The organism is Aeromonas sp. QDB63 (assembly GCF_027707425.1).
Classification (GTDB): Bacteria; Pseudomonadota; Gammaproteobacteria; order Enterobacterales; family Aeromonadaceae; genus Aeromonas; species Aeromonas caviae.
Map to the genome: position 1 here is coordinate 1 of NZ_JAPCIS010000030.1, position 55871 is coordinate 55871.

Below are 55871 nucleotides of genomic sequence, written 5' to 3' on the forward strand. Positions count from 1 at the left end.
AATGGTAACCCATTGATATTAAATGACTAAAATTTTCATTTTTTGTTCGTGGGATACTTGTTCGCACTTTCCCAAGCACTCTGCCACTATCAACGAGGGGCGAGGGATTTGTGACAATGCAAAAGCAGCGGCGAAACTTTATGAGTTCTATGCAAACTTGCTGGAAGCCAGTTGCCCCAAAAAAACAGCCGAGGTGGTACAGGCGCGTGAAGCGGTTGAGTCTGCCAAAGAAACGATCCGTGGCAGTTGCGCTGATTTCAACTATTAATTAAAAAAGACGTTCTCGAAGAAATAAAAACCCGTCCCCGTTGCTTGGGTGTCGGGTTTTTATATTTATTGCTCAGGCTCTTGCCCCCCCTTCACGCCAGCCATGCCGTTCAGCTTGGTTCACTCTCTGGCCTCACTCCTCCCGAGCAGATGCTCTTCCTGCTCCACAAAACAGGGGTTGTCACCCTGTATTGCCACTTCATGCCCATGGAGTGAACAAGGGGAGGGTGCAACCTATTTAGCACCTGTGCCACGTGAGTCCCCTTGATTGACCAGCTTAGGCCCCAGTGGCCGGTCTTTTCATAGGGCGAGTGAGGCGTTCTGAGGCGTTCTTCAATCCTGTGAGTCGATGGCCGGTTGCAGATACGCAGCGGTTAGAGCAGCGTAGAGAGGGGAGGGGGTTGGTATCCTGAACCGGAATGCCACAAGGAGCGGCACCCCGGGAGATAAAAAAACCGGCCTCAGGGGCCGGTTTTGTTGTGTGCCAGGGGCTTAACGCAGCACCACGTGCTGGAAGCCCTGCACCAGGCTGATGACAGGCTGGGGGTAGATGCCGAGCAATACCACCAGGATGGCGGAGAGCAGCACCACCAGGCCCCCGGAGGAGAAGGCCCAGTCGGCCCTGGCATCGCGCAGCTGCATGCCGGGCTCGCGCAGGTAGAGGGTGACCATGACGCGCAGGTAGTAGTAGAGACCCAGGGCGCTGCCGAGCACGATGGCGCCACTGAGCCACCACAGCTTGGCATCCACGGTGACGCCGATGAGATAGAACTTGCCGATGAAGCCGAGCGTCATGGGGATGCCCGCCAGGGAGAGCATCATCACCGTCATCACGGCCGTCAGATAGGGGCGCTTCCAGAACAGGCCGCGATAGCTGTGCAGGGAGTCCGCATCCTTGCCACGGTAGGGGCTGGACATCATGCTGATGACGCCGAAGGCCCCCAGGCTGGTGAACAGGTACATCAGCAGGTAGACACCCGCCGCTTCCACCGGCATCTCGCCGAGGCGGCTTGCCACCACCACCGCCAGCAGATAGCCGAAGTGGGAGATGGAGGAGTAACCCATCATCCGCTTGATGTTGGTCTGGATCAGCGCCAGGAGGTTGCCGACCACGATGGAGACGACCGCCATGGCCGCCAGCAGCCAGTGGATCATGGGATCCGAGGTGGCGGGTACTGCCAGGTAGAAGCGCAGCAGCACGCAGAACACCGCTATCTTGCTCACGGTGGCGAGGAAGGTGGCCACCGGTGCCGGCGCCCCTTCATAGACGTCCGGGGTCCAGAGGTGGAAGGGGGCGAGGGACAACTTGAACGCAAAGCCGACCAGCATCAGGCCAAAGCCCCCCATCAGCAGCGGATGGTGAGCCGGGCTCTGGGCCAGGGTCACACCGAGATCGCTGAAGCTCAGGCTTCCGGCCTGGGCGTAGAGCAGTGCCATGCCGAACAGCAGGAAGGCGGTGGCACTGGCGGAGAGCAACATGTACTTGATGCTGGCTTCCAGCGAGCGCCGCTCGCGATAGGCATACCCCACCAGACCGAACATGGGCAGGGTCAGCATCTCTATCCCGATGAAGAGCGAGGCGAGGTGACGGGAGGCTGCCAGCACCAGACCACCGGCGGTGGCGATGAGCAGCAGCAGGTAGAACTCTTCCCGGTTGTCCGGATAGCCCTTGAGCCAGGTGCGACCGAAGGTGCAGGTGGCCAGGGCCCCGATGAGCACCAGCCCCATGTAGAAGACCGCGTAAGCGTCCACTTGCAGCAGGGGAGTGACCCCCTGATCCCCCTGGGCCATCACGATGGGCAGAGAGAAGAGCGCGAGGTTGAGGCCGATGATGGTGACCACGAAGGCGGTGTCGTCACAGCGCTTCCAGGCGATGGCCAGCATCAGGGCCACCATGGCCCCCGTGGTCAGCAACAGGGGCAGCAGGGCCAGCAGTTGAGAAACAGTAAACGTCATGACAGTGCTCCCGACATGGACAAGGAAGGCGAAAGAGAAAGCATCATTGCAGCGCCCCCGTGCCCGGCAGCGCGTACCAGTGCAGCACGCTCAGGAGGCTGCTGCTGGCGGTGTCGAGCACCGGCTGGGGATAGAGACCGAGCAGCACCAAGAGGCCGGCGATGGTCAGCATCATGGTCAGTTCCCGGGTATCCAGCCCCTTGAGCATGCTCTCCTCCCGGGGCGTCCCGAAGCAGGCCCGTTGCAGCATGATGAGGGAGTAGACCGAGGCCAGCACCAGCCCGAAGGTGGCGATGACGGTGATGACGGGGGCCACCTGGAAGCTGCCGATGAGGATCAGGAACTCGCCGACGAAGTTGCCGGTCCCCGGCATCCCAAGGGAGGCAACGGAGAAGAACAGCATCACGCCGGGCAGGTAGCGCAGCCGTCCCCAGAGACCGCCCATCTGGCGCAGATCCCGGGTGTGCAGGCGCTCGTAGAGCTGGCCGCACAGGATGAAGAGGCCGGCGGCCGAGAGCCCGTGGGCAATCATCTGTACCACTGCCCCTTGCAGGGCGAGCTCGCTGCCGGAGTAAATGGCGATCATCACGAAGCCCATGTGGGAGATGCTGGTGTAGGCAACCAGCCGCTTGATGTCGGTCTGGGCAAAGGCCAGCAGGGCGCCATAGACGATGCCGATGAGGCCGAGCACCATGGCGTAGGGGGCAAACTCGGCGGACGCCTCGGGGAAAAGCGGCAGAGTGAAGCGCAGCAGGCCGTAGGCCGCGGTTTTCAGCAAGATGCCCGCCAAGTCCACGGAGCCTGCGGTGGGCGCCTGGCTGTGGGCATCAGGGAGCCAGCCATGGAGCGGCACCAGGGGCATCTTGACCGCGAAGGCGATGAAGAAGCCCAGCATCAGCAGCCACTGTACCGTGCTGCTCATGGGGGTGTTGAGCAGTTCCTGATAGTTGAAGGTGAAGACACCGGTGGCGGCGTGGTGGGTCAGTACCAGGCCCAGGATGGCCACCAGCATAATGAGGCCACTCGCCTGGGTGTAGATGAAGAACTTGGTGGCGGCGTTGATGCGCGACTTGCCATCGGTGACCGAGTGGCCCCAGAGCGCGATCAGGAAGTACATCGGCACCAGCATCATCTCCCAGAAGAAGAAGAAGAGGAACAGATCCACCGCCATGAAGACGCCGAGCACGCCCCCCAGGATCCACAGCAGGTTGAGGTGGAAGAAGCCGATGCGCTGGACGATCTCCTTCCAGGAACAGAGGATGGCCAGCACGCCGATGAAGCTGGTGAGGATCACCATCAGGAGCGACAGCCCGTCCACGGCGAGGTGCAGGGAGATGCCGAAGCGGGGGATCCAGGGTTGTTGCCACTCGGCTGCCCAGACGGGGAGGCCGGGGCTGGCGAGGGGGAAGTCACCACCGAGCCAGATGGCGCTGGAGAGCACCAGACAGGCGCTCATGGAGGCGAGGGCCACCCAGCGGACAAACTGTCCGCCGAGCCGCTCCATCTGCCAGCAGAGCAAGCCGCCGATGAAGGGAATTAGCAAGATCCAGAGTAAGGTCACGATATCAGCTCTCATCTAGGTTCTAGTCGGGCAGGCGCTGAGCCTGCCACACAATATTGGGCTCATGGATCAGCCGAGCAGCAGCAGGGCCAGGATCAGGGCGGCGCCCATCCCCATGGAGGCTGCGTACCAGCGCAACTTGCCGGAGACGGTCCAGGCCAGCAGCTGATGCCCCCCCTGGGCCAGCACGGCGGGCAGGTTCATCATCCTGTCCAGCGGATCCTTGCCGAGCAGGCGAGTCGCCAGCAGGTAGGGCTTGACCCAAATCAGGTCATAAAGCCAGTCAAAGCCCCAGGCATTGAACCAGAGGGTGGACAGAGCCCGCCCCGGTGCACTCTGTGCGATCCCCTTCGTCAGGCGACGTTCGCCGAGGAAGAGGAAGGCGGCCAGCGCAATGCCTGCCACGGCGATGACGCCGGAGAGGATCTCGAGGCCATGGCGTCCCTCTTCGATGTGATCCCCGGGGCCTGCCGGCAGTACTCCGGCGAGCGGTGGCACGATGAGGGCGCCGACTCCGGTGGAGAGCACCAGCAGCACCAGCAGTGGCAAATGGTGGGCAAGGCCCTGTCCGGCGTGAGCCTGGGTCTGCTCCTTGCCGTGGAAGGCGATGAAGATGAGGCGGAAGGTGTAGAGGGAGGTGAGGAAGGCACCACCCAGACCGGCCCACAGCAGGGCGCTCTGGCCGCTGGCCTGCACCTGCCAGAGGATGGCGTCCTTACTGTAGAAACCGGCGGTCACCAGTGGCAGCGCGGCCAGGGCCGAGCCCCCCACCAGGAAGCAGGCATAGACCAGTGGCAGCGATTTGCGCAGCCCCCCCATCTTGAAGATGTTCTGTTCGTGGTGGGTCGCATTGATCACGGCCCCGGCAGAGAGGAACAAGAGCGCCTTGAAGAAGGCGTGGGTCATCAGGTGGAAGATGGCCCCTTCCCAGGCACCGACCCCCAGGGCCAGGAACATGTAGCCTATCTGGCTCATGGTGGAGTAAGCCAGGATCCGCTTGATGTCGGTCTGCACCAGGGCCGCAAAGCCCGCCAGCACCAGGGTGATGGCACCGACCAGCGCCACCAGATGGAGGATCTCGGGGGCCAGCAGGAACAGGCCGTGGGTGCGGGCTATCAGGTAGACGCCGGCAGTCACCATGGTGGCCGCGTGGATCAGCGCCGAGACCGGGGTGGGACCCGCCATGGCGTCCGCCAGCCAGGTCTGCAGCGGTAGCTGAGCTGACTTGCCGACCGCGCCGCCGAGCAGCATCAGGCAGGCGAACGACAGGGCAGGGGAGCCGTCGGCAAACATCGCAGGGGCTCGCACCAGCAGCTCGTGAATGTTGAGGGTGCCGAGCTCGCGATAGAGCACGAAGAGCCCGATGGCGAGGAAGACGTCGCCGACCCGGGTCACCACGAACGCCTTGAGGGCGGCGGCGCCGTTGTTGCGATCCTTGTAGTAGAAGCCGATCAGCAGGTAGCTGCACAGCCCCACTCCTTCCCAGCCCAGATAGACGAACAGCAGGTCATCGGCCAGCACCAGGAACAGCATGCTGGCGATGAAGAGGTTGGTGTAGGTGAAGAAGCGTGAATACCCCTCTTCCCCGCGCATGTACCAGGAGGCGAACAGGTGGATGAAGAAGCCCACTCCGGTCACGACCCCCAGCATGGTCAGTGACAGCCCGTCCAGGGAGAGACGGAAGGCGGGCTGGAACTCGCCCACCGTCATCCACTGCCACAGGGTCTGGGTATAGACGCCGCCTTCCGGCATGGTATTGAGGAAATCGATGCCGACCCACAGGGTAGTGAGGGCCGAGAGACCGATGCTGCCGACACCGATGAGCGCCGAGGTGCGCTCGCCGAGGCGGCCGAGGGAGAAGGCCAGCAGCAGCCATCCCAGCAGCGGGAACAGGAAAGTCAGATATAGGAGGCTCATCCGCGCATCTCGCTCACAGTGTCCACGTTCAGGGTGTGGTAACGACGATAGAGCAGCAGTAACAGGGCGAGGCCGATACTGGCCTCCGCTGCCGCCAGAGAAATCACCAGTATGTACATGATCTGGCCGTCGGCCTGGGCCCAGCGGCTACCCGCCACCACGAATGCCAGGGCGGACGCGTTCATCATGATTTCGATACTCATGAGGATAAACAACAGGTTGCGGCGTATCAGCAGGCCGCACAGGCCGATGGCAAACAAAATGGCCGCCAGCAGGAGGCCGTGCTCCATGGGAATTCCACTCATCGCCATGCTCCTTGTGCTTGCTGGATGGAAAGGGGGCGGGCTGCCGGCAGCGAGCCATGCATCACCACGGGGATGTCGCTCATTGCTGACCTCCTTCCTGTGTGGTGCGAGGTACGGAGAGCACTTCCCCGCTCTTGTCCTCGCGGCCCAGGTGATAGGCGGTGACCAGACCCGCCAGCAGCAGGATGGAGGCGAGCTCCACCGCCAGCACATAGGGGCCGAACAGGGCGATACCGACTTCCTTGGCGCTGACCTCGGTCAGACCCAGTTCACCGCCGGTCACGCCGAGAATGCCGTGGGCCAGAAAGCCCAGCAAAATGAGGGAGAGCAGGGCCGGGCCACCCCAGGTCATGGGGGTGAGCCACTTCTTCTCCTGATCCTGGGCGCTCCCCAGGTTCAGCATCATCACCACGAACACGAACAGCACCATGATGGCGCCGGCGTAGACGATCACCTGCAGGGCCCCCGCAAAGGCGGCGCCCAGGCAGAAGAAGATCATGGCCACGGCGATGAGGGAGATGATGAGATTGAGCAGCGCATGCATGGGGTTGCTGGTGCTGATCACCCGCAGCGTGCTGTAAACGGCGACCAGGGCCGCGGCATAGAATGCCAGTTCCATGATTGACTCCTAGGGCAGCAGGCTCTTGACATCGATGGGCTTGGCTTCGTTCTCGGCATCCCCTTTGGGTTTGCCGTCGATGGCCATCCCGCTCATGCGGTAGAAGTTGTAGTCCGGATATTTGCCGGGGCCGCTTATCAGCAGATCTTCCTTCTCGTACACCAGATCCTGGCGACGATACTCCCCCATCTCGAAATCCGGCGTCAGCTGGATGGCGGTGGTGGGGCAGGCCTCCTCGCACAGGCCGCAGAAGATGCAACGGGAGAAGTTGATGCGAAAGAACTCCGGGTACCAGCGGCCATCTTCCCGCTCCGACTTCTGCAAAGAGATGCAACCGACCGGGCAGGCAACAGCACACAGGTTGCACGCCACGCAGCGTTCGTCGCCATCGGGATCCCGGGTCAGTACGATGCGACCGCGAAAGCGGGGGGCGGCGTAGACCGGCTGCTCCGGGTAGCTCAGGGTTTCACGGGGGCGCCAGGCATGGGAGAAGACCATCCCAAGACTGCGCAACTGGGTGCCAACACCCTTGATAATGCTCGTAATTTTCATAGGTGCCTCACTGCACATTTATCAGCACTGGCGTCTGGGCGTTTCCTTGCCGCAGACGGCCGAATCATCGTCATGTCCATCTCGTTTTGCTCACGCATTCATCAGCACCACGGCAGCGGTGACCAGCATGTTGAGCAGGGTCAGGGGCAGGCACACTTTCCAGCCAAAGGACATCACCTGGTCGAAGCGCGGGCGGGGCAGGGAGGCCCGCAGCAGGATGAAGAACACCATGAAACAGGCGGTCTTCAGGGCGAACCAGATGAAGGGCGGCAGCCAGGGGCCGTGCCAGCCACCGAAGAAGAGGGTCACGATGAGCGAAGAGATCAGCACGATGCCGATGTACTCCCCCACGAAGAAGAGACCCCACTTCATGCCCGCGTACTCGATGTGATAGCCGTCGGCGAGCTCCTGCTCGGCCTCCGGCTGGTCAAACGGGTGGCGGTGGGTGACGGCGACCCCGGCAAACAGGAAGGTGACGAAGCCCAGGATCTGGGGGATCACGTTCCACATGCCGGCCTGGGCCTCGACGATGTCACGCAGGTTGAAGCTGCCGGTCTGGATGACGATGCCCATGAGCGAGAGGCCAAGGAACACCTCGTAGGAGAGGGTCTGGGCCGAGGCGCGCAGGCTGCCGAGCAGGGAGTATTTGTTGTTGCTCGACCAGCCGGCGAACAGCACGGCATAGACCGCCAGCCCGGCGATCGCCAGGATATAGAGCAGCCCCACGTTGAGATCCGCCACGCCCCAGGTGGGGGTGATGGGCACCACCGCAAACGCCAGGATGAAGGCGGTGAAGGCGATGATGGGGGCCAGCACGAAGATCCGGCGATCCGCAAAGGGCGGGATCCAGTCCTCCTTGAAGAACATCTTGACCATGTCGGCCGCCAGTTGCAGCAGGCCGAAGGGGCCAACCCGGTTGGGGCCGTAACGGTCCTGCCACAGTGCCAGCAGGCGGCGCTCGATGAAGCTCATGAAGGCGCCAGCCCCCACGATCCCCACGAGTACGACCAGGGCCTTGCCGACCTCGATCAGCAGATCCATCAGAGAGTCGCTCATGCGATGACCTCCTGCAGGTTATCGATCAGGGCATGGTGCAGGGCGGTCGGCAGGCCGTTCACCCCGAGTGGCAACCCTGCCAGGCCCGGAGCCAGCGCATCGCTCAGGCGAAGACGCAGGCGCCAGTGGTTGCCACCCCAGGAGAAGGCCACCAGTGCGTCAGGGGATAGTGCCAGGCGCGCGGCATCCGCCGGGTTCAGTACCAGGGGGGGTTCCCCCATGCGAGCCTGGATGACCGGGCTTCTGGCGGAGAGCTCCTCGCCACCGAACAGCTGGTCATAGCTCACCACCTGCAGGGATGCGGCGGGCTGGAAGGGGGCCGGGATGGTGCCAAACCACCCCAGGTTGCCTTCGCCCGGCTCCAGCAGGCGGCGACCGGGATCCCCGGCACGCAGGTTGCCGCCCACCTCGTCCTGGAACTTGTTCCAGGCGGAGGGGGAGTTCCAGCCCGGCGCCCAGGCAAACGGTACCTGGGAGAGGGGCTGGCGGGAACCAGCGTAGCCTTCCATGGAGAAGGCGAACGGCGAATCGGGATCCTGGGCGACTCTGGGCTCGCTCACGTTCTGGTTTGCCAGCATGGAGGTGCGACCACTGTAGCGGTGCGGCTCCCGGGCGAGCTTCATGCCGCGAATGCGCAGGCCGGCGTTGGGTGCAGCTTCACCCATGGTGGTGAGCAGCGGGGCGCTGGCGGCGCAATCGCGACTCACATCGTCGAAGGTGTTCCAGCGAACCGAACGCGGTTGCTGGCTCCCTTGCAAGGCATCCAGCCAGCGCCAGCTCTCGCGCACCTGGATATCGGCGTTGTAGAAGGCGGGAGCATAGACCTGGAAGAAGCGCTGGGCACGGCCTTCCATGTTGACCAGGGTGCCATCGCCTTCGGCAAAACTGGCGGCAGGCAGCACCAGATCCGCCTTCTTCGCGGTGGCCGTCTCCTGATGGTCGATGACCAGCAGGTGTTGCAGGCGATCCAGGGCGGCGTCCACCCGGCTGCGGGGGGCTCGGCGGTAGAGGTCGTTCTCAAGAACGACCAGGGCAAGTCTCTCTTCCCCTTCCATGCGCTCGAGGGCTGCCTCCAGCGGGGCGGCATGCCGGGCCAGCATGGCCAGCCCCAGGCTGTTGGCTTCCTGAGCCACCAGGGCAAGCTCCGCGGCCTGGCCACGGCCCTTGAGGGCGCGGGCGATGTTGCTGGCCGCATCGATCAGCGCCTCGTTGCGGGCACCATTGCCTGCGATGATGAGGGGCTTTTTGGCGTTGCCAAGCAGGTCGGCCCATTGGGCGGCGAGGGCCCGCTGTTCGGGGGAGAGATCCGTTGGCGCCGGTGCACTGGCGTCCAGCAGGTGGGCGATGGCAAACCCGAGGCGCGCCTGATCCGCGTGGGGGGCGTGCAGGGTGCTGCTCGCCACGTCATCCAGGCGGGTGGCATCCAGACTGGTGATGAGCAAGGGGTAGCGCTGGTTCTGGGCCAGGGTCTGCACGGCAGCGACCTGCCAGAGATCCACCTTCAGCTTGCGAGCAATTTCGCGCCCCTTGCCTTTCACTGCCTGGCGCAGGGCCAGGGCGATGCGGGCGGCGGTCTGGGTGACATCTTCCCCGAGCACCAGCACGGCGTCGGCTTCTTCCATGTCGCGCAGGCTGGGAGTGCGCACGCCGCCGTGCTCCAGAATGTCCAGCATCTTCTGCAGGCATTTCCATTCGCTCTGCTCGACCCCGGAGTAGAAGTTGGCGGCCCCCACCAGTTCGCGCAGGGCGAAGTTGCTCTCCAAGGAGGCGCGGGGTGAGCCGATGCCGATGACGCCGCTGGCGGTGCGCAGCGCATCCGCGGCCCGGTTCAGGGCACCATCCACCGTGATGGCCAGCTTGTCACTGCCATCCTGCAGCAGGGGCTGGCGCGGGCGGTCGGTCAGATTGACGTGACCGTAGCCAAAGCGGCCGCGATCGCAGAGGAAATAGTGGTTCAGGGCACCGTGGAAACGGTTCTCGATGCGGCGCAGCTCGCCGTAGCGCTCACCCGGGCTGATGTTGCAGCCGACCGAGCACCCCTGGCAGATGCTGGGGGCGAACTGCATGTCCCACTTGCGGTTGTAACGCTCGGAGTGGGTCTTGTCGGTGAAGACGCCGGTGGGACAGACCTCCACCAGGTTGCCGGAGAATTCGCTCTCCAGAGTGCCATCCTCGACCCGGCCGAAGTAGACGTTGTCATGGGCGCCATAGACCCCGAGATCCTCGCCACCGGCGTAATCCTTGTAATAGCGCACGCAGCGGTAGCAGGCGATGCAGCGGTTCATCTCGTGGTTGATGAAGGGGCCCAGATCCTGATTCTGGTGGGTGCGCTTGGTGAAACGGTAGCGGCGGCTGTTGTGGCCCGTCATCACCGTCATGTCCTGCAGGTGGCAGGCGCCACCCTCTTCACACACCGGGCAGTCGTGGGGATGGTTGGTCATCTGCCACTCCACCACCGTCTTGCGAAACTCCTTCGCCTCTTCATCCTCGATGGAGATATAGGTGCCATCGGTGGAAGGGGTCATGCAGGACATGACCAGGCGGCCGCGCTTGTCGTCGGCATTCTGATACTGTTTGACCGCGCACTGGCGGCAGGCACCGACGCTACCGAGCGCCGGGTGCCAGCAAAAATAGGGGATGTCCAGACCCAGCGACAGACAGGCTTGCAGCAGGTTGTCTGCCCCGTCTACCTCGTACTCTTTACCGTCTACATGAATGGTTGCCATACAACTTCCCTGAAACCTGTTTTATGAAATCGGCTATTGCCCGATGCGTCCTGGCGCTTACCAGCGCTCGCCCAGCAGGTTGGGCTGGATACCCTTGAACAGCTTGTGATTGTCATGGGGGGCCTTGACCCCGGCCTCGAACTCGGACCGGAAATACTTCATCGCACTGCCAAGGGGCTCGACGGCGCCGGGGGCATGGGCACAGAAGGTCTTGCCCGGGCCCAGGAAACTGACGAGCTGTTCCAGGGTCGCGAGATCCTCGGGTTGGCCCTCGCCCCGCTCCAGCGCCCGCAGGATCTTGACGCTCCAGGGCAGGCCGTCGCGGCAGGGGGTGCACCAGCCGCAGGATTCGCGGGCAAAGAACTCCTCCATGTTGCGCAGCAGGGAGACCATGTTGATGCTGTCATCCACCGCCATGGCAAGGCCCGTACCCATGCGGGTGCCCACCTTGCCGATGCCGCCAGCGTACATCTGGGCATCCAGGTGCTCGGGCAGCAGGAAGCCGGTGCCGGCGCCGCCCGGCTGCCAGGTTTTCAGGCGATAGCCGGGCTTCATGCCGCCGGCGTAGTTTTCGAACAGCTCGCGGGCGGTGATGCCAAAGGGCAGCTCCCACAGGCCGGGATTGTTGACCTTGCCGGAAAAGCCCATCAGCTTGGTGCCGTGATCTTCCGAACCCGGCAGTGCCAACCCCTGATACCAGGCCACACCGTTGCCGATGATGGCGGGCACGTTGCACAGGGTTTCGACGTTGTTGACGCAGGTCGGCTTGCCCCAGACGCCGGAGACGGCGGGGAAGGGGGGTTTGGCCCGCGGGTTGGCGCGCCGTCCTTCCAGGGAGTTGATGAGGGCCGTCTCTTCGCCGCAGATGTAGCGACCTGCGCCGGTGTGGACGAACAGCTCGAAGTCAAAGCCCGAGCCCAGGATGTTCTTGCCAAGGAGCCCCGCGGCCTTGGCCTCTTCCACGGCGCGGCGCAGGTGGATGGCGGCATCCACGTACTCGCCGCGCAGGAAGATGTAGCCGCGATAGGCTTTGAGAGCCCGGGCACTGATGATCATCCCCTCGATCAGCAGGTGGGGCAGCTGCTCCATCAGCATGCGGTCTTTGTAGGTATTGGGTTCCATCTCGTCGGCGTTGCAGAGCAGGTAACGGATGTTCATGCTCTCGTCTTTGGGCATCAGGCCCCACTTCACGCCGGTGGAGAAACCGGCGCCGCCGCGTCCCTTGAGGCCGGCATCCTTGACGGTGCTGACGATGTCATCCGGGCTCATCTGGCCAAGGGCCTTGCGGGCGGCCTCATAGCCCTGTTTTGCCTGATACTCCTCGAGCCAGACCGGCTGGCCGTCGTCCCGCAGGCGCCAGGTGAGAGGGTGGGTCTCGGCGGTGCGGGGGATGCGGTTGGCGGTGCCGAGGGAGGCAAGCGTCTTGCCTGGCTGAATGCTCATGGGTAAGCCTCCAGGGTTTTCAGCAGGCTGACGGCATCGAGTCCGCCATAGGTATCGTCATCGATCATGATGGCCGGCCCCTTGTCGCAGTTGCCGAGGCAGCAGACGGGCAACAGGGTGAAGCGGCCATCCGGGGAGGTCTGACCAGGGGCCAGATTGACGACCTCTTTCAGACCGGCAAGCAACTGCTCGTGGCCGTTGATGTAGCAGACCATGCTGTCGCAGACGCGGATGATGTGACGACCCACCGGCTGGCGGAAGATCTGGCTGTAGAAGGTGGCGACCCCTTCCACGTCGCTGGCGGGGATGCCGAGCTCGGCGCCGATGGCGTGAATGGCGCCGTCAGGCACCCAGCCACGGGCCTGTTGCACTATCTTGAGCGCTTCGATGCTGGCTGCACGGGGATCTTCGTAGTGGTGTTTCTCGTGTTCGATGGCATCGCGCTCAGCCTGGCTCAGGACGAAATCTCCCTGCTGGCTGCTGCATGCCCCTTGCCCTTGTGGGGTCTGGTTATTCTGACACTGACACTGACACTGACATTGGCTCATGACTTGACCTTTTGTGGCTTGTCCCTTTACTGCGCGTCTTGCCCTTCGCCCCGGCTGCCGGGGCGAGAGGACTCAACGATCCACATCTGACATAACGAAATCGATACTGCCCAGGTAGACGATAAGATCCGACACCATCTGGCCGCGGATCACCGAGGGGATCTGCTGCAGGTGGGCGAAGCTCGGGGTGCGGATCCGGGTCCGGTAGCTCATGGTGGATCCGTCGCTGGTCAGGTAATAGCTGTTGACCCCCTTGGTCGCCTCTATCATCTGGAAGGACTCGGCGGCCGGCATGACAGGCCCCCAGGAGACTTGCAGGAAGTGGGTGATCAGGGTTTCGATGTCCTGCAGGGTGCGCTCTTTGGGCGGTGGCGTGGTGAGCGGGTGATCCGCCTTGAAGGGGCCCTCAGGCATGTTTTTCATGCACTGCTCGATAATGGACAGGCTCTGGCGGATCTCCTCGATGCGCACGGTGGCGCGGTCGTAGGCGTCCCCGTTGCTGCCCACCGGCACCTCGAACTCGAACTGATCGTAACCGGAATAGGGGCGCCATTTGCGCACGTCAAAGTTGAGCCCCGTGGCCCGCAGACCGCCCCCCGTGGTGCCCCAGGCCAGGGCCTGGGCCGTGTTGTAGGCGGCGACGCCGATGGTGCGGCCCCGCAGTATGCTGTTGCGCATGGCCGCCTTTTCATACTCCATCAACCGCTTGGGCAGCCAGCTCAACAGGTTGTCCTGGATGAGGCGGGTCCAGCCGGCAGGCAGATCGTGGGCCACGCCGCCGATGCGGAACCAGGCCGGGTGCATGCGGGCTCCGGTGATGGCCTCGATGATGGTGTAGATCTTCTGGCGGTCCGTGAAGGTGAAGAAGACCGGGGTCATGGCCCCCACGTCCTGAATGTAGGTGCCAAGAAACAGCAGGTGGCTCTGGATGCGGAACAGCTCCGCCATCATCACCCGGATCATGTCGACCCGCGCCGGCACCTTGATGCCGGCCAGCTTCTCGACCGCCAGCACATAGGGCAGGTTGTTCATCACGCCGCCCAGGTATTCGACCCGGTCGGTGTAGGGGATGTAGCTGTGCCAGGACTGGCGCTCGCCCATCTTCTCTGCGCCGCGGTGGTGATAGCCGATGTCGGGCACGCAGTCGCGGATCTCTTCCCCGTCGAGTTGCAGCACCAGGCGGAAGGCGCCGTGGGCGGAGGGGTGGTTCGGCCCGAGGTTCAGGAACATGTAGTCCTCGTTCTCGTTGCCGCGGGCCATGCCCCACTCTTCCGGCTTGAACAGCAGGTTGTCCTGCTCCTGATCCTGCTTGACCGCATCGAGCATGAAGGGATCAAACTCGGTGGCGCGCGCCGGGTAGTCCTTGCGCAGGGGGTGCCCTTGCCAGCTCTTGGGCATCATGATGCGGGTCAGATGGGGGTGGCCATCGAAGGTGATCCCCATCAGATCCCACACTTCCCGCTCGTACCAGTTGGCGTTGGGGAAGTGGCGGCTGACGGTGGGCAGATGGAGATCGCTCTCCTTGAGCGCCACTTTCAGCATCACGTCGGCGTTACGGTCGATGGAGATGAGGTGATAGAAGACGGTAAAGTCGCTCTCCGGCAGGCCGTGGCGATGGCTGCGCATCCGTTCGTCGGTGGCGCTGAGATCGAACAGCATCACGAAGGGGGAGGGCAGCTTTTGCAAGAAGCCCATCACGTCCAGCAGCAGATCCCGGGAGAGCCAGATGACCGGCACGCCGGTACGGGTGCTCTGCACGGTGAAGCGCTCGGCACCGAAGTGGGCGAACAGCTCGCCGACCACCTGGGCATCGGCGTGATCGGCGGTTTGCCACTGTGCCATGGTGTAATTGCTTGGGAATTCTCGAGTCAGTTTCATGATCAGATCTCATCCGGCGTGCGCAGGTTGGTCACGTTGATCCGCTCGCCGCGCTTGCGTTCCTTCTCGGATTGCATCTGGGGACGGTAGATCCCCTGATCCCCCACCACCCAGGAGAGGGGGCGGCGTTCCTTGCCGATGGACTCCTGCAGCAGCATCAGGGCTTGCAGGAAGGCCTCGGGGCGGGGCGGGCAGCCCGGAATGTAGACATCGACCGGCAGGAACTTGTCCACCCCCTGTACCACGGAGTAGATGTCATACATGCCGCCGGAGTTGGCGCAGGCCCCCATGGAGATGACCCACTTGGGCTCGAGCAACTGCTCATAGAGCCGCTGGATGACAGGGGCCATCTTGATGAAGGGGGTGCCGGCAATCACCATGAAGTCGGCCTGACGGGGGGAGGCTCGTATGACCTCAGCACCGAAGCGAGCCACGTCGTGGGGAGAGGTGAAGGCGGTACACATCTCCACGTAGCAGCAGGAGATGCCGAAGTTGTAGGGCCAGAGGGAGTTCTTGCGGCCCCAGTTGACGGTGTCTTGCAGCACCTCTTCGAGGCGCCCGATCATGATGCCGCGGGTCGCTTGCTGCGCCAGTGGATCATCGACGGTCTGGCGCTGTTCCTGGGGGTAGCGCTCAACGGGCGCATCCGGGTCAATCCGGGTCAGGGTGTACTTCATGGTGCAACCTCAAAGAGATAATCGGTAGTTCAGTCTGGTTTCTTGTCAGTCAGGACACGCTTTTTCGGGGCCCAGTCGAGGGCACCAATGCGCCACAGGTAGAGGAGGCCTACCAGCAGCAGGGTGATGAAGATGGTGGCTTCGATGAAGCCGACCCAGCCGCTCTCCCGAACGGAGACGGACCAGGCAAAGAGATAGAGGGCTTCGACATCGAAGATGACGAAGAACATGGCGACCAGGTAGAACTTGGCGGAGAAGCGCAGGCGGGCGTTGCCGACGGAATCCACCCCGGATTCGAAGGGTTTGTTCTTGGCACGGCCATAGGCGCGTCCCCCCAGCAAGGCCGCCAGGCCTATCATGGTCAAGCAGATACAGATGGCGCCAATGACATAGACAGCAAAAGCCCAGTGCTGGACGGCAATATCAGCAAACATATAGGTTTTTCCCTAACCAAATTAATCATGTGACTTAACAATGATGTTACGTAGTATGCCACTTTCGTACTGATTTACATGTCATTTCAAAGGATTAATTATTAATCAACGGGATGAAAATTGTGTTTTGCTAGCGGGGTCAACTTTCTCGTTTGAGAATTGTTTTCAATCGTTTTTATGTAGCAGAAAAAAACCGGATAGTTTGAAAATCCGGTGGATGGCAGGAAACAAAAGACCCCGCATGGCGGGGTCTGTTTCAGGGGTGGAGAACGGGGAGGCTCTGCTCTGCCGCCTTGCCCTGGGAGAGCACGATCTCCACCCGGCGGTTGGCCTGGCGGTGAGCCGGGGTATCGTTTGGATAACGGGGTTGGGTATCCGCCACCCCCTGGGCGATCAGCCGTCGTGAATCCAGCTTGGGGTTGGTCAGCAGGGTGTGGGTGATGGTGGCCGCCCGCAGCACCGACAGCTCCCAGTTGTTGCGATAGAGCTCCACCGGCGCCTGGGAGTTGTCGGTGTGACCGGTGACCACCACCATGCCGGGGATGTCCGCCAGCACGTCCGAGACCTTGTTGACCAGGGGAATGAACTGGGGCTGCAAGAAGGCGGAGTCGGCGGGGAACAAGGTCTTTTCGCCGATGCGGATGACCAGTTGGCTGCCAAGCTGCTCCACCTCGATCTCCTTGGACTCGATTTGGCTCTTGAGCTGCTGATCCAGCTTCTGCTTGGTGACTGTGACCCAATCCTGCTCCTTGGTCTTGTGGGGCCAGGACTCCGTGGCCGTAGGTTTCTCCGAGGAGCCGATGGTCTCGTTGAAAGGGTCGGCCGCCGCTGCGGGCGTCTGGGTATCCAGCACCTGCTCTTTCTGGGAGGTATTGGGGGTGGTCTTGGACTCGGGTTCCAGTATGCCTGTGCCCCCTTGCATCACGGGGGAGCCGGCGGGAAGGGAAACCAGCCCTATCTTGCCAAGAGATTCGATAAAGCCCTGAATGAGCACGCGAGTCTCCGACTGCTTGGCCATGGCGAAGGAGTAGAGCACCACGAACAGGGCGAACAGCAGTGTCATGAAGTCGGCGTAGGAGACCAGCCAGCGTTCGTGGTTCTCCGGCGCCTCAGCCTTTTTCTTTTTCGCCACCGTGGCCTCCGAGGTAAGGCTCAAGGGTCACTTGCAGCCGTTGCTGTGACTCGCCGTCCACGATGCAGAGGATGCCGGTGAGGGTCATCTCCTTGTAGTGGCGGATCTGGTGGGCAAACGACTTGTAGCGGTTGCCGAAGGGCAGGAAGATGAGGTTGGCGGCCGACACCCCGTAGATGGTGGCGATAAAGGCCACCGCGATGGCGCCCCCCAGCTTGTCGGGGGCATCCAGCAGGCCCATGGCGTGAATGAGGCCAAATACGGCCCCGACGATCCCCATGGTCGGGCAGTAGCCCCCCATGGCCTCGTAGAATTTGACGGTCTGTTCGATATCTTCCTGCTCGAACTCGATCTCGTTTTCCAGTACCTCGTGGATCTTGGTCTTCTCGTAGCCATCGACCATCATCTGTACCCCTTTTTGCAGGAAGGGATCCTTGATGTCGTCGATCATGCCCTCCAGTGCCAGCATGCCACTGCGCCGTGCATTGCCCGCCAGGGTTTCAAGCAGCTGGGCCTGCTCCAGCATGTCGAGGCGCAGGGGAGTGATGAGCCACTTGAAGCGCTTGAGGGTTTTACCAACCACGGAGAAGGGAAACTGGGTCAGTGCGGCACCGACGGTACCGCCGATCACGATGAGAAAGGCGGGCAGATCGAGCAGGGCGCTGGGGTGCCCCCCTTCTATCATGTTGCCACCCAGAATGGCTGCCAGGGCCAGCAGCAAGCCAATAAGACTCATTTGTCCATATCCCTATGCGATGTGTGAGGCTAGTGTAGCCATTTAACTATCAGTTTTTCAAAACGATATCCAATCGGTGAGCAATATCCGAGAGGTTGCGCAGACCCGGTAGTGTCCGGTGGCATCGGCCTGTGCCGCTTGATCTGTAGAGCAGGTTGACGGTGTTGGCATGGCAGGACGAGGCGGTTATCCAAGTGATATCACAATATACTGTGCTATCTGTGAGAGTATGTTGGTTATTTGTATCGTCACTTTCTCTTTGTTTGGCGTAATGCGCTGTCCACGAGAGAGGGCTGGCTGCCCTCGGGGTATATCCCCTGTCGACAGAGAGCAGAGAGCAGGGAGCAGAGAGCAGCGAGGCGGAAGGGATGGGATTGGCTGGGCGGCACTTGGCCAGGTATCGCGGCAAGCCGTTTTTTCTGGCCCCCGCCGATGGCGGGTTTCTCCTGCCAGGGGGCTGGCAGACACCTTGAAGCAAAAAACCGACCCTGAGGTCGGTTCTTCAATCTGTACGCTGGATCGGGATTGACTCGCACCATCCCTGGCGCTCGCCCTGCGGGCGGCCTCTGGCCGTCCAGTCGGGCTATCCTGCCCACCTGTCGACAGGGGTCGAACCGAGCCGCCCATCATGGGATAAAGTAAAAGGCCCCGTCTTGCGACGGGGCCTTTTACTTTATTTGGCGGTGAGGGAGGGATTCGAACCCTCGATACGTTGCCGTATACACACTTTCCAGGCGTGCTCCTTCAGCCACTCGGACACCTCACCAAATTTTTACTGCTTGAAGTGGCTTTCGGAGTACGCTGCGCGTGCATCTTGCCGACTTCGTCGGTGGGCAGCCTCTCGGATACCGCACCAAATTCTGGTCTGTGATTTAACGTGTTCAGCCAACACGGTGTTCGCTGCGCCGTTGCGCTGGAACGGGGCGTAATTTAGGGGAAAGGGCTGCCTGGGTCAACCACTTTTCCCCTTATTTTTCATAATCTTTATCGAGTGCCTATCCCTTGAACAGAATGCCGGTTTTTTAATCCCGTTCAAGGCTTGTCGAGAATGATCAGGCTGTCAGGCAGCTCGTTCTGATCCCGGGTTGCGGGGAAGGCGTCGGTCAGAATGGCGCTGGTGCGCTCCACGCACTCCAGGAACCCCTGCTCGACCTCCTTGTTGCGTACCCGAACCACGAAGTCGTCGATGATCTGCTGCCACTGGGTGTTGTCGATGTGCTGGGCGATCCCGTCGTCTACCAGGATCTCCACATAGTGCTCCGCCACCGAGACGAAGATGAGCACCCCGAGCCGGTCCCGGGTGCGGTGAAGTCCCTGCTCGACAAACTGCAGGCGGGCCATCAGGGCGGCCCGGTGACGGCGTACCTTGTTGGGAATGAGCCGCATCTTGATGGGTGTCCAGTGGAACAGCAGGCTCAGCAGCAACCAGACCGACCACTGCACCAGCAGGATCTCGTACCAGCCAAGCCAGAAGCCGAGCTGGAAGACCAGCAGGGGGGTGAGCATGGCGAGCAGGGCGGCCCACAGGGTCGGAATATAGCGATAGCCATCGCTGGCCGGGGCCAGCACGGTGACCAGTTCGGCATCCGTGGCCTGCTCGGCCTGTCGAACCCTGGCCTGCAAGGTGTGGAAAAACTGTTTCGAAATCATCTTGTTGTCTCTTTTTCCCTGATTACCAACCGCCAGATGCACCGCCGCCGCCAAAGCTGCCGCCGCCACCACTGAAACCGCCACCACCACCGCCAGTGCGGCCGCCAAAAGAGCCGGCACCGAATCCACCGGCCATGTAGGCGGCCCGGCGACGTCCTCCCGGCCCACCGCCGCCGCCGCGCAGGTTGTGCAGCACGATCATCGCAATCACCACCAGGATGAAGAGCCAGGGACCTCCCTGCTTGTCGGCTTTGCTGGTGTTGTCCACGGGCTGATATTCCCCGGCCAGGGCCTGCATGATGCCCTGGCTGCCGGCGAGGATGCCGGCCACCATGTCACCGCGCTTGAAGGCGGGCAGGATCCGGGTCTGGATGATGTTGGCGGCGATGGCGTCGGGCAGGGCACCTTCCAGGCCATAACCCACCTCGATGCGCACCTTGCGCTCGTCCTGGGCGATGATCAGCAGAACGCCGTTGTTCTTGTCTTTTTGGCCGATGCCCCAGTGGCGACCGAGCTGGTAGCCGTACTCTTCGATGGTATCCCCCGCCAGCGTGTCGATGGAGACCACCACCAGCTGGACGCCGCTGCGCTTCTCGAAGACGGCCAGTTGCTGTGCGAGTTGGTGGGCCTGCTTGCGGGACATCAGATTGGCCTCGTCCACCACCCGCCCGGTCAGGGCCGGGAAATCGGGGGCGGCATGCAGCGCCGTGGCACAGAGCAGCAGACAGAGCGCCAGCCAGTGTCTCATCACGTTCATTGGAAGCTGACCTTGGGCGCCTCATCGGCACCGGGTTTGGCGCTGAAGGTGGGTTTGGCTTCCAGATCGGAGTAAAGCAGCTTGGACCAGATGACCCCGGGGAAGGTACGGATCTCGGTATTGAACTGGCGTACTGCCTCGATGTAATCCCGTCTGGCCACCGCGATGCGATTCTCGGTGCCTTCCAGCTGGGCCTGCAGGGTCAGGAACTGCTGATCGGCCTTCAGATCCGGGTAGCGCTCGACCACTACCATCAGCCGGGAGAGGGCGCTGGAGAGCTGCTCCTGCGCCGCCTCGAACGCCTTGAGCTGGGAGGGGTCACTCATCTGCACGCTGCCGACTCGGGCACGGGCATCGGTGACCGCCTTGAGGGTCTCCTGCTCGTGGCTGGCGTACCCCTTGACGGTGGCCACCAGGTTGGGAATGAGATCGGCCCTGCGCTGGTACTGGTTCTCGACCTGTCCCCAGCTCGCCTTGACCTGCTCATCCAGGGTCGGAATGGTGTTCATGCCGCAGCCGGTCAAACCCAGCAGCAGGGTCAGGGTCAGCAGGGCACGGGTACCACGCTGCCAGAGTGAAGTGGCCATCTTGTTGTTCTCCATTGATATTTCTCTCGGAAATAGGTTCACCATAACAGCTTGTGGTCAGCCCTCACAACGCCTGGGTAAGAGGGGGGCGCGGTAGCTCATCGACACCTTGGGCAACTGGGGTTTGTCCTTGAGCCAGGAGGCCAGCTCCTCCCCACAGCCATTGCCGGGGGGAATGGGAGCCTGGGACTGGCAGTCCGGACTGTTTGCCGGGCAGCGCAGGCGCACGTGAAAGTGGCTGAAGTGGCCGACCCAGGGGCGCAGCTTGCCGACCCAGGCTTCACCGGGTGCCTGTTTGCACACCTCGGCCTTGATGACGGGGTTGACGAAGATGCGCGCCACCTCGGGGCGATCAGCCGCAAGGCGCAGCAGATTGAGCTGCCTGGGACCGAATCGGCCGGGTAGCATCCGGTAGCTGGGTTCGTCGATCAGCGCCCACTCCCTGGGGGCATCCTGCTCCCAGCGGCTGATGGGTCTGTCAGCCATCCTGAACCAGATGTCGGTATCCAGGCCGGTCTGGTGGCTGCGATGACCTGAGGTAAAGGGCCCCCCGTGCATCATGGCGAGGTCGGCGATATAGAGATCCGGCATGCCGGCCAGTCTGGTCTGGTTGGCCAGATGCTGCAGGTAATGGATGAGGTCGGGGTGACCGTAATAGCGCAGCCGTTTGGTGCGGATCACCTGATAACCAGGACCTTCGAGGGGCAGGGCCACGGCATTTTTCAGGCAGCCGGCGGAGTAGCCGCCGATGGCCTCGGCATAGAGTGTGCTCGCGGACAAGAGCAGGGCAGTGGCGAACATGGGACTCCCGGGATGGCGCCCAGTGCGGGCTCAGACAGCCCCAAGCATACCAAGAGTGGCGGCTGGCCGTCATCCGTGTCGCGGTGGCGGTTGCATCGCGGCGCGTCGCTCGCGCACAATGCGCGGCAACGCAGCGACGGCAAGGCCGTTCGCATCACAGAAGGAGAAGAGAAGATGAGAGTCAGTGAGCTGGCAGCGCAAGAGAACGTGAGCTGGCTGATGCCCCCGGCCCGGCGGTTTTACGGGGTCATGATCTGCCTGTTGCTGGCGAGTCTCGCCACTGTGGTGGCCGCCCTCTGGCTGGGATATCCCGACATGGGCCTGCTGCCCTGGGTCGGGGTGGTCTTTGGCGGTATCGTGCTGGTGATGATGGTGTTGCCGCGCAACTGGCAGCGCTGGCGTCTGGCGGAGCTTGCCTGGGATGAACGCCATCTCTATCTGCTCAATGGCGGCGAAGACCGGGCCTTGGCGCTGCCCAGAGCCGTGCTGGTGGGCATGGAGCGGGATCGCAAGGTGGGACACGATGGCCAGTGGCTCGATTTCAGCCTGGATCTCGGGCTGGATGAGGTGACCCTGGCGACGGCCACCAGCCTGCTCGGGTTGTCCCGGGAAGGGACTCACGAAGTGGCCCCCGGGGTCTATCGATTCGGGTTCAAACGTGCCTGGCATGGGCGTCGTGCCCTCGGCACATTGCTGGCCGAACTGCACCCGCTCTGACTATTTTCTCGACAATTCATCCCAATGCTCAGATACTGCCTCTGATTCGATTTGATCTTTCCTGCTCCGATAGCCCAAGAGATCAAGGACTTGGGATACGAAGCTGGAAGTGCCATGGCATGATGCCGTGGCTGGTCCGGCAGGGGGGTTGTGCCCTTACTCCCAGGTCGGTGGATGCATAGATAAGGCACCTTGAATCGAGAGTGGATGGCATGAAGATTTACGTAGGTAATCTGTCGTACCGGATGACGGCCGACGAACTGACAACCGTGTTCAGCCAATTTGGGCAGGTAGACAAGGTCGATATCATCATCGACCGCGATACCGGTCAGTCCAAGGGGTTTGGTTTCATTGAAATGCCGGTCAATGGTGAGGCCGAGAAGGCCATCGCCGAGTTGCACGGCACCGAGGTCGGCGGCCGCACCATCACGGTCAATCAGGCCAAACCGAAGACGGATGCACCCCGTGGTCGCCCCCAGCGCCATCGTTGAATCGTCTCGATAACGGAAAACGGCATGGAATCCTCCATGCCGTTTTTGTTTTCAGGGTCTGGTGCAGACTCAGGGAACGTCATAACCCAGAGCGGCCTTGCGGATGCGGAACCACTGCTGGCGAGTGAGCTCAATGGACTCGGCTGCCACAGCGGCGGCGATCCGCTCCCGTTTGCCGGAGCCGATGAGGGGCAGCGGCTGACTCGGCAGCATCATCACCCAGGCGTAGACCACCTGCTCCAGACAGTCGGCGCCCACCTCCTGGCGGATCTGCTCGAGTTCCGACCGCAGCGGGGCATATTCGGGGGTATGGAACAGCCGCCCGCCGCCAAGGCAGGACCAGGCCATGGGCTTGATGCGCAGTTGCTGGCATTGATCCAGGGCACCATCCAGCGTCCCCTCCTGATGGAGCGGGGAGATCTCCAGCTGGTTGGTGACCAGGGGGAAGGGCAGGCGGGATTGCAGCAGGGCGAACTGGTGGGGCGTGAAGTTGGAGACCCCGGCGTGCTTGATCTTGCCTGCCTGCTTGAGGGTGATGAAGGCGTCGGCCACCTCGTCGGCGTTCATCAAGGGGTCGGGGCGATGGATCAGCAACAGATCCAGATGATCGGTGCCGAGCTTTTGCAAGGAGGCTTCGGCACTGGCGACGATGTGTCCCTTGCCGGTGTTGTAGTGATTCAGGGCGTGGGCCGGATTGGCGGTGAGGACGATGCCGCACTTGCTGACGATCTCCATGCGATCGCGCAGGGAGGGCTCCAGGCGCAGGGCATGGCCGAAGGCCTCCTCGCACTGGTAGCCGCCGTAGATGTCGGCGTGATCGATGGTGGTGACCCCGAGATCAAGGTGATATTTCATCAGGTCCAGCAGGGCGGCGGGGGAGAGCTGCCACTCCATCAGGCGCCAGTAGCCCATGATGAGGCGGGAAAAGGTGGGGCCTTGCTCGTGCAGGGCCAGACGGGATACGGACATGGTGACTCCTCTGGAGATAACAATGCGAAAAGAAAGGGGCAAAATCATGTGCCAGCATCTTGGTCTCTTCCGGCGGACAAGGCAATAATGCCCCCTTCGCGAATTCGAACTATGGTTCTGACTCCGACGGGTCAAGATCCCGGTGTCAGTGAGAGGAGAAGGGGTGATGGAAGGATTTGCCGCCAGGCTGCAAAGCCTGATCGGGGAGGGGAGTGTGAGCGCCTTTGCCCGCAAGGTGGGGTTGAGTGAAGCCCTGATCCGCAAGTATCTGAAAGGGGCCGAGCCCGGCCTTGGCAAGGCGAACCAGATTGCCATGGGGGCCAACTGCTCGCTGGAGTGGCTCGCCACCGGTTGCGGGTATCTCTATCGTCAGGCCGAGGTGGTGGACAGGGACGCGCTGGCGGCGGCGGGGTCGCTGGTGCAGGAGACCCGTCCGGGAAAGCCCATGCCGGACGAGGAGCAACTGGTGACCCTGCTCGCCTATTACCAGTTCCTGCGCAGCCACAAGCAGGCGGACGGTTTTCTGGACCTGGCCCGGGCGCGGGAGTTTGGGCGCCATCTGGCCGAGGCCTGAGCCTGACGGGTGTTCCCGGCAGTCCGCCATTCTTCTGATACCCTCTAAGCAGTGATCAAATCCAAGGACACGCAGATGAGCTATCTGATCCTGGGCAGTGGCGGGTTGGGCAGTGCGCTGGCACGGGAGCTGGCCAGACGGGGCGAAGAGTGGTTGCTGGCGGGCAGGCAACTGCCCAGGGGGCTGGATCCCGCCTGCTACTTTCCGCTGCAGGAGGTGGACCCGCTCTCCTTTGAGGCCCTTTTCACCCTCTATGACAGCACCACCTTGCCGACGGTGGTGATCAACACAATAGGCCTGCTCCATGATCTTGCCCACATGCCGGAGCGGCGGGTGGAGGAGGTGACCCCCCAATGGCTCGAAGAGAGTCTGCTGGCCAATGCCTGGCCCCACCTGGCCCTTGGTGTCAACCTCAGCCGGCGCATGATGCCCCAGAGCACGCTCTGGCTCTGCACCCTCTCGGATCGGGCGGGATGCCTGGAGGAGGGGGGCCAGGAGGCCATGTGCCACTACAGCTACCGCATGAGCAAGGCCGCCCTCAACATGGGATCCCGGATCCTGGCGGGTGAGTGGGCCGGACGTTTTCCCGGCGCCGGTGTCATCACCGTGCATCCCGGCCTCATGAATACCCCCATGCAGCAACCTTTTCTTCAGGAGATGGATCCCGCCCTGCTGCAGGATCCCGCCGAGGTCGCCGTCCGCCTGCTGGATCTGATGGCCACACTGACGCCCGCGCACTCGGGCCGTTTCGTGGATCTGCAGGGTCAGTCGCTGCCCTGGTGAGCCGCCGGGCTCACATTCCCGCTTGCCGTTTCTTGCCAGCCGGGTGTCGGCTGGTTAATGTCATCGTCCTGCATCAGGAGGATGACATGCGCTATATCGATTTACGAAGTGATACCGTGACCCAACCCACGGAAGCCATGCGCCAGAGCATGCTGCATGCCGAGGTGGGAGACGATGTCTATGGGGAAGATCCCAGCATCAATGCGCTGGAGCGCCGCGGCGCCGAACTGCTTGGCAAGGAGGCGGCCCTGTTCGTGCCCTCCGGCACCATGTCCAACCTGCTGGCCATGATGAGTCACTGCCAGCGTGGGGAAGGGGCCGTGCTGGGGGCGGCCTCCCACATTTATCGCTACGAGGCCCAGGGCTCTGCCGTGCTGGGCTCGGTGGCCCTGCAATCCGTCCCCATGCAGGCGGACGGCACCCTGGCCATCGAGGATGTGCGGGGGGCCATCGCTCCCGATGATCCCCATTTCGTCCAGACGCACCTCGTCTGCCTGGAAAATACCCATAACGGCAAGGTGCTGCCATTGACCTACCTGCGCGCCATGCGCGAATTCGTCGACGAGAAGGGGCTGAAGCTGCACCTGGACGGGGCTCGCCTCTTCAATGCGGTGGTGGCGAGCGGGGAGCCGGTGGCCGCCATCGCGGCGCCTTTTGACAGCATCTCTGTCTGCCTCTCCAAGGGACTGGGGGCACCGGTGGGTTCCCTGCTGGTGGGATCGGCTGCGTTCATCGCCCGCGCCAGACGGCTGCGCAAGATGCTGGGGGGCGGCATGCGCCAGGGAGGGATCCTGGCCCAGGCCGCCCTGTTCGCGCTGGATCAGCACGTTGCCCGGCTGGCGGATGATCATCGCCGCGCCAGGCGTCTGGCAGAGGGGCTGGCCGCGTTGCCAGGCATCGCACTCAATTTGGGGGAGGTGCAGACCAACATGGTATTCCTGCGCCTGACCCAGGGAGATCCCGTCACCTTGCTGGGTTTCATGAAGGAGCGCGGTATTCTCTTCTCCGGCTACGGGGAACTCAGGCTGGTGACCCACCTGCAGATCACCGACGATGACATCGACGAGGTGATCGACGCCTTCACCGAGTATCTGAGTGGCTGACGCCATTCCCCATCGCAACAACAAGGGCGCCATCGGGCGCCCTTGTTGTCATGGCAGGGGCGGTCATCCCTGGCGCTGGCCGGTGATCAGCATGGCCTCGTCGGTGGCGTCATAGATTATGATGGCCAGATGGGTGACCTCTCCGGCGAAGTCGGCCAGCGGCACCAGGGTCAGGTTCTGGTACATGTAGGGGGCCGATCCCGTGATGGGGCGGTAGTTGGAGAAGCGCAACAGGTAGGGGCGCTGCTCCCAGGTGCTGAAGGCACGGTTGTTGAGCTTGAACACCATGTTGGCCTTGCGCTCGAGCCAGGCCTTGTCCACATCGGGAAAGAGCGAGAACAGTCTTTGATCGCGCACCTCGCCTGCCAGCCGGCCGCTGTGACTCTCCATGAAGCCGTTCCACACCTGGATCCGGTACTCCCTGTCGAGCACGACCAGCCCCACGTCCAGATTCTGGACGATGTTCATCAGCCAATGAAATTCCCGAATGTCCATGGTCACTCCTGGTGGTTGCTGCCGCGGGACGGTCAGAGCATGTGCATGATCTTGTTGTTCATGGTGGCGATGGAATCTTCGGTAAACAGCAGCAAGAGATCGCACTGCACCGCATAGCCCTGCACCCGATAGTTGATCTCGATGGCCAGAGTGCGGCGCCAGCGGCTCTGGTTGGTCCGAATGAGATCCTGAATGGGCCTGTGCTGGCCCAGCACCACGGGGTGACCCTGGCTAAAAGGGGTGTCGAGCTGGTTGGCGTAGCCGCGCAGGAAGGCACCGATCAGCACGTTGGCGGTGTCCATCAGCAGTTCCAGTTCGGCGCCGTGATCCAGCTCCCCCTGATGGTTCATCAGGCGGGCCAGGTCCTGGAAGCTGGCATCGTGGAACAGCAGCAGGGCCTCCCCGGCGATCCCGGCCCCGATGAAGCCTTGACAGACCGCAGAGAGCGTCTCCGACTCGGCGGCGGCCGAGAGCGCCATGTGCAGCTCGGAGACCTCCAGCACGTTGACGTTGGGGATGGGGAGCAGCACGAAGGCGCCGAGCAGGCGGGCCAGCAGATCCGCCCCCTGGCCCATGGCGACGTTGGCCAGCTCCTGATAGACATCCCGCAGCTCGGGGGTGAACTGGATGCTGCTCTGGGCAGCCTGGTGGCTGGCGACGGGCTGGGGCTGGATGGCCGTCACCTGGGTGGCCGATTGCCACAGTCCGTGGCGCTTGAGCAAGGCAAGGAGGGTGTCCGGGGAGGCCGGCTTCTTGATGAAATCGAGGGCGCCAAGGGCCATGACACGCTCATGGGCTTCCGGCTGGATGTCGCCGGAGACCACGATCACCTTGCTGCGCACCCCTTCTCGCTTGAGGGTCTCGAGAACCCCATATCCGTCCATCTCCGGCATGGTGAGATCGAGAAAGATCAGGTCCCCGTGCCCCATCAGGATCTGCTCGACCCCTTCCAGTCCGTCCGCGGCCTGGTGCAAGGTGACACCCCAATCGGCGGGCAGGGCGCGCACCAGCTGTTTGCGCGCGAACCCGGAGTCATCACATATCAATACATTCATAGTGTTAGCCGACCTGTGCAACGAGGATTGCGCTAAGTGTGGGTCATCAGCCGTCAGATGCAACGGGCAGCGGCTGCGCCGGTGAAAATTGATCGTTCTGCTGGCGGGTACGATAGCGCTCAGAGTGCTTCTCGACGAAATCGGCGAACATCTTAACACGCAACGGGGTGAACCGGGGCTGACAATGGAGCATGTAGAAGGGACGTTTTCCCGACTGCCAGTCCGGCAGGACGGGGACGAGCTGACCATCTTGCAGGAAGGGGTGCACATAGTGCTGCGGGGCGTTGACGATGCCGAGGTGGCGCTGGGCTGCCCGCACGGCGGCCTGGGTCTGGTCGATGCAAAGGCGGGGAGTGCGCTTGATGCAGATCGTCTGTTCGTCCCGCCCGCTCAGTTGCCAGTGCTGGTGGGGCCAGCAGTAGATGAGATCGTGCTCTTCCAGCTGGGTCGGGTGGGAGGGCACCCCCATCTTCTCCAGATAGAGGGGGGAGGCGAACAGACCGTACTGGATGTGACCCAGACAGAGGGCGTTGGGCAGGGTCTGGGGGAGCTCGCCGTTGAAAAAGACCAGGTCCCTGTCCTGATCTGCCTGGAGGGCATGGTCGTTGGACTGGCGGATGTCGAACTGTACCCAGGGATAGCGCAGGCCGAAGTCCACCAGCATGTCGACTAGGATGGTGTTGGAGAGGGCGATGGGGGCTGCGAGGCGGATGAGGCCGCTGATGTCCGTCTCCTCACCCCGGATTTCGCCGGTGGCCTGCTCTATTTCCGCAAGGGGGGTACAGAGGCGCTCGTAATAGCGCAGCCCTTCGTCCGTGAGACGCAGCTTGCGGGTGGATCTGTGCAGCAGGCTACATCCGAGCTGCTCTTCCAGTTGGGAGATACGTCGACTGATGGTGCCGGTCGGCATGCCCAGCGCAGCGGCGGCGTGGGAGAAACCGCCCTCTTGCACCACCTTGACGAACAGATAGAACTCTTCGATGTACTTCATAAGCGGTTTTAGGGGGTGTTCTGGCTGTAACAAGCCAGTGACCTTATGAAGAGTCACCGGGCTTGGCAAGCGCAATCCGGCGTTTAATTGATCTGGATTAGATTCGACTCGCGCTGGTATTGCTGGAGCAGATGGACGAAATCTTCCGGGGATCTGTCCAGGCTGTTGTCGGGCACCAGCAGATCGTACCCTAGCAGATCCCGCAGCCGTGCCATGCGGTTGCCGAGCATGGCGATCACCCCCTCATAGCGCTGGCCGGCGGGTGAGCAGAAGCGGCTCTCCTCTAGCAGTCCCTCTCCCAGGAGCCCACTGCCGCACCCTCCGGTCGGGCAGTCGGAGCGCTCGCTTCGCATGGCCTGCATCAGCACGGCGCGCTGCTCGGTGAGCAGACGGACGGCGAGCCGGGGTGTGATCAGCGTCAAAAAAGCGTCGTAATCCTTTATTTTCAAACCGATGTAGGGCAGCTCCACCAGATCCCACCCCAAATGGATACGTGGTTGGTCAATTCGCTGAATATTTCTCCATTTTAGGATCCAGCCGCCGTACTTGTGATGGTATTGCAGGCAGTCCTGACACAAAGAGAGACTAAAATGAGGCTCACCCAGTTTCCAAGCCCCGACAAGAATTGTCATCAGGCCCGCCAGGAGGAGGGAAATGGCGGGGATTAGTAGTTGTTCACGAAGAAAAAAAAGTATAAAAATCATAGCAATGGTTATCACCATGCCCAACAATACCAGTGTGAGTCCATTTCTTCTTACCATGGGGATCACATGTAGCGTTTTCATATGATTTCGGCCTTTTTTCATCCGTTTGTTATCCGATTATGGGCCGGAACGGATTTTGTACCAGCGCGAATGCTCCTGTCAGGGGGCGCAAGCGACTGGTTCGACCATGAGCTTTCAGCATGAATCATCACTCAACATGAATACGCTAGACGAACGCCTGCTCACCGTGATGGATGTCCTCCACACGCCGGTCTGGGTCTATGACATCCAGCGTCATCATATTTACTGGGCCAACGATGCTGCCCTCGGGCTCTGGGAGGCGAGCTCCCTGGCCGAGCTGAAGTCCCGGGATTTCTCCGCCGACATGGCCGCCGCCATCGATCTGCTGCTGCAACGCTATCTCGGCGATTTCCAGCAGGAGCGCAGTTACAACGAGTGGTGGACCCTCTCACCCAAGGGGGTCAAGAAGCAGGTCTATCTGCGTCTTTCCGGGATCCAGCTTGCCGGACGGCAGATGATGATGGCGGAAGCGGTCATCGATGCCGACACCCTCTATCAGGAGTCCTCCCTCGCCACTGGCGACACCCTGGCCTGTCTCTTTGGCAACGAGGGGCGCCTCGAGAGCGGCAACCATCACTTCGACATGTGCTTTGGCACCGGCATTCTGACGCTGCCCCAGATCTTCTCCGGTGCGGACGAGGCCTTCTATCGTCGCCTCTCCCGTCTGGACGAAGTGGTGGCTGAAGGGGAGTGTCGCACCCAGAAGGGGATGCGCTGGTTCCAGTACCAGTTTCGCCATATCCAGCAGGGGGCACGGATCCTGCTGACCATGCGGGACATCACGGATCGCAAGCTCGAAGAGCTGGAGCATCGCCACCTGGCCTGGCACGACTCCCTCACTGGGCTGCTCAACCGCTACGGCCTGATGAAATCCCTGGAAGCCTATTGCGGCCTCGGGGGGCGCTTTGCCCTGGTGTTCATGGATCTGGACAACTTCAAGCTGGTCAATGACAACTACGGCCACAAGGCCGGGGATCGCCTGCTGGAGCGGGTCGCCGGACGGCTCAAGCAGATCTGCCCGCGGGACGTGGAGCTGGCGCGCCTTGGCGGGGATGAGTTCACCGCCCTGGTGCCCCTCAACCAGGCGAGCGATCGGGCCCAGGAGGTGGCGGATCTCATGCTCTCCCAGATGAGCAAGCCACTGCAGCTGAGTGGTGTCCCCGAGGTCACCATCGGCGGCAGCATCGGCATCGCCATCTACCCGGACGACGCGGATGATGGCGACAATCTCATCACCCGTGCCGACATGGCCATGTACCAGGCCAAGCAGATGGGGCGGCTTCGCTGGCAGCGCTTCACCCCCAGCATGCAGCAAAGCCTGCATCGCAAGCTGACCCTCAAGCAGTTTCTGGCCAAGGCCGTCGGTCGGGGGGAGCTCAGCCTGCGCTATCAGCCCCAGGTGGATGTGGCGCAAGGTCGGGTCATCGGTTTCGAGGCCTTGGTACGCTGGTACAATCCCGTGCTTGGCCATGTGTCGCCGGCGGAGTTCATTCCGCTGGCCGAAGAGATGGGGCTCATCCGGGAAATCGGAAGCTGGGTGCTTTCCACCGCATTGGCCCAGATGGGGGAGTGGCAGCGACAGGACGGGGTGAGGGTGCCGGTGTCGGTCAATCTCTCGGGCTTTCAGCTCTCTGCCAGTTTGCCGGAGCTGGTGGCCCAACTGCTCGAGGCATTCTCGGTGGAGGCGGCACTGCTGACCCTGGAGCTGACCGAGACGGTGCTGATGCTGGACATGAAGGGGTGCATCGAGATCCTCGACGCCCTGAGCGAGCAGGGGATCAAGATCGCCATCGACGACTTCGGGACGGGCTACTCCTCCCTGGCCTACCTCAACCGGTTGCCCATCGACACCATCAAGCTGGACCGCTCCTTCGTGGTGGGGCTCAACCTGCCGGTGATCCGGGCGACGGTGGCCATGGCCACCAGTCTGGGGCTCGGGATCCTGGCGGAAGGGGTGGAGGAGGAGCACGAGCTCGCGGCCCTGCAGACCCAGGGTTGCCATGTCTTCCAGGGATTTCTGTTCAGCCGTCCCATGACACCGGAAGAGGTGGCGGCGGCGGGGTTCGCAGTACAGTGCCGGCTGGGCCGCTATCCCCTCGCAAACCATTGAGAAAGTTGTCGATAAATGTGCGGCATCTCCCATTTATGAAGTGCGAGATGCCAAATTAAACATAATTAATCGAATTTTTGTCTCATATCATGGGATCCATTAGACGTTATCGCTAGTATGCGCGCTCATTCCTTGGTAATGGAGTATCACCATAATGAGTCAAGCTGCAGTGAACGAGCGTCCGGCCCCTCCCAACGGCTGGTTGAACCGCTTTCTGAACGGGGTGGAGAAGGCGGGCAACAAGCTGCCGGATCCCGCCATGCTCTTCCTCTATGCTTTGCTGATCGTCTGGGTCGGCTCCTGGATAGGCTCCCAGTTCTCCTTCGATCTGGTCAATCCCCGCACCGGAGAGGCCGTGGTCATCAACAACCTGTTGACCGGGGCAGGGCTGGCGGACTTTCTCGCCAGCATGGTCACCACGTTCACCGGGTTTGCTCCCCTTGGCATCGTGCTGGTGGCCATGCTGGGGGTAGGGGTGGCTGAACAGTCCGGTTTCATCAACACCGGGCTCAAGAAGCTGCTCAAGGTGACGCCGGCGCGCTTTCTGACCCCCATGCTGATCCTGGTGGCCATCGTCAGCCATACCGCCGCCGATGCGGGCTATGTGCTGGTGATCCCCATTGGCGGCATCATCTTCCATGCGGCGGGTCGTCACCCGCTGGCGGGGATTGCCGCGGCCTTTGCCGGGGTTTCCGGCGGGTTTGCCGCCAACTTCCTGCCCTCCGGCGGGGATGCGCTGCTTCAGGGGTTCACCCAGTCTGCAGCCCAGTTATTCGACCCTGACTACATGGTCAACACCCTGTGCAATATCATCTTCACCGGCGCTTCTTCCTTGCTGATCATCTGCGTGGGCTGGTTTGTCACCGAGAAGATTGTCGAGCCGCGCCTCAAGCAAGTGCCCCTCAACGAGGATCTGGAGAGCGCCGACGAGATGGGTCGTTACAGCGCGCAGGAGAGCCGGGCCTTCAACTGGGCCGGGTTCGCCATGCTGGCGGCCGTGGTGCTGCTGGGGCTGGCGCTGGCCCCCGGCGACTCGCCGATGCGGGCACCGGACGGTTCCCTCACCACCTTCGCCGCACCGGTGATGAAGTCCATCGTGCCCCTCATTTTCCTGCTCTTCATCCTGCCCGGGATCGTCTACGGCTTTGTCGCCGGCAGCTTCAAGAGCGGCAAGGATGTGATCGACGCCATGTCGGCCACCATGAACAAGATGGGCTCCTACATGGTGATGGCCTTCTTCTGCGCCCTCTTCATCAAGGCGTTCGGGGATTCCAACCTCGGTACCCTGCTGGCGCTCTCCGGTGCCGAGGTGCTTCACGCCCTGGCGCTGCCGGGAGAGGTGACCATCGTCGGCATCATACTGCTGACGGCCACCGTCAACCTGGTGGTGGGCTCGGCCTCCGCCAAGTGGGCCCTCATTAGCCCCATCCTGGTGCCCATGCTGATGGCGGTGGGGATCTCGCCCGAGCTGACTCAGGCCGCGTATCGGGTGGGGGATTCCGCCTCCAACATCATCACCCCGCTGATGGTCTTCTTCCCCCTGGTGGTGGTCTATTGCCAGCAGTATGTGAAGAGCACAGGCATCGGCACCCTGGTCTCCATGATGCTGCCTTACTCCCTGGCCTTCCTGGTGAGCTGGACGGGCTTCCTGCTGATCTACTGGGCGCTGGGGTTCCCGCTTGGGTTGCAGGCCCCCTATGTCTATCCTGTCCCTTGAGGGTGACGGGGGGCCTTGGGCCCCCCGCTTTTTTTGGGTAGAGTGTGACCTTCATTCCGGAGGTACCATGAACCCGACCATCGATCTCATTCTTTCCCATCGCTCCATTCGCCAGTTCACCCCAGAGCCCGTCAGCGCAGAGCAGCTGGATCAGATCCTGAGCGCCGCCCAGAGCGCCGCGAGCTCCAGCTTCCTCCAGGCCAACAGCATCATCCGGGTTACCGACAAGGGGTTGCGGGCCACCCTGGCGGAGCTGGCAGGCCATCAGGCCTATGTGGTCGAAGCGGCGGAGTTTCTGGTGTTTTGCGCCGACTACCATCGTCACAGCCAGATAGTGCCGGAGGCCCGCACCGGCTTTGTGGAGCAACTCATGATCGGGGCCATCGACGGCGCCCTGATGGCGCAAAATGCCTTGCTGGCGGCCCAGTCACTTGGGCTGGGGGGGGTCTATATCGGCGGCATTCGCAACAATCCTGCCGAGGTGAGCGAGGTGTTGGGTCTGCCCCATCAGGTGATACCGCTGTTTGGCCTCTGCCTGGGCCATCCCGCCCAGCGGCCGGAGCAAAAACCGCGGCTGCCCCGGGCGCTGGTGGTGCACGAGAACCGCTATCCTGCCACCCAGGACCGCGCCCTGCTGGCCCAATATGATCGGCAGATCCACGACTACTACCAGGCGCGCAGCAGCAACAACAAGGAGCAGACCTGGAGCGGGCAGATCAAGGCCATCCTCGGGAAGGAGGCCAGACCCTTCATGCTGGGCTTCCTGCAGTCGAAGGGTTTTTGCCTCAAGTAATGGAGGCGGCGGGCGATATGGAGCATGACGCCATGGAGATGGCTGTCACTTGGTTGCGTTGTTGTGAGACAAGCTGGGATCTGGGCGCTACCCTACGGGGTTAAGCTGTTGTAGGATCTCGCAATTGGATTGGGACTGGAGTGTGAACACCCTATGATTTTAACCTTGATATTGCTGTCAATCGGCGCACTCCTGTTTCTGGTCATCGCCTACAACGTGGTGCAGCAATACAAACAGAAGGCCGAGGCCGACAAGCGCCAGGCCATCGCCCGTCACAAGGCCGTGGCGGACGAGACCGAAGAGCTGCTGCTGAACGTCAACCTGGTGCCCTTCTCCAAGAACATGGTACTGCTGATGCAGCACCGCATCCTGGATGCCTATCGCGCCATCGCCCTGGTGATGCCCAATGTGCAGATCAAGCAGCGCATCGCCGACGTCCAGACCCAGATCAAGAATGTGCAGGAGAATTACAGCAGCCAGGACGAGGGGCACTTCAAGACGCCGGAGTCCGACCGCCAGGCCATCCAGATGCTGCAGCTGGCCAAGAAGATGCGAGCCGTGCTGCGGGTCGAGCACAACAAGGGCAAGATAGATCCCCAGGGGTTCGCCCAGGAGGATCGCCGCCTCGAGCTGATGCAGCTCAAGATCAACATCGCCAATCTGCTCAAGCGGGCCATGGATGCCCAGATCCAGGGGCAGTACGGCACCTGCCGTCAGCTCTACACTAAGGGGCTCGACGCCCTGGCCAATGTCTCCGACAAGGATCCCTACCTGCTGGCGCGGGAAGAGGACATGCGCCAGGGGATGCGGCAGCTGGAAGAACACCTGCAGCAGCACAGCGAGAAGGAGCTGCAGAACATCAAGGACAAAGAGGCGGACGAACTGGACGTCCTGTTCCAACCGAAGAAGAAATGGTGATCATGTCTCATCCACTGGATTCCACGCTGGGGCCCATGGCCCCATTCGTTTGCCAACTGCTCACGGAAATGCAGGCCGTCATGGGGGGCTCCGCGTTCCCCGTGGTGGATCACCTCTGCTACCGGGCTGCCACCCTGCCGGAATACCTGGACTTGAAAGAGGCACTGGCTGCCCACGGGGTCTTACTGGTGGAGGGGATGATAGGAGACCGCCCCATTGCCACCTATCGCCTGCACCAGCCCGTCTGCTGGCAACAGGTCACCGTGCCCTGCATCGAACTGGCGGCCCCCAAGGCGGGTCGCAGCCATCAGGCCGGTCTCGAGCATATCGAGCTGGTGGTGCCGTCACTGCACGCCCTGGTGGCGGCCCATCCCGGCGTGGCCTTCAAGACGGCCAACATCGACGACAGGCGCAACCCGGACGTGGGCCTGATGTTGCCCTCGGGGCAGATCAAGTTTCATCTGCGCCCTCTGAGCGAGGTGATCGACGAAGAGCTGTGCACCGGCGCCGTGGTGCCGGTCCCGCAGGACTATTACGACGGCCTGTGAACTGACGGCCGAACGCCGTGCCGGGTGACGGGAGGGGGCGGCGCCATGCGCCCCTTCAACCGGCCGAGCCAGAGGCTCAAGGCGGCGGTCACCCCCAGCACCAGCTCGATGCCGAGCACCAATCCCCCTAGTCCCCCCCGCTCCCAGAAGGGATGCAGATAGAGCCCACCCAGACTGGCCCCCAGGTAGTACCCCACCAGATAGAGCGACGAGGCGAGCGCCCGGTCGTGCTCCACGTGCTGGCCGACCCAGGCGCTGGCGCAGGCGTGGGCGAGGAAGAAACCGAAACTCGAGACCAGCAGTCCCCCTATGATGGCGACCAGGGTTCCCTGCAACAGGGCGAGGCTGCCGAGCGCCATCAGGGCTATTCCCGCCAGCAGCATGCGCTGTGCCCCAAAGCGATGGGCGCCGCGGCCGCTCAGGGAGGAGGCTAGGGTGCCGGTGAGGTAGGTCAGGAACAGCATGCCGAGCCACTGGGTCGGCAGGGAGAAGGGGGCCTTGGCCAGCAGGAAGGTGAGGTAGCTGTACTGGTTCAGGAAGACCATGAAGTTGAGGCCGCCGATGAGGTAGGCCCCCGCCAGCAGGGGGTTGCCGAGGTGACTCTGGATGGCGCGGCGCAGCTGGCCGGGGGCGGGCTCCACGGCCACGAAGCGGGTCTGGGCTGGCAGCAGCCAGATGACCAGGGGCAACAGGGTCAGGCTGATGGCCCCGATGCCGAGGAAGGTGTGCTGCCAGTCGCCAAACCAGCCGGCCAGCAGGCCGCCGACCACCCGGCCCGCGATGCCGCCGAGGGAGTTCGCGGCGATGTAGACTCCGACGGCGAGGATCAGGGCACGCTTGCTGAACTCTTCCCCCATGTAGGCGATGGCGGTGGCCGGCAACCCCGCCAGCAGGGCTCCCTGCAGGATGCGCAGGCTCACCAGCAGATCGAAGCGGGTCACCCAGGGGATGCACAGGGAGAGCAGGATGGCGCCGATCAGGCTACACAACATGATCCGCCGCCGTCCGAATCGGTCCGCCAGACGGGCGCAGATGAGCAGGGAGCCCGCGAGCCCGGCGGTGCAGCCGGCGAGGGTCCAGCTGGCGGACAGGGAGCTGACCGAGAAGACCTCGGCCAGGAGGGGGAGCAGGGGGTGAGTCTGGTAGAGATTGAGAAATACCAGGAAGGAGCCCAGGCTGAGGGCCAGGGTGGCGCGTATCCATGCGCGGCTGCCGACTTCGATCATGTTGAGGTGTCCCGACGACTTTTGTGCAGGGTAGTGCGACGAAACGTATAAATATAATATATTTAAGTTATCACCCTGATAAATGAAATTGATATGGATCTGAAACAGCTCGGATACCTGCTGGCGGTGCGCGATGCCGGCTCCTTCACCAGGGCGGCCCAGGGGCTGAACGTGGCCCAGCCTGCCGTCAGCATGGCCATCGCCAAGCTGGAGCAGCAGCTCGATCTGCGGCTGTTTGACCGGCAGGACCGCAGCGTGCGCCTCACCCCGGAGGGAGAGGTCCTTTGCCGCCACGCCGAACGGCTGCTGCGCCAGATGCACCAGGCCGAGGCCGAGATGGCCGAGCTCAAGGGGCTGGAGCGGGGGGAGGTGCGCATCGGCATCCCCTACATGATGGGCTCCTATTACTTCCCGCCAATCCTGATGGCGTTCAAGCATCGCTACCCCGGCTTGAAGATCCGGGTGGAGGAGGCGGGCACCCGGGAGCTGCTCAGCCGCATGGTGGATGGCAGTCTGGATCTCGCCATCCTCATCACCAGCGATCTGCCACCGGCCCTCGAGGGGGCGCAACTGCTGCGGGAAGAGATGCTGATGGTGGTGGGGGAGGAGCACCCCCTGCGCGGCGCTGAGTCGGTCTCGTTGCCACAGTTCTTCGGCCAGGAGCTCGCCATGTTCCGGCGAGGCTTCTACCACAGGGAACACATGGAGGTGTTGGCGCAGGGGCTGGGGGTAGAGCCTGACATCGCGTTCGAAAGCAATCTCATCCCGCTGCTCAAGGCGGTGGTGCGTCAGGGATTCGCCGTGACCACCTTCCTGCGCATGGCGCTGGAAGAGGAGCCGGCCCTCACCGGCATCCCTTTTTCCCCCCCCATCTTCCTGGATCTCTGCGTAGCCTGGCGACGGGGGGATCCGCTCTCCATGGCGAACCGGGCATTGCGGGATTTTTTGCTAGCACAAGGGGATGTTTCTCACCATTGCGCTACAGATACTCAATGATTGAGTGGTATCACCAATAAAAACGCCTCCAATCTGGAGGCGTATGCTGACAAGGTGGATGCAACCTTACTTCTTGAACAGGTGATCCAGCTTGTTTGCCTTGGTGGAGAGATAAAACTCGTTGTGGGGATTGCGACCTTCCTGAAGGGGCACGCGCTCCGCCACCGGGATGCCAAAGGATTCCATCGCCTTCAACTTGCGCGGGTTGTTGGTCATCAGGCGCAGGGACTTGACCTCGAGCGCCTTGAGCATGTCGGCACAGATGGTGTAGTCGCGCATGTCGGCGGCAAAGCCAAGCGCCACGTTGGCTTCCACGGTATCGGCCCCCTGATCCTGCAGATGATAGGCCCGGATCTTGTTGAGCAAGCCGATGCCTCGCCCTTCCTGACGGACATACAGCAGGACGCCGCGGCCCGCCTTGGCGATGTTTTCCAGCGCGGCCTGCAATTGGAAGCCGCAGTCACAACGCAGACTGAACAGGGCATCCCCGGTTAGACACTCGGAATGAATGCGTCCCAGCACGGGTTCGCCGTCTGCGATATCGCCCATCACCAGCGCGGCATGATCCTTGCCCGTGCCGGTTTCCTGAAAACCAACCAGCGTGAAAGTGCCCCAGGGGGTCGGCAACTTGGATTTGGCCACGAGGGTAACGCTGCTCATATGGTTGCTCCTGACTACAGCTGCTTGAAAAAGGGCGGCTAGTGTAGCGCGCCTTGTGCATAACAACCATAAGAACAAAACCTTGCGCGAGGAGGGGGTTAGCAGATTGGTCATAATAGGCGCAATCGCGACGACTTTTGCGCAATTGTGTGCCCTGACAACTGCCAGCGTCGATGCATTCGGGTATAATCGGCGCCCATTATCCCATCCCGATCAGGGATGCGGGCAACCAGTCAAGATGCCGAGTGCGCAGGAGAAACGTTATGGCTCAGATGGCCCCCGTGATGACTATTGATGGCCCAAGTGGCGCAGGAAAAGGCACCTTGTGCCAGTTGCTGGCTGAAAAACTGGGCTGGCACCTGCTCGATTCCGGTGCCATCTACCGGGTGCTCTCCCTGGCAGCCCTGCATCACGATGTGGAGCTCGATTCCGAAGCAGCATTGGTTCCCCTGGCCGCCAATCTGGATGTGCAATTCCAGGTAGAAGGGGAGCTGGTCAAGGTGATCCTCGAAGGGGAGGATGTTTCCCGCACCATTCGTACTGAAGAAGTGGGCAACGCGGCCAGCAAAATCGCGGCGTTTCCCCGGGTACGTGAAGCCCTGCTGCGCCGTCAGCGTGCATTCCGCCAAGCCCCCGGTCTCATCGCCGACGGTCGCGACATGGGTACAGTAGTTTTCCCCGAGGCGGATGTGAAGATTTTCCTCGACGCCAGCGCCGAGGAGCGGGCCCAGCGCCGCTATAAGCAGTTGCAAGATAAGGGCTTTGATGTTAACTTTGAGTGTCTTTTAACCGAGATTCGGGAACGTGACGATCGCGACAGAAATCGCGCCGTTGCCCCCCTGAAACCCGCGGAAGATGCTCTTGTTGTAGACTCAACGTCCATGACTATAGATGAAGTGCTGGCAACGGTGCTTGCCTATGCAGAGCAACAACTTGGTGATGTCAGCGCAAACTGATGTCAGTCGTCTGCACCAAGGATGGCGCAGATAATTTAAAACAACCCCGCTTGTGCCGGATTGCAAGTGGATGTTTCATTTGTGACATAAACAATGATCGAATCTTTTGCTCAACTCTTTGAAGAGTCCCTGAACGCCGTTGAAACCCGTCAAGGTTCCATCGTCAAGGGCACTGTCGTTGCTATCGAGAACGGTTTCGTACTGGTTGATGCCGGTCTGAAATCCGAGTCTGCTATCCCGGCTGAAGAATTCAAGAACGCCATGGGCGAGCTGGAAATCAACGTAGGTGACTCCGTTGACGTGGCTCTGGACTCTATCGAAGATGGTTTCGGCGAAACCAAGCTGTCCCGCGAAAAAGCCAAGCGCCACGAAGCCTGGCTGCAGCTTGAAAAAGCTTACGAAGAGCAAGCTACCGTTATCGGTATCATCAACGGCAAGGTCAAGGGTGGTTTCACCGTTGAACTGAATGGCATCCGTGCCTTCCTGCCGGGTTCTCTGGTTGACGTGCGTCCGATCCGTGACACCGCTCACCTGGAAAACAAAGAACTCGAGTTCAAAGTCATCAAGCTGGACCAGAAGCGCAACAACGTTGTTGTTTCCCGTCGTGCCGTGATCGAGACCGAGAACACCTCCGAGCGTGAAAGCCTGCTGGCCAACCTGCAAGAAGGTCAAGAAGTTAAGGGTATCGTCAAGAACCTGACCGACTACGGTGCATTCGTAGATCTGGGCGGTGTTGACGGCCTGCTGCACATCACCGACATGGCGTGGAAGCGCGTTAAGCATCCTTCCGAAATCGTCAACGTTGGCGACGAGATCGCTGTCAAGGTTCTGAAGTTCGACCGCGAGCGTACCCGTGTATCCCTGGGCCTGAAGCAGCTGGGCGAAGATCCCTGGGTTGCTATCGCCAAGCGTTACCCGGAAACCACCCGTCTGTCTGGCCGCGTGACCAACCTGACCGACTACGGCTGCTTCGTTGAAATCGAAGAAGGCGTGGAAGGCCTGGTACACGTATCCGAGATGGATTGGACCAACAAGAACATCCACCCGTCCAAGGTTGTCAACGTTGGCGACGTGGTTGACGTGATGGTTCTGGACATCGACGAAGAGCGTCGTCGTATCTCCCTGGGTCTGAAGCAGTGCAAATCCAACCCGTGGCAGCTGTTTGCCGAAACTCACGCCAAGGGCGACCGTGTTTCCGGCAAGATCAAGTCCATCACTGACTTCGGTATCTTCATTGGTCTGGATGGCGGCATCGACGGCCTGGTTCACCTGTCTGACATCTCCTGGAACAACCAGGGCGAAGAAGCCGTGCGTGAATTCAAGAAGGGCGACGAGATCGAAGCCGTTGTTCTGCAAGTGGACCCGGAGCGTGAGCGCATCTCCCTGGGCGTCAAGCAGATCGAAGAAGACCCGTTCAATAAGTACCTGTCTGACAACAAGAAAGGTGCTATTGTGAAGGGCAAGGTTACCGAGGTTGATGCCAAGGGTGCCGTGATCGAACTGGCTGACGGCGTAGAAGGCTACCTGCGTGCCTCCGACGCTGCTCGTGACCGCGTAGAAGACGCCACTCTGGTGCTGTCTGTTGGTGACGAAGTTGAAGCCAAATTCATGGGCGTTGATCGCAAGAACCGTACCGTAAGCCTGTCTGTCCGTGCCAAGGACGAGGCTGACGAGCGTGTTGCCATCGACAGCCTGAACCAACAAGAAGAAGTTGTGTTCAGCAATGCCATGATGGAAGCGTTCAAAGCCGCCAAGGGTGAGTAATCCTTGATGCAAGAAAAGGGCGGCATTGCGCCGCCCTTTTTTATCTTGGCAAAATGATTATTGCATGTGATCGGGGAAGGAGATTTAACCTTATGACCAAATCAGATCTCATCGAACAACTGGCAGCCAGCCGCATGCATATGCCGGCCAAGGATGTCGAAGCCGCTATCAAGGAGATCCTTGAGCAGATGGCATCGACCTTGCAAAACGGCGACCGGATTGAAATCCGAGGATTTGGCAGTTTCTCGCTGCACTATCGTGCGCCCCGCGTGGGTCGCAACCCCAAGACCGGGGACAAGGTTGAACTGACCGGGAAATATGTCCCGCACTTCAAACCTGGCAAAGAGTTGCGCGAACGCGTCAACATCATCGAATAATGCAGAAAACGGCATACCTGAGTATGCCTTTTTCATTTTTATGGCCTGGAGTCTGCCCGTTGTCGGGTTTCTCACACTCTTTTCCCATTCGCGCTAGAGTCTGCCTGTGATTTTAAGGATAATCAGTCACTCATTCGCTACAGACAGGGAGCTCCCATGAAGCGTATCTTGGCCCTCATTCCACTGGTGCTGGTGTTTGTCCTGACCCTTGCCATCGGTTCTCAAAATGGTCAGCTGGTGCAGTTCAACTACCTGATTGCCCAGGGGGAGTTCTCGCTCTCCATGTTGCTGGGGTTCTTCTTCGCCGGCGGTTTTCTGCTGGGCTGGCTGGTATTTGGTCTGCTGTTCCTGCGTCTCAAGCTGCAAAATCGCACCCTGAACCGAACCATGCGTCGTCAATCTCGCGAGTTGGAGCTTGCCCGGTCGACAACCAAGGAATAATGTCCCTCGATGCTTGAACTGCTTTTCCTGCTGTTGCCCATCGCCGCCGGTTATGGCTGGTACATGGGCCGCAGGAGTGTTCGCCAGGACACCCAGCAACAGAGTAACCAGTTTTCCCGCCAGTACGTGGCGGGCCTCAACTATTTGCTCTCTGACGAGTCGGACAAGGCGGTGGATCTCTTTATCCAGCTGCTGGAAGTCGACAGCGAAACCATCGAAACCCACCTCTCCCTCGGCAACCTGTTCCGTCAACGGGGCGAGGTCGATCGTGCCATCAAGATCCACCAGAACCTGGTCGCCCGTCAGCTGACCCGTGAGCAGCGTCAGCTTGCCTTGCAGGAGCTGGCCCGTGACTTTCTGGCTGCCGGCTTGCTCGATCGGGCCGAAGCACTCTGGAAAGAGCTGTGTGATGACAGCGATTTCGAAGAGACGGCTCTGGCACAGCTCCTGATCATTCATCAGCAGTTGCGTGACTGGGACAATGCCATCGCCGTGGCGGTGCGTCTGCAGAAATTCCAGGGCAAGAAGCTGGCCGAGCCCATATCCCACTTCTATTGCGAACAGGCGGAGAGTGCCTTGCGCGATGGCGACAAGCCTGCGGGCATCGCCAAGCTCAAGCGTGCGCTCGGTGCGCACCCGGCCTGTGCCCGCGCCAGCTTGCGGCTGGCCGATCTGGCGATGGAGGAGGGCAGGTTCGAGGATGCGGCCAAGGAGCTCCTGCGGGTGTTCGAGCAGGATATCGACTTTGCCTCCGAAGCCATGCCAAAACTGCTCGAATGCTATCGCCAGCTTGGTCGCAGCCAGGAGCTGATCCCGCTGCTTGAAAAAGCGGTAGAGGATCATGCGGGGGTCAGCGTGACCCTGGCCCTGGCCAATCTGGTGGAGGCCCGCGATGGGTTGAGCCAGGCCCGGGCCCTGGTGCTGCGCCAACTGCGTCGCCACCCTTCCATGAAGGGCTTCTATCAGCTGGTCGGTTTCCAGTTGGCCAGTGCCGAGGAGGGGCCTGCCAAGGAGAGCCTGGAGCTGCTGCAACAGCTGGTCGGTGAGCAGATCAAGATCAAGTCGACCCACAAGTGCCGTCAGTGCGGCTTTGCCACCCATTCGCTGTTCTGGCAATGCCCTTCCTGCCGGCAGTGGGGCACCATCAAGCCGATCCGAGGGCTGGATGGGGAGTAAACGCCAGCGAGGCCAACACGCCCGGGCGAGCACGGATACCCAAGAATTTCAGATGCCAGCGTGCAACCGGGCCCCTGCTCTGCTGCGCCTGGCTGTGGCATAACAATCCATAGGAAGTGACATGCAAGACCCCAAAGTACTGGTCGCGCTGGATTATCAGCACGAAGCCGACGCCTTTGCCTTCATTGAGCAGATCTCACCGGCCCAGTGCCGCCTCAAAGTAGGCAAGGAGATGTTTACCCTGTTTGGTCCCCAGTTCGTTCGTCAACTGGTGGCCAAGGGGTTCGACGTCTTCCTGGATCTGAAATTTCACGACATTCCCAACACCGTCGCCAAGGCGGTGGCGGCCAGTGCGGAGCTGGGCGTCTGGATGGTGAATGTCCATGCCAGCGGTGGTGAACGCATGATGCGTGCCGCCAGAGAGGCGTTGCTGCCATACGGGGACAAGGCGCCCCTGCTCATCGGGGTAACCGTGCTGACCAGCATGGAGCAGTCCGACATGGCGCCCCTGGGTCTGGATGTGACGCCGGCAGAACAGGTGATCCGCCTGGCCACCCTTGCCAAGGCGGCCGGGCTGGATGGTGTGGTCTGCTCCGCGGAAGAGGCGAGTGTGCTGAAGGGGCTGCTGGGAGCCGAATTCAAGCTGGTGACGCCGGGCATTCGTCCGAGCGGATCGGCTGCCGGTGATCAGCGCCGCGTCATGACGCCGCTGGCAGCGGTGGAGGCGGGGGCGGATTATCTGGTGATCGGCCGTCCTATCACCCAGTCCTCGGATCCCGCCGCCGTGCTTGGGGCGATCAATGCCGAGCTTTGCCGGTAACGGCGTAATGGGCGAATGAGCGCAGGCCGGATCCCAGATCCGGCCTGCTGCATTTTGGCCGTGGGCTGGCCTTGCCTATGGGGAGCTCAGGAGTGGACGGTCTGGGCGTCCAGACGAATGGGGAAGAGGCCGAGCAGCAGGCCGGCGAGTGCGCCGATGAAGTGTGACTCGATGTGTACCCTGGCACCGATCAAGGCGGAGACAGGGCTCTCGCCGGCACTGTAAAAGTCCACACCGAGCTTGATGGCGACGCCCGCCAGCATCAGCCAGCCGGAGTGACGGCGAAAGCGGATGTCCTGCATGGCACCCCATACGAACAAGCCGTGCAGCAGGCCGGAGAGTCCCATGTACCACTGGGTTTGCGGGCAGCCCCACCAGATGCCGAGTCCGACCGCCGTTCCCAGCAGCAGCAACAGCACGGGCAGGCGCCATCCCGTCAGATACTCCTGAAACAGGCTGTAGAGCACGGCCAGACCGCTCAGGTTGAGCAGCAGGTGCCATCCATTGGTGTGTGCCAGATTGCCTGTTATGATGCGCCACCCTTCGCCCTGGGCGATCAGGTCGCGATCGAAGGCGAGCTGATGATTTGGCACGGTGAAAAAGAGCAAGGCAGTGACGAGCGAAAGCGCGATGACCCAGAGCAGACCCGATTTTCCTGACAACATGAAGCAGCCCAACGACAAAGAGAGCCGATACTGTACACGCTGTACCCGGGCCCTCAAAGCGTGCCTGTGCGATTATATTCAGCGGGTGCCGAACCTGGCTGCGCTCCATATCCTGCAACACCCTGCCGAAGTAGGTCACCCCAAGGGGACGGCTGCGTTGCTGGCGGCGTCCCTGACCGATGTGCGCATCCATGTGGGGGAGGACTTTTCCGACGACGAAGGGCTCAATGTCCTGCTTGCCGACCCCGCTGTCCAGTGCTACGTGCTGTGGCCCGATGAGGAGGCCCTGACCCTGATACAGGCAAGGGAGCATCTCCTGAGGCGTGGACGCACCGTGCGAGCCCACTTCATCCTCCTCGATGGTACCTGGCGCAAAGCCTATCGCATGTTGCACAGCTCGCCTGCACTGCTCGGGTTGCCGCGGATCACCCTCGGCGCCATTGCCGGACAATATTCCATTCGCAAGAAGCCCTTTGAGGAGGCGCTGTCCACCCTGGAAGCGGGCTACCATCTGTTGTCCCAGTGGGAAGGAGAGCCTGAGCGCTTCGCCCCGCTGATGACCCTGTTTACCCATTTGAACCGGCAGTGGCATGACTTTGCACAAGGCCGCCGCCGTTGAGTTGCCCAGAGGAGTGAAAAACATGAAAAAAGCCGTCGTGGTCTTCAGTGGCGGGCAGGACAGCACCACCTGTCTGGTGCAGGCACAGGCCCGCTATGACGAAGTGCATGCCATCACCTTCGATTACGGCCAGCGCCATCGGGCGGAGATTGACACCGCCCGCCATCTGGCGACGGCGCTCGGGATCGCCGCCCACAAGGTAATGGATGTGACCATGCTCGGGGAGCTGGCCATCTCTGCGTTGACCCGGGACGACATACCGGTGAGCTTCGAGCTTCAGGAGAACGGCCTGCCCAACACCTTCGTGCCGGGACGCAACATCCTGTTCCTGACCCTGGCGGCCATCTATGCCTATCAGGTGGGCGCCGAAGCGGTGATCACCGGGGTGTGCGAGACCGACTTTTCCGGCTATCCCGATTGCCGCGACGACTTCGTCAAGGCGCTCAATCAGGCGGTCTCCCTGGGGCTGGATCGCCCCATCCGCTTCGAAACCCCCCTGATGTGGCTCGACAAGGCCGAAACCTGGGCGCTGGCGGATCATTACGGTCACCTCGATACCGTGCGTCACCAGACGCTCACTTGCTACAACGGTGTCCAGGGAGATGGTTGCGGGGCCTGTCCGGCCTGCGAGCTGCGTCGCCGTGGCCTGGATCACTATCTGGCTGACAAGACCGGCATCCGTGCCAGACTTTACGAGAAGAGCGGACTGGGCGAGAAAAGCGGATCCTGAGCCTGTGCCTAGCCCGGGTTTGGGGTATAATCCGCCCCTTTTGCAGCAAGTCGTGACCAAGATGCACTACCCAATCAACGAGATCTTCCAGACCATCCAAGGGGAGGGGGTATTTACCGGCCTGCCCGCCATCTTCGTTCGCCTTCAGGGCTGCCCGGTGGGCTGCCCCTGGTGCGATACCCGCCACACCTGGGTGGTGGACCCCGAGCGTGAGGTGGCCCCTGGCGAGGTGCTCGATCGTTCCAATGAGTCCGACGGCTGGAGCAAGATGAGCACGGAAGATATCCTGGCCAGCTTTACCCGGCTCGGTTACCGGGCCCGTCACGTGGTGTTGACCGGTGGTGAGCCCTGCCTCTACGACTTGCGCGAGCTCTCTTCGGCCCTGGTGGCATCGGGTTATCAGGTGCAGATCGAAACCAGCGGGACCAGCGAGGTGATGACCCATGAGCAGACCTGGGTGACCGTTTCCCCCAAGATCGGCATGAAGGGTGGGTTGCCGGTGCTGGTCTCTGCACTGGAGCGGGCCAACGAGATCAAGCACCCGGTGGCCACCGAGCACCATATCGAGGAGCTGGATGCCTTGCTGGCCACCGCCCGGCTGCGCCCCGATGTGATGATTGCGCTGCAACCCATCAGCCAGAAAGCCAGGGCCACGGAGCTGGCCATGGCGACCTGCATCGCCCGTAACTGGCGACTCTCCATCCAGACCCATAAATACCTGAATATTGATTGATATGGATGGACTCAGCGATGAGCGCATCTTGCTGACGCTGGCCAGCAAGATGCCTTACGGGAAATACAAGGGGCGGCGCATCATCGATATTCCCGAGCCCTATCTGGTATGGATGGCGCGAAGCGGTTTTCCGGCCGGTACCCTGGGCCAGTCTCTGGCACTGGCCTACGAGATAAAGCTCAATGGACTCGAGTCCATGATTATTCCCATTATTAACAGGATGTCAGAATGAGAATATATACAAGGCAAGGGGACAAGGGGCTCACGCGACTGGCCGATGGCACTTCCCTGGCCAAAGACGATAAACGTGTCGAGACCTATGGCGCCATCGACGAGCTGAATTCCCAAATAGGCTTGTTGATGGCTGAAATACCCGCCGGGGAGACGACTCTCCTGGCCGATCTCATATTGTTGCAGCAGGAGCTGTTTGATCTGGGCGGGGAGCTGGCATTTTCCAGTGAATCGCAAACGGATGCGCTGTGGCAGGTGAACGAGGCTTGGACGAACAGGCTCGAGCAACAGATCGATGCCTACAGTGCCGGGTTGCCGGTGCTGCGCAATTTTATTTTGCCGAGCGGTTCGCGGGCGGCGGCCCAGGCACATGTGGTGCGTACCCTGACCCGTCGCTGCGAGCGCCTGCTGCTTGGGTTGAGCCGCGTAGAGCGGGTGAATCCGGCTGTTTTGCCCTATCTCAACCGGCTGAGCGACTGGTTTTTCACCATCGCCCGATACTTGCTGGTATCGTCAGGCACCCCGGAGATCCTCTGGGTCAAGGCGGCTGACAGAGGCTGACAACCGCTCGAAGCGGCAATAAAAAAACCTCGCCTTGCGAGGTTTTTTTATTGCTGTGGAAAGGGGTCTGATATTGCTCTCAGATAGCAAAGGCTTCCACGGATTTGCCTTCGGCAACGGCCTTGGCAATGACCGAGGGCATGCGGCCCTGACCGGTCCAGGTTTTTTCCACGCCATTGTCCAGATAACGATATTTGGCGGGGCGGGGCGCACGTTTGCTGACCTTGGTATTCTCGGGAACCACGGTGTTGACCAATTCGGCGGGATCGATCCCAGCGGCCTTCAGCATTTCGGCATATTCGGCAATTTTCTTTTGATGCTCTTCACGGGCCTGGCGTTCGGCGGATTCATCTTGCCGACGTTCATCGACGATGGCGGAGAGCTTTTCCAAGCCTTCTTCCAGTTGTTCCAGCGTCAAATCGCGGCAAGCTGCACGCAGGCTACGAATATTCAACAGCACTTTCAGAAATTCGTTCATATTGGCTACCACGCGAGCAAAATATTAAGGGAAGAACTGGTTTTTCGATAATTTATAGGGGGATTTGGCACCAAGTCAAGCCTGCCAAAATAATTAATTAGGCTGATAAATTAAGTCTCGAAATAGATATGAAGGATATTTTTATCCGTTTGACGGGCCAACATCTTCGAATGGGTTCATGTCAGATGAAAATATCGCCATCGGAGTCTTTGGTGAACCATTTGACTACCTTTGCAGGTATGGGGGCCACAGAAACCTTGAAATTTAATCAAAAAACTTGCTATCACCCGGTGGCTCGATAAAATGTGCCGCGAATACCTTTAAGTAGAGGCGCGCTGCCTATGAGTAACCGAGCGGAGGGTGATGCCTGCGATGCTCGATGAAAGGAGTCGGCGCCGAAGTGACCAGGCCATCATACCGGGTTGCTGGTTCTGCATCTAATAGGTGCAGGACTGCCATAGTCATCCACTATGGAGCGCTACCTGAAGGGGCTGAGGAGTATACCCTCCCCATGGGTTTTGTTTCTTTGATCCTCTCGGTAGATCTCCACCTGTTGTCTTTAGGTGCAAAGAGATCATGGACATCGTTCATTACGCCGACTCCGGTTGGTCCGTCGTTCCCCCCCTGCTGGCCGTTGCGCTGGCGATCATCACCCGCCGCGTCCTGGTGTCGCTGGGGGTGGGCATAGTCGCAGGCAGCCTGCTGCTCAACCAGTTCTCTCCCCTTGCGTCCCTGCATTACATGCTCGATACCGTGCTCAGGATCTTCTGGGTCGACGGTGCGCTCAATCGTGACAACGTCAACATGATCCTCTTCATGTTGCTGCTGGGCGGCCTCATCAGTCTGATGAGCGTCTCCGGTGCGACCCGGGCGTTTGCCGAGTGGGCGGAGCGCCGCGCCAAGACCCGCAAGGGTGCCAAGTCCCTGACCGGTCTGATGGTGTTCGCCTTCTTCATCGACGACTTCTTCCACAGCTTGTCGGTGGGTGCCATCTGCCGTCCGGTGACCGATCGCTTCCAGATCTCCCGCGCCAAGCTGGCCTATCTGCTGGACTCCACCGCCGCGCCGGTTTGCGTGCTGATGCCGATCTCCTCCTGGGGGGCCTACATCATCGCCCTCGTCGGCGGCATCATGGCGGCTCATGGTCTGACCGACCAGAGCCCCATCTCCGCCTTCGTCGAAATGATCCCCATGAACCTCTATGCAGTGTTCACCCTGATCATGGTGCTGGTGGTGATCGCCTTCCAGCTCGACATCGGCCCCATGCGTCAGCATGAGCAGTGGGCACTGGAGGGCAAGCTGTGGGACGAGTCCAAGGGGCGCCCTATCGGTCTCGACATGGAGAGCCCGGAGGAGAGCAATGGCGGCATGATTGACATGGTGCTGCCCATCCTGACCCTGACCCTGGCCACCGTCTATTTCATGATTGACTCCGGGGCTGCGGTGCTGGCCGACAAGGGGCTGCCGTTCAGCGTGCTCGGCTCCTTCGAGAACACCAATGTCGGCTCCTCCCTGGTCTATGGCGCCCTGTGCAGCCTGGTGGTCTCCATCGGTCTGGCCATGCGCCTCAAGCTCGGGGCAAGCAACTGGATGAAGGCGGCTCCACAGGGGATCATGGCCATGCTGCCCGCCATCAACATCCTGCTGTTCGCCTGGACCATCGGCGCCGTGGTGCGCGATGTGGAAACCGGCAAATACCTGGCCTCCCTGGCCAATGGCAATCTGCCGGTGGAAGTGCTGCCCGCCGTTGTCTTTGTGCTCTCCTGCGCCATGGCGTTTGCCACCGGCACCAGCTGGGGTACCTTCGGCATCATGCTGCCGCTGGCCGGCGACATGGCGGCCGCCAGCGACATCAGTCTGATGCTACCCATGCTGGCCGCCGTACTGGCAGGGTCCGTGTTCGGGGATCACAGCTCCCCCATCTCCAGCACCAGCATCCTGTCTGCCACCGGGGCCGGTTGCCATCACATTGATCACGTGATGACCCAGCTGCCCTATGCCCTGGCGATCGCCTTTGGCGCTGCGCTCGGCTACCTGGTGATGGGGCTGATGCACTCCGCGCTGGCCGGTTTCACCGTGAGCGGGCTCTGGTTCCTGATCTTCTCCGGTTACCATTTGCGCAAAGCCCGGGCGTATAGCGCCGTGGCTGTCGCATAAGAGAACAAGGGGCCTGAGGGCCCCTTGGTTTTGGCAGGGGCTTTGGTTAGCATGCGCCCCATCACTCCCGTTTCGGAACCCCATCATGGCTTCACTGCACTACAAATTTGCCACAATGAACTCAGGCAAATCGACCCAGCTCATCCAGGCCCACTTCAACTATCTGGAGCGTGGCATGTATCCGCTGGCCATGACGCCCGCCATCGACGATCGCTTCGGTGCCGGCGTCATCAGTGCCAGGGTCGGTCTTGAGCTGAAAGTGGAGGTGTTCAGCGACAGCTGCGATCTCTTCGAGATGGTCAAGGCGCGCCACGCAAAGCGGCACATCGATGTCTTCATCGTTGACGAGGCGCAGTTCCTGACCCGTGAGCAGGTCTACCAGCTCGCCCGCATCGTCGACGAGCAGGACATTCCGGTGATTGCCTATGGTCTCAAGACTGATTTTCGCGGTGAACTGTTCCCCGGCTCCTACCACCTGCTCTGTCTGGCGGACAAGTTCGAAGAGCTAAAAAGCATCTGCTGGTGCGGCAACAAGGCCCACATGAACTCGCGGGTCAACGAGGCGGGGCAGGTGATGCGCGACGGTGAGCAGGTGGAGATCGGCGGCAACGATCGCTATGTGTCGCTCTGCCGCAAGCACTATCTGGAAGGGCGGGCCTTCAAGTAACCCGTGGCTGGCTCGTGCAGCCTGGACATCAAAGAGGGCGCCCATCTGGCGTCCTCTTTGTCTATGGGAGTCAGTCGATCTCGATGTCGACAGGGGCGATGATGGGGTCGGCCGCCGGCAGGCGGTGGAAGAGCTGGCGAAAATGCTGCTGTACCCGGCCTATGTCCACCAGGGACATGCCGGAGGCGAAGCCGAACCAGACGTAGAGCCCGGTGAGGTCGCGAAACATGGGAGGGAGGTAGCGGGGGGCGTCGATGAGCCCCTCCAGATAGTGCTGATAGAGCACGGGGATGTCGTCCAGGGTCACCTTGCCGACGAACAGCATGGGCAGGATCTCCGGCACCCCCTCCAGCACGGCGCTGCGAATGAAGTTCACCGTCTCCACATAGCCCTTCACATAGGAGAGATCCTTGGTAAAGCAGGCGCCCCCCTCGACCATGCCTCCGCGAAACACCCGCTGGGTGATCTTGTAGGCGTCGTGCTCGCTGGCCCCCTTGGCCACGAAGTGGCGGAACACCTCGATGAAATCGGCGCCACGCTCCGCCATGTCGATGGCCATGACCCGATCCGAGATGCGCTTGGCCCTGTCCGGGAAGGAGCTGAACGTGAGGGTCTCGATGAGTACTGCCAACCCCTCCTGACAGGCGGTGATGCGGGGCGAGCCGGCGCCGAGCCAGGTGGCGTAAGATTGCTGGCGGCCGTTGAGGGTGGTGCCGACGTGAACCCAGCCTTCGTGTACCTCCAGCACCTGCAGATCGAGTTCCGAGAAACGGGCGTGGGAGTTGAGCTTGATGTAATCCCCCCCGGCGGCGGCATCGGAGACGATGCCATCGCTGAGCTTGACCTGGACTGTGCCGTCGCTGAAGTAGCTCGACAGCTTGCCTTGCAACCTCGCCACCGCGGCTTCCCCCTCGAACTCCTTGGGGTAGGGGCGCACCAGGTGGCGGGCGCCGGGCAGGGAGAAGATGTCGCACAATCTGGCCCCCAGCTCCTTCAGGGTCTTGCGATCCCCGCGCAGGTGATCGCTTGCCGAGCCGTAGAGGCGCTGGCTGTAGCGCTGGAAGTCAGGCTGCCCGCGCTGGCGCAGCATCTCGATGACCACCATGTACTGATCCACCGTCTCTTGCAGGATCCGGCCGAGATCGTCCTGAGGGCCGAGGCGCCGGCGGATCCTGTCCCTCAACTCCTTGAGCTCAAGGTACTTGTTGCGGGGATCGAACCCCAGGGGGAGGGATTCATAGAAGTGCCTGTCGATGGCGGGCAGTGCCTTGCCGCCACTTGCCAGAAAGTCGCTTTGCAGGTGACGGGGCCATTTGATGGCATCCAGGATGCGGATGGGTTTTTGCAGGGCGAGCAGTTCATCCGAGAGGGATTTGAGGTGCAGGCGATACTTTTCTTGGATGGTCATCGGGCTCTTTGGAGGCGAGTGCGCTACGAGAATGGCTGAGTATAGGCACAGGGCCTGTCAAAAAGAAGCGAGACGACGGGGATCCGGCCTGTGTGCTTTTGGTTGTCTGAAAATTGGTTTAGACTGCGCCCCTTGATCTCTACCGTGTCGTGAAAATGATGAATATCCCCAGCTCTGAAATGATAATGCGTTGGTTGCAACAGGCCCGGATCGAGCACTATGTGTGCGATCAGTGTCATGGCATCCACATGGTCTCCCTGCAGTCCGTCGAGGGCATCCAGGAGAGCCGGATCTTCGTGGAAGAGGAAGGGCTGCTGTTCTCATCCGAGCTGGAGGTGCGCCCCTCATCGCTACTGCCCCTGGTGGCCGAACTGGGTCGTCTCAACATGCAATATCCGTCCCTCAAGGTGTTCCTCGACATCATCGATGACAACCTGCCACGCCTCGTTGTGGGTCACACCGTCTTTACCAAGGCGGGTCTCACCGTCGAGCAGTTCCTGCTGTTCGTTGAAAGCACCACGGCAGCCACCCATGAAGTGGTTTCCGAATGTGAACGCCTTGGCTTCCTCAATCTGCCGGAAATCCAGGTCGCACCGGAATCCGTTCACTGACTTCAGCACCTGAACTGTGCGTTTAATGTGCGAACGGTTCGCTGCGGCTAAAAAGCCGTTGACGGCGGCGGGGCTTTCCCCTAAATTACGCCCCGTTCCAGCGCAACGGCGCAGCGAACACCGTGTTGGCTGAACACGTTAAACCACAGACCGAAATTAGGTGCGGTATCCGAGAGGCTGCCCACCGACGAAGTCGGCAAGATGCACGCGCAGCGCGCTCCGAAAGCCATTTCAAGCAGTAAAAATTTGGTGAGGTGTCCGAGTGGCTGAAGGAGCACGCCTGGAAAGTGTGTATACGGCAACGTATCGAGGGTTCGAATCCCTCCCTCACCGCCAAATTGAGTGTGAATCAACCCCATGAATTTCATGGGGTTTTTTCGTTTCTGGAGGAGCGAAAAGGCCAGTGTCACTATGAGGTGTCACGATCATGCCGAGCTACCTGCTGAAAAACCGAAACGGAAACTACTACACCCGCATTCCGTTTCCCCAATCCCTCCGCCTGTTAGGCTGCCCCCTAGAGATCCGAGTCTCCCTGCTCACCAAGGATCGCAGTGAAGCCACGCTACGCAATCTGGTTGCAGCACATGGCATCAAGATAATGATGGGCAGATTACCCGCTCTCTTGAGGACTGACAGCCATCAGCCGACGACCCGTTTTCGAGACCTTATCGCGCCGGATCTGGCTCGCTTACGCCAACAACTGCTTTCCTCTGCTAACGGGCTTATTCAGTCGTCCCCACTTCCTTATAGTCAGCCCGATGACGTGTCAGCAGCATCCTGCTGCGACTCTCCAATGAGGGCATCGCAGTTACAGCCGTCTCTTAAGCCGATGCAGCACCTTGATCCGGTTACAGTGCCCAAGGCAATGGGCCAGTTGCAGGCTGAGTTTCTGGAGCGCAAATCGAATGAAAAAATCTCATCACGTTCGCTCCAGCAGCTCCAGACTCGTACAACAGCACTTATCAACGCTGTGGGTGGTGGCTTCTTCGTACAGGCTTTGAAATTCAGGCATGTAGATCAGTTTGTTCAGGAGCTGGCGACCAGTAAGGGACTGAAGACTGTGCGTGAATACAAGGCGGCCTGTACCCAGATGCTGAATTTTGCTGTGCAGATGGAATATACGGCCAAAAATCCATTTGATCAGGTCAAAATAAAATGTGCGCAGCCGACCCCACGACAGCGCTGGGAGCCCACCCAGCTCAGGGCATTGTTCAGCTCGGTAAACTTCACCCAGCACGCTTACAGCAACGTCGATGACTATTGGATACCCTTGGTACTACTACACACTGGCGCACGGCCTGCGGAGATCTGTCAGCTACGTGTCAGTGATGTGATGACCCAGAATAATATCGCTTGCCTCAACATTACCGACGAGGGAGAGGCGCAGTCGATCAAAAACGGCAACAGCAGGCGACTCGTACCCATCCACAGCAGGTTGATTGCGCTGGGATTCCTGCATTATGTCGAATTACGACGTAGGCAGGGCCATGTGCAGCTATTCAGTTGTACGGCTACAGGGGAGTTTGGCGAATGGACCAAAAATTTCGAGGGAAGGTGCGAATAAGTCATATGGCACGAGAGCATTTACTGGTAACCCATTGATATTAAATGACTAAAATTTTCATTTTTTGTTCTTGGGATACTTGTTCGCACTTTCCCTAAAAGAGATGGGACGGGTCGACAAGGAGGTGTTGAAACGGGTGCAAGGGGTCATCACCGTCATCGAGTCCAGCGGTCAGCTGCAGGTGGTGATCGGCAACCACGTCGGGGATGCCTATCGGGAAGTGCAAAAACGGGTGCAGATCGACGAAAACGCCGTGGTCGACGCCCCCAAGGTGGGTATGGTCAACCACCTGATGGACATCATCTCCAGCATCTTCGCCCCCTTCCTCTACCCACTGGCCGCCTGCGGCGTGTTGCAGGGGCTCATCTCCTTCTTCGCCGCCATCGGCTGGATGGACTCCGTCAGCGGTACCTTCCGCATCCTCAACTTCGTCTCCTGGACCGGCTTTACCTTCCTGCCGGTGATGGTCGCCTTCACCGCGGCCAAGAAGTTCAACGTGAACCCCTTCACCGCCGTGATCGCCGCCTGCGCCTTGGTGTCGCCCGATTACATGAACATGCTGACCGCGAACAAAATCATCCTGGCAAACTCCGCGGATCCGGCGGTGCAAGCGCTGATGCAGTCGGCGATGGAGAACCCGGCCATCAACGAGGCCATCGTCAACCTGGTGGGGGTTCCCCTTAACAGCGCACCGCTCAGCTTCCTCGGTCTGCCGGTGCAGTACCTGAGCTACACGGCCTCGGTGATCCCCATCATCCTGATGGTGTGGGCCATGTCCTATGTGCAGCGCTTCTTCGAGCGGATCCTGCCGGTGGTGGTGCGCAACCTCTTCACCCCCATGTTCTGCCTCGCCATCATGGTGCCTCTGACCCTGCTGGCCTTCGGCCCCATCGGCAACCTCATCGGCGGCGCCATCGGTGGCATCTACAACACCCTCTATCACCTGAGCCCGTCCATCGCCGGCTTCGTGGTGGGGGCTGTCTGGACACCCCTGGTGACCCTCGGCGTGCACTGGGGCATCACCCCGGTGACGGTGGGCAACTACGCCACCCTGGGCTATGACACCTTTACCGGCCTACAAGCCTCCGCCGTGTTCGGGGTCTACTTCAAGGCCAAGGATCCCGAGCTGAAAAGCGTGACCCTCTCGGCCGGCGTGACAGCCCTGTTTGGCATCACCGAACCCGCCATCTACGGGGTGGCCCTGCGCTTCAAACGCCCGCTCATCTGCGGCTGCCTCGCCGGTGCCATCGGTGGCACTGTCGCGGGGGCCTTCAATGCGGTCTCCTGGAGTTACTGCATCCCCGGCATCGCCGTGCTGCCGGTGTTCTTCAAAGAGGGGCACATGGCGCAGTTCCTGGGCTTCCTGCTCTCCATCGGCGT

The 55871-nt window shown here is 61.2% G+C and carries 57 protein-coding genes, 2 tRNA genes and 1 riboswitch (1 of these 60 running past the window's edge); of the genes, 29 read left to right on the forward strand and 30 right to left on the reverse strand.

Translation table 11 applies throughout. The features are described from left to right. The first annotated feature begins 22 nt into the window (after positions 1-22). The gene (locus PG879_RS16120) at positions 23-268 is read left to right on the forward strand and encodes a hypothetical protein (protein WP_270830410.1); all 246 of its coding nucleotides are present in this window, start codon (positions 23-25) and stop codon (positions 266-268) included. 491 nt (positions 269-759) lie between these two features. Here PG879_RS16120 and nuoN read toward each other — a convergent pair whose 3' ends face one another. The 20 genes from nuoN to mepA all read right to left on the reverse strand — a co-directional run bounded on the left by nuoN (position 760) and on the right by mepA (position 21602). Next, the gene (gene nuoN, locus PG879_RS16125; protein ID WP_270830411.1) at positions 760-2223 is read right to left on the reverse strand and encodes an NADH-quinone oxidoreductase subunit NuoN; all 1464 of its coding nucleotides are present in this window, start codon (positions 2221-2223) and stop codon (positions 760-762) included. Between the two features lie 43 nt (positions 2224-2266). Continuing rightward, positions 2267-3784, reverse strand: coding sequence for an NADH-quinone oxidoreductase subunit M (gene nuoM / locus PG879_RS16130; RefSeq protein ID WP_270830428.1), 1518 nt, complete (start codon positions 3782-3784; stop codon positions 2267-2269). A gap of 69 nt (positions 3785-3853) precedes the next feature. Beyond that, positions 3854-5701, reverse strand: a complete 1848-nt coding sequence (gene nuoL, locus PG879_RS16135) for an NADH-quinone oxidoreductase subunit L (RefSeq protein ID WP_270830412.1) — start codon at positions 5699-5701, stop codon at positions 3854-3856. Then, a complete protein-coding gene (gene nuoK / locus PG879_RS16140; protein WP_010675036.1) occupies positions 5698-6006 on the reverse strand; it encodes an NADH-quinone oxidoreductase subunit NuoK in 309 nt (102 codons plus the stop codon). Before nuoK ends, nuoL begins: the two co-directional genes overlap by 4 nt. Before the next feature lie 79 nt (positions 6007-6085). Next, on the reverse strand, positions 6086-6625 hold the full coding sequence (gene nuoJ / locus PG879_RS16145; RefSeq protein ID WP_010675035.1) for an NADH-quinone oxidoreductase subunit J: 540 nt from the start codon (positions 6623-6625) through the stop codon (positions 6086-6088). Between the two features lie 9 nt (positions 6626-6634). Continuing rightward, on the reverse strand, positions 6635-7177 hold the full coding sequence (gene nuoI / locus PG879_RS16150) for an NADH-quinone oxidoreductase subunit NuoI (protein ID WP_010675034.1): 543 nt from the start codon (positions 7175-7177) through the stop codon (positions 6635-6637). A gap of 90 nt (positions 7178-7267) precedes the next feature. Further along, a complete protein-coding gene (gene nuoH / locus PG879_RS16155; protein ID WP_010675033.1) occupies positions 7268-8233 on the reverse strand; it encodes an NADH-quinone oxidoreductase subunit NuoH in 966 nt (321 codons plus the stop codon). Then, entirely contained in the window at positions 8230-10959 is a 2730-nt protein-coding gene (gene nuoG / locus PG879_RS16160) for an NADH-quinone oxidoreductase subunit NuoG (RefSeq protein ID WP_270830413.1), read from the reverse strand. The genes nuoH and nuoG overlap by 4 nt, the downstream gene beginning before the upstream one ends. A gap of 57 nt (positions 10960-11016) precedes the next feature. Beyond that, positions 11017-12402: an NADH-quinone oxidoreductase subunit NuoF gene (nuoF, locus tag PG879_RS16165; RefSeq protein WP_042016644.1), complete on the reverse strand. Its 1386-nt coding sequence runs from the start codon at positions 12400-12402 to the stop codon at positions 11017-11019. Further along, positions 12399-12950 carry an NADH-quinone oxidoreductase subunit NuoE gene (gene nuoE / locus PG879_RS16170; RefSeq protein ID WP_270830414.1) on the reverse strand — a complete coding sequence of 184 codons (552 nt, stop codon included), beginning with the start codon at positions 12948-12950 and terminating at the stop codon, positions 12399-12401. The genes nuoF and nuoE overlap by 4 nt, the downstream gene beginning before the upstream one ends. A gap of 72 nt (positions 12951-13022) precedes the next feature. Continuing rightward, positions 13023-14828 carry an NADH-quinone oxidoreductase subunit C/D gene (gene nuoC / locus PG879_RS16175; RefSeq protein ID WP_041211563.1) on the reverse strand — a complete coding sequence of 602 codons (1806 nt, stop codon included), beginning with the start codon at positions 14826-14828 and terminating at the stop codon, positions 13023-13025. 2 nt (positions 14829-14830) lie between these two features. Further along, positions 14831-15505 carry a NuoB/complex I 20 kDa subunit family protein gene (locus tag PG879_RS16180; protein WP_010675028.1) on the reverse strand — a complete coding sequence of 225 codons (675 nt, stop codon included), beginning with the start codon at positions 15503-15505 and terminating at the stop codon, positions 14831-14833. Between the two features lie 29 nt (positions 15506-15534). Beyond that, complete coding sequence (locus PG879_RS16185; RefSeq protein WP_039038710.1) at positions 15535-15939, reverse strand: NADH-quinone oxidoreductase subunit A; 405 nt, start codon at positions 15937-15939, stop codon at positions 15535-15537. A 256-nt stretch (positions 15940-16195) separates the two neighbouring features. After that, complete coding sequence (locus tag PG879_RS16190; RefSeq protein ID WP_257707295.1) at positions 16196-17071, reverse strand: flagellar motor protein MotB; 876 nt, start codon at positions 17069-17071, stop codon at positions 16196-16198. Next, positions 17049-17807: a flagellar motor protein gene (locus PG879_RS16195; protein ID WP_029314677.1), complete on the reverse strand. Its 759-nt coding sequence runs from the start codon at positions 17805-17807 to the stop codon at positions 17049-17051. The genes PG879_RS16190 and PG879_RS16195 overlap by 23 nt, the downstream gene beginning before the upstream one ends. A gap of 678 nt (positions 17808-18485) precedes the next feature. Next, positions 18486-18573, reverse strand: a tRNA-Ser gene (locus PG879_RS16200). Positions 18574-18839: 266 nt separating this feature from the next. Continuing rightward, complete coding sequence (locus tag PG879_RS16205; protein WP_010675024.1) at positions 18840-19457, reverse strand: TPM domain-containing protein; 618 nt, start codon at positions 19455-19457, stop codon at positions 18840-18842. Between the two features lie 22 nt (positions 19458-19479). Continuing rightward, positions 19480-20214, reverse strand: a complete 735-nt coding sequence (locus PG879_RS16210; RefSeq protein ID WP_270830415.1) for a TPM domain-containing protein — start codon at positions 20212-20214, stop codon at positions 19480-19482. Continuing rightward, a complete protein-coding gene (locus PG879_RS16215; RefSeq protein WP_270830416.1) occupies positions 20211-20816 on the reverse strand; it encodes a LemA family protein in 606 nt (201 codons plus the stop codon). Before PG879_RS16215 ends, PG879_RS16210 begins: the two co-directional genes overlap by 4 nt. A gap of 42 nt (positions 20817-20858) precedes the next feature. After that, entirely contained in the window at positions 20859-21602 is a 744-nt protein-coding gene (gene mepA / locus PG879_RS16220) for a penicillin-insensitive murein endopeptidase (protein ID WP_270830417.1), read from the reverse strand. A 174-nt stretch (positions 21603-21776) separates the two neighbouring features. On the opposite strand from mepA, the gene PG879_RS16225 reads away from it, so the two are divergent. Both PG879_RS16225 and PG879_RS16230 read left to right on the forward strand, forming a co-directional pair. Beyond that, on the forward strand, positions 21777-22319 hold the full coding sequence (locus tag PG879_RS16225) for a hypothetical protein (protein ID WP_069651382.1): 543 nt from the start codon (positions 21777-21779) through the stop codon (positions 22317-22319). 212 nt (positions 22320-22531) lie between these two features. Further along, positions 22532-22810: an RNA recognition motif domain-containing protein gene (locus PG879_RS16230; RefSeq protein WP_029314670.1), complete on the forward strand. Its 279-nt coding sequence runs from the start codon at positions 22532-22534 to the stop codon at positions 22808-22810. Positions 22811-22879: 69 nt separating this feature from the next. Here the strand turns inward: PG879_RS16230 and PG879_RS16235 are convergent, their stop codons facing one another. Then, on the reverse strand, positions 22880-23779 hold the full coding sequence (locus PG879_RS16235) for an aldo/keto reductase (RefSeq protein WP_270830418.1): 900 nt from the start codon (positions 23777-23779) through the stop codon (positions 22880-22882). A 166-nt stretch (positions 23780-23945) separates the two neighbouring features. Between PG879_RS16235 and PG879_RS16240 the strand changes: the two genes are divergently transcribed. The 3 genes from PG879_RS16240 (at position 23946) to ltaE (ending at position 26239) form a co-directional block, all read left to right on the forward strand. After that, on the forward strand, positions 23946-24353 hold the full coding sequence (locus PG879_RS16240; protein ID WP_042016637.1) for a transcriptional regulator: 408 nt from the start codon (positions 23946-23948) through the stop codon (positions 24351-24353). Positions 24354-24428: 75 nt separating this feature from the next. Continuing rightward, positions 24429-25136, forward strand: coding sequence for a short-chain dehydrogenase (locus PG879_RS16245; RefSeq protein WP_052816458.1), 708 nt, complete (start codon positions 24429-24431; stop codon positions 25134-25136). 86 nt (positions 25137-25222) lie between these two features. Then, positions 25223-26239: a low-specificity L-threonine aldolase gene (ltaE, locus tag PG879_RS16250; RefSeq protein WP_266136457.1), complete on the forward strand. Its 1017-nt coding sequence runs from the start codon at positions 25223-25225 to the stop codon at positions 26237-26239. A gap of 63 nt (positions 26240-26302) precedes the next feature. Here the strand turns inward: ltaE and PG879_RS16255 are convergent, their stop codons facing one another. From PG879_RS16255 to PG879_RS16270, 4 genes are all read right to left on the reverse strand, one after another. Further along, positions 26303-26734, reverse strand: coding sequence for a PAS domain-containing protein (locus PG879_RS16255; protein ID WP_160837243.1), 432 nt, complete (start codon positions 26732-26734; stop codon positions 26303-26305). 32 nt (positions 26735-26766) lie between these two features. Next, positions 26767-27789: a response regulator gene (locus PG879_RS16260; RefSeq protein WP_041211557.1), complete on the reverse strand. Its 1023-nt coding sequence runs from the start codon at positions 27787-27789 to the stop codon at positions 26767-26769. 46 nt (positions 27790-27835) lie between these two features. Further along, positions 27836-28780, reverse strand: coding sequence for a LysR family transcriptional regulator (locus PG879_RS16265; RefSeq protein WP_270663487.1), 945 nt, complete (start codon positions 28778-28780; stop codon positions 27836-27838). 83 nt (positions 28781-28863) lie between these two features. After that, positions 28864-29586, reverse strand: coding sequence for a DUF2982 domain-containing protein (locus PG879_RS16270; protein ID WP_323948392.1), 723 nt, complete (start codon positions 29584-29586; stop codon positions 28864-28866). A gap of 148 nt (positions 29587-29734) precedes the next feature. On the opposite strand from PG879_RS16270, the gene PG879_RS16275 reads away from it, so the two are divergent. The 5 genes from PG879_RS16275 to PG879_RS16295 all read left to right on the forward strand — a co-directional run bounded on the left by PG879_RS16275 (position 29735) and on the right by PG879_RS16295 (position 35651). Further along, complete coding sequence (locus PG879_RS16275; protein WP_270830429.1) at positions 29735-31675, forward strand: putative bifunctional diguanylate cyclase/phosphodiesterase; 1941 nt, start codon at positions 29735-29737, stop codon at positions 31673-31675. A 154-nt stretch (positions 31676-31829) separates the two neighbouring features. Next, entirely contained in the window at positions 31830-33392 is a 1563-nt protein-coding gene (locus PG879_RS16280; protein ID WP_160837239.1) for an AbgT family transporter, read from the forward strand. Between the two features lie 67 nt (positions 33393-33459). Beyond that, complete coding sequence (nfsA, locus tag PG879_RS16285; RefSeq protein ID WP_270830419.1) at positions 33460-34185, forward strand: oxygen-insensitive NADPH nitroreductase; 726 nt, start codon at positions 33460-33462, stop codon at positions 34183-34185. Between the two features lie 153 nt (positions 34186-34338). Beyond that, the gene (locus PG879_RS16290; protein WP_270830420.1) at positions 34339-35103 is read left to right on the forward strand and encodes a DNA repair protein; all 765 of its coding nucleotides are present in this window, start codon (positions 34339-34341) and stop codon (positions 35101-35103) included. After that, complete coding sequence (locus PG879_RS16295) at positions 35097-35651, forward strand: VOC family protein (protein ID WP_270830421.1); 555 nt, start codon at positions 35097-35099, stop codon at positions 35649-35651. The genes PG879_RS16290 and PG879_RS16295 overlap by 7 nt, the downstream gene beginning before the upstream one ends. Here the strand turns inward: PG879_RS16295 and PG879_RS16300 are convergent. Then, on the reverse strand, positions 35636-36877 hold the full coding sequence (locus PG879_RS16300) for an MFS transporter (protein WP_270830422.1): 1242 nt from the start codon (positions 36875-36877) through the stop codon (positions 35636-35638). The genes PG879_RS16295 and PG879_RS16300 overlap by 16 nt on opposite strands. Positions 36878-36970: 93 nt before the next feature. Between PG879_RS16300 and PG879_RS16305 the strand changes: the two genes are divergently transcribed. Further along, positions 36971-37873: a LysR family transcriptional regulator gene (locus PG879_RS16305; RefSeq protein WP_010675004.1), complete on the forward strand. Its 903-nt coding sequence runs from the start codon at positions 36971-36973 to the stop codon at positions 37871-37873. 66 nt (positions 37874-37939) lie between these two features. On the opposite strand, the gene ribA is transcribed toward PG879_RS16305, so the two are convergent. Continuing rightward, the gene (gene ribA, locus PG879_RS16310; protein ID WP_010675003.1) at positions 37940-38533 is read right to left on the reverse strand and encodes a GTP cyclohydrolase II; all 594 of its coding nucleotides are present in this window, start codon (positions 38531-38533) and stop codon (positions 37940-37942) included. 263 nt (positions 38534-38796) lie between these two features. Here ribA and cmk point away from each other — a divergent pair, with 263 nt between their 5' ends. From cmk to pyrF, 6 genes are all read left to right on the forward strand, one after another. Beyond that, positions 38797-39489 carry a (d)CMP kinase gene (cmk, locus tag PG879_RS16315; RefSeq protein WP_270830423.1) on the forward strand — a complete coding sequence of 231 codons (693 nt, stop codon included), beginning with the start codon at positions 38797-38799 and terminating at the stop codon, positions 39487-39489. 93 nt (positions 39490-39582) lie between these two features. Next, entirely contained in the window at positions 39583-41253 is a 1671-nt protein-coding gene (gene rpsA, locus PG879_RS16320) for a 30S ribosomal protein S1 (RefSeq protein ID WP_010675001.1), read from the forward strand. A 92-nt stretch (positions 41254-41345) separates the two neighbouring features. Further along, positions 41346-41630 carry an integration host factor subunit beta gene (gene ihfB / locus PG879_RS16325; RefSeq protein WP_005299934.1) on the forward strand — a complete coding sequence of 95 codons (285 nt, stop codon included), beginning with the start codon at positions 41346-41348 and terminating at the stop codon, positions 41628-41630. Positions 41631-41786: 156 nt separating this feature from the next. Next, positions 41787-42071: a LapA family protein gene (locus tag PG879_RS16330; protein ID WP_010675000.1), complete on the forward strand. Its 285-nt coding sequence runs from the start codon at positions 41787-41789 to the stop codon at positions 42069-42071. A gap of 9 nt (positions 42072-42080) precedes the next feature. Then, entirely contained in the window at positions 42081-43247 is a 1167-nt protein-coding gene (gene lapB / locus PG879_RS16335; RefSeq protein ID WP_010674999.1) for a lipopolysaccharide assembly protein LapB, read from the forward strand. A 121-nt stretch (positions 43248-43368) separates the two neighbouring features. Continuing rightward, on the forward strand, positions 43369-44067 hold the full coding sequence (gene pyrF, locus PG879_RS16340) for an orotidine-5'-phosphate decarboxylase (protein WP_010674998.1): 699 nt from the start codon (positions 43369-43371) through the stop codon (positions 44065-44067). An 86-nt stretch (positions 44068-44153) separates the two neighbouring features. Here pyrF and rrtA read toward each other — a convergent pair whose 3' ends face one another. Further along, positions 44154-44732, reverse strand: coding sequence for a rhombosortase (rrtA, locus tag PG879_RS16345; protein ID WP_225159972.1), 579 nt, complete (start codon positions 44730-44732; stop codon positions 44154-44156). On the opposite strand from rrtA, the gene PG879_RS16350 reads away from it, so the two are divergent. The 5 genes from PG879_RS16350 to PG879_RS16370 all read left to right on the forward strand — a co-directional run bounded on the left by PG879_RS16350 (position 44698) and on the right by PG879_RS16370 (position 47606). Further along, the gene (locus PG879_RS16350; RefSeq protein WP_213319228.1) at positions 44698-45351 is read left to right on the forward strand and encodes a tRNA-uridine aminocarboxypropyltransferase; all 654 of its coding nucleotides are present in this window, start codon (positions 44698-44700) and stop codon (positions 45349-45351) included. The two genes, rrtA and PG879_RS16350, sit on opposite strands and share 35 nt — an antisense overlap. Positions 45352-45373: 22 nt before the next feature. After that, positions 45374-46081 (forward strand): 7-cyano-7-deazaguanine synthase QueC, encoded by a 708-nt coding sequence (gene queC, locus PG879_RS16355; RefSeq protein WP_045524469.1) that lies wholly within the window; start codon positions 45374-45376, stop codon positions 46079-46081. 61 nt (positions 46082-46142) lie between these two features. Then, positions 46143-46814 (forward strand): 7-carboxy-7-deazaguanine synthase QueE, encoded by a 672-nt coding sequence (gene queE, locus PG879_RS16360; RefSeq protein WP_270830424.1) that lies wholly within the window; start codon positions 46143-46145, stop codon positions 46812-46814. A gap of 1 nt (position 46815) precedes the next feature. After that, entirely contained in the window at positions 46816-47046 is a 231-nt protein-coding gene (locus tag PG879_RS16365) for a DUF3820 family protein (RefSeq protein ID WP_039038687.1), read from the forward strand. Continuing rightward, entirely contained in the window at positions 47043-47606 is a 564-nt protein-coding gene (locus PG879_RS16370; RefSeq protein WP_045524470.1) for a cob(I)yrinic acid a,c-diamide adenosyltransferase, read from the forward strand. Before PG879_RS16365 ends, PG879_RS16370 begins: the two co-directional genes overlap by 4 nt. 79 nt (positions 47607-47685) lie before the next feature. On the opposite strand, the gene PG879_RS16375 is transcribed toward PG879_RS16370, so the two are convergent. Then, positions 47686-48084: an H-NS family histone-like protein gene (locus tag PG879_RS16375; protein ID WP_041215041.1), complete on the reverse strand. Its 399-nt coding sequence runs from the start codon at positions 48082-48084 to the stop codon at positions 47686-47688. 317 nt (positions 48085-48401) lie between these two features. Continuing rightward, positions 48402-48573, forward strand: a riboswitch (Lysine riboswitch). An 87-nt stretch (positions 48574-48660) separates the two neighbouring features. Between PG879_RS16375 and PG879_RS16380 the strand changes: the two genes are divergently transcribed. Together PG879_RS16380 and PG879_RS16385 are read left to right on the forward strand one after the other, a co-directional pair. After that, on the forward strand, positions 48661-50241 hold the full coding sequence (locus PG879_RS16380; RefSeq protein WP_041211545.1) for a Na+/H+ antiporter NhaC family protein: 1581 nt from the start codon (positions 48661-48663) through the stop codon (positions 50239-50241). Positions 50242-50326: 85 nt separating this feature from the next. Continuing rightward, the gene (locus tag PG879_RS16385; RefSeq protein ID WP_010674989.1) at positions 50327-50908 is read left to right on the forward strand and encodes a thymidine kinase; all 582 of its coding nucleotides are present in this window, start codon (positions 50327-50329) and stop codon (positions 50906-50908) included. A gap of 70 nt (positions 50909-50978) precedes the next feature. On the opposite strand, the gene PG879_RS16390 is transcribed toward PG879_RS16385, so the two are convergent. Then, positions 50979-52316 (reverse strand): flavohemoglobin expression-modulating QEGLA motif protein, encoded by a 1338-nt coding sequence (locus PG879_RS16390; RefSeq protein ID WP_010674988.1) that lies wholly within the window; start codon positions 52314-52316, stop codon positions 50979-50981. 155 nt (positions 52317-52471) lie between these two features. On the opposite strand from PG879_RS16390, the gene PG879_RS16395 reads away from it, so the two are divergent. The 4 genes from PG879_RS16395 to PG879_RS16410 all read left to right on the forward strand — a co-directional run. Continuing rightward, positions 52472-52927, forward strand: coding sequence for a YbjN domain-containing protein (locus PG879_RS16395; RefSeq protein WP_160839247.1), 456 nt, complete (start codon positions 52472-52474; stop codon positions 52925-52927). Positions 52928-53175: 248 nt separating this feature from the next. Beyond that, a tRNA-Ser gene (locus PG879_RS16400) sits at positions 53176-53263 on the forward strand. Between the two features lie 91 nt (positions 53264-53354). Further along, positions 53355-54491, forward strand: a complete 1137-nt coding sequence (locus tag PG879_RS16405; protein ID WP_270830425.1) for a site-specific integrase — start codon at positions 53355-53357, stop codon at positions 54489-54491. A 103-nt stretch (positions 54492-54594) separates the two neighbouring features. Next, positions 54595-55871, forward strand: the 5' portion of a protein-coding gene (locus PG879_RS16410; RefSeq protein WP_270830426.1) for a PTS transporter subunit EIIC. 97 nt of this gene lie beyond the right edge of the window; the window shows 1277 of its 1374 coding nt (coding positions 1-1277); it begins with the start codon at positions 54595-54597; its stop codon lies off the right edge, out of view.

Coding starts and splice junctions, on each gene's coding strand:
- PG879_RS16265 (WP_270663487.1), bottom strand. CDS start 28,780: ATGAAGTACATCGAAGAGTTCTATCTGTTCGTCAAGGTGGTGCAAGAG.
- PG879_RS16185 (WP_039038710.1), bottom strand. CDS start 15,939: ATGTTTGCTGATATTGCCGTCCAGCACTGGGCTTTTGCTGTCTATGTC.
- PG879_RS16385 (WP_010674989.1), top strand. CDS start 50,327: ATGGCTTCACTGCACTACAAATTTGCCACAATGAACTCAGGCAAATCG.
- PG879_RS16275 (WP_270830429.1), top strand. CDS start 29,735: ATGGATGTCCTCCACACGCCGGTCTGGGTCTATGACATCCAGCGTCAT.
- mepA (WP_270830417.1), bottom strand. CDS start 21,602: ATGTTCGCCACTGCCCTGCTCTTGTCCGCGAGCACACTCTATGCCGAG.
- PG879_RS16240 (WP_042016637.1), top strand. CDS start 23,946: ATGGAAGGATTTGCCGCCAGGCTGCAAAGCCTGATCGGGGAGGGGAGT.
- PG879_RS16235 (WP_270830418.1), bottom strand. CDS start 23,779: ATGTCCGTATCCCGTCTGGCCCTGCACGAGCAAGGCCCCACCTTTTCC.
- PG879_RS16180 (WP_010675028.1), bottom strand. CDS start 15,505: ATGAAGTACACCCTGACCCGGATTGACCCGGATGCGCCCGTTGAGCGC.
- queC (WP_045524469.1), top strand. CDS start 45,374: ATGAAAAAAGCCGTCGTGGTCTTCAGTGGCGGGCAGGACAGCACCACC.
- PG879_RS16280 (WP_160837239.1), top strand. CDS start 31,830: ATGAGTCAAGCTGCAGTGAACGAGCGTCCGGCCCCTCCCAACGGCTGG.
- PG879_RS16375 (WP_041215041.1), bottom strand. CDS start 48,084: ATGAACGAATTTCTGAAAGTGCTGTTGAATATTCGTAGCCTGCGTGCA.
- nuoK (WP_010675036.1), bottom strand. CDS start 6,006: ATGAGTGGAATTCCCATGGAGCACGGCCTCCTGCTGGCGGCCATTTTG.
- PG879_RS16245 (WP_052816458.1), top strand. CDS start 24,429: ATGAGCTATCTGATCCTGGGCAGTGGCGGGTTGGGCAGTGCGCTGGCA.
- pyrF (WP_010674998.1), top strand. CDS start 43,369: ATGCAAGACCCCAAAGTACTGGTCGCGCTGGATTATCAGCACGAAGCC.
- cmk (WP_270830423.1), top strand. CDS start 38,797: ATGGCTCAGATGGCCCCCGTGATGACTATTGATGGCCCAAGTGGCGCA.
- rpsA (WP_010675001.1), top strand. CDS start 39,583: ATGATCGAATCTTTTGCTCAACTCTTTGAAGAGTCCCTGAACGCCGTT.
- ltaE (WP_266136457.1), top strand. CDS start 25,223: ATGCGCTATATCGATTTACGAAGTGATACCGTGACCCAACCCACGGAA.
- PG879_RS16300 (WP_270830422.1), bottom strand. CDS start 36,877: ATGATCGAAGTCGGCAGCCGCGCATGGATACGCGCCACCCTGGCCCTC.
- PG879_RS16380 (WP_041211545.1), top strand. CDS start 48,661: ATGGACATCGTTCATTACGCCGACTCCGGTTGGTCCGTCGTTCCCCCC.
- nfsA (WP_270830419.1), top strand. CDS start 33,460: ATGAACCCGACCATCGATCTCATTCTTTCCCATCGCTCCATTCGCCAG.
- PG879_RS16230 (WP_029314670.1), top strand. CDS start 22,532: ATGAAGATTTACGTAGGTAATCTGTCGTACCGGATGACGGCCGACGAA.
- PG879_RS16370 (WP_045524470.1), top strand. CDS start 47,043: ATGAGAATATATACAAGGCAAGGGGACAAGGGGCTCACGCGACTGGCC.
- nuoJ (WP_010675035.1), bottom strand. CDS start 6,625: ATGGAACTGGCATTCTATGCCGCGGCCCTGGTCGCCGTTTACAGCACG.
- PG879_RS16390 (WP_010674988.1), bottom strand. CDS start 52,316: ATGACCATCCAAGAAAAGTATCGCCTGCACCTCAAATCCCTCTCGGAT.
- PG879_RS16210 (WP_270830415.1), bottom strand. CDS start 20,214: ATGAACGTGATGAGACACTGGCTGGCGCTCTGTCTGCTGCTCTGTGCC.
- ihfB (WP_005299934.1), top strand. CDS start 41,346: ATGACCAAATCAGATCTCATCGAACAACTGGCAGCCAGCCGCATGCAT.
- PG879_RS16395 (WP_160839247.1), top strand. CDS start 52,472: ATGATGAATATCCCCAGCTCTGAAATGATAATGCGTTGGTTGCAACAG.
- PG879_RS16295 (WP_270830421.1), top strand. CDS start 35,097: ATGGTGATCATGTCTCATCCACTGGATTCCACGCTGGGGCCCATGGCC.
- lapB (WP_010674999.1), top strand. CDS start 42,081: ATGCTTGAACTGCTTTTCCTGCTGTTGCCCATCGCCGCCGGTTATGGC.
- PG879_RS16290 (WP_270830420.1), top strand. CDS start 34,339: ATGATTTTAACCTTGATATTGCTGTCAATCGGCGCACTCCTGTTTCTG.
- PG879_RS16330 (WP_010675000.1), top strand. CDS start 41,787: ATGAAGCGTATCTTGGCCCTCATTCCACTGGTGCTGGTGTTTGTCCTG.
- PG879_RS16195 (WP_029314677.1), bottom strand. CDS start 17,807: ATGAGTCTTATTGGCTTGCTGCTGGCCCTGGCAGCCATTCTGGGTGGC.
- nuoN (WP_270830411.1), bottom strand. CDS start 2,223: ATGACGTTTACTGTTTCTCAACTGCTGGCCCTGCTGCCCCTGTTGCTG.
- ribA (WP_010675003.1), bottom strand. CDS start 38,533: ATGAGCAGCGTTACCCTCGTGGCCAAATCCAAGTTGCCGACCCCCTGG.
- PG879_RS16365 (WP_039038687.1), top strand. CDS start 46,816: ATGGATGGACTCAGCGATGAGCGCATCTTGCTGACGCTGGCCAGCAAG.
- nuoH (WP_010675033.1), bottom strand. CDS start 8,233: ATGAGCGACTCTCTGATGGATCTGCTGATCGAGGTCGGCAAGGCCCTG.
- PG879_RS16120 (WP_270830410.1), top strand. CDS start 23: ATGACTAAAATTTTCATTTTTTGTTCGTGGGATACTTGTTCGCACTTT.
- PG879_RS16255 (WP_160837243.1), bottom strand. CDS start 26,734: ATGGACATTCGGGAATTTCATTGGCTGATGAACATCGTCCAGAATCTG.
- nuoI (WP_010675034.1), bottom strand. CDS start 7,177: ATGAAAATTACGAGCATTATCAAGGGTGTTGGCACCCAGTTGCGCAGT.
- PG879_RS16350 (WP_213319228.1), top strand. CDS start 44,698: ATGACCCAGAGCAGACCCGATTTTCCTGACAACATGAAGCAGCCCAAC.
- nuoF (WP_042016644.1), bottom strand. CDS start 12,402: ATGAGCATTCAGCCAGGCAAGACGCTTGCCTCCCTCGGCACCGCCAAC.
- nuoL (WP_270830412.1), bottom strand. CDS start 5,701: ATGAGCCTCCTATATCTGACTTTCCTGTTCCCGCTGCTGGGATGGCTG.
- nuoG (WP_270830413.1), bottom strand. CDS start 10,959: ATGGCAACCATTCATGTAGACGGTAAAGAGTACGAGGTAGACGGGGCA.
- PG879_RS16225 (WP_069651382.1), top strand. CDS start 21,777: ATGAGAGTCAGTGAGCTGGCAGCGCAAGAGAACGTGAGCTGGCTGATG.
- PG879_RS16260 (WP_041211557.1), bottom strand. CDS start 27,789: ATGAATGTATTGATATGTGATGACTCCGGGTTCGCGCGCAAACAGCTG.
- PG879_RS16205 (WP_010675024.1), bottom strand. CDS start 19,457: ATGATTTCGAAACAGTTTTTCCACACCTTGCAGGCCAGGGTTCGACAG.
- rrtA (WP_225159972.1), bottom strand. CDS start 44,732: ATGTTGTCAGGAAAATCGGGTCTGCTCTGGGTCATCGCGCTTTCGCTC.
- queE (WP_270830424.1), top strand. CDS start 46,143: ATGCACTACCCAATCAACGAGATCTTCCAGACCATCCAAGGGGAGGGG.
- PG879_RS16270 (WP_323948392.1), bottom strand. CDS start 29,586: ATGAAAAAAGGCCGAAATCATATGAAAACGCTACATGTGATCCCCATG.
- PG879_RS16305 (WP_010675004.1), top strand. CDS start 36,971: ATGGATCTGAAACAGCTCGGATACCTGCTGGCGGTGCGCGATGCCGGC.
- nuoE (WP_270830414.1), bottom strand. CDS start 12,950: ATGAGCCAATGTCAGTGTCAGTGTCAGTGTCAGAATAACCAGACCCCA.
- nuoC (WP_041211563.1), bottom strand. CDS start 14,828: ATGAAACTGACTCGAGAATTCCCAAGCAATTACACCATGGCACAGTGG.
- PG879_RS16215 (WP_270830416.1), bottom strand. CDS start 20,816: ATGGAGAACAACAAGATGGCCACTTCACTCTGGCAGCGTGGTACCCGT.
- PG879_RS16405 (WP_270830425.1), top strand. CDS start 53,355: ATGCCGAGCTACCTGCTGAAAAACCGAAACGGAAACTACTACACCCGC.